Origin of the sequence: Pseudomonas sp. B3G-3, assembly GCF_028640915.1 — a bacterium.
Taxonomy (GTDB): Bacteria; Pseudomonadota; Gammaproteobacteria; order Pseudomonadales; family Pseudomonadaceae; genus Aquipseudomonas; species Aquipseudomonas chlororaphis_I.
On sequence record NZ_JAQZAB010000060.1, the window covers coordinates 1 to 57,671 of the forward strand.

The 57,671-nt window shown below is 64.1% G+C and carries 47 protein-coding genes and 1 pseudogene (1 of these 48 running past the window's edge); 27 read left to right on the forward strand and 21 right to left on the reverse strand.

What is annotated here, in order from left to right:
• Positions 1–278: 278 nt before the first annotated feature.
• Positions 279–1,061 (reverse strand): MipA/OmpV family protein, encoded by a 783-nt coding sequence (locus PVZ80_RS02430; protein WP_038634816.1) that lies wholly within the window; start codon positions 1,059–1,061, stop codon positions 279–281.
• Between the two features lie 230 nt (positions 1,062–1,291).
• Between PVZ80_RS02430 and PVZ80_RS02435 the strand changes: the two genes are divergently transcribed.
• From PVZ80_RS02435 to PVZ80_RS02460, 6 genes are read left to right on the forward strand one after another with little or no spacing between them, the layout of a single operon-like run.
• Positions 1,292–2,011, forward strand: a complete 720-nt coding sequence (locus tag PVZ80_RS02435; protein ID WP_009050576.1) for an MtnX-like HAD-IB family phosphatase — start codon at positions 1,292–1,294, stop codon at positions 2,009–2,011.
• Positions 2,004–3,398 (forward strand): aspartate aminotransferase family protein, encoded by a 1,395-nt coding sequence (locus PVZ80_RS02440; RefSeq protein WP_038576222.1) that lies wholly within the window; start codon positions 2,004–2,006, stop codon positions 3,396–3,398. The genes PVZ80_RS02435 and PVZ80_RS02440 overlap by 8 nt, the downstream gene beginning before the upstream one ends.
• The gene (locus PVZ80_RS02445) at positions 3,395–4,276 is read left to right on the forward strand and encodes an alpha/beta hydrolase (protein WP_009050578.1); all 882 of its coding nucleotides are present in this window, start codon (positions 3,395–3,397) and stop codon (positions 4,274–4,276) included. The genes PVZ80_RS02440 and PVZ80_RS02445 overlap by 4 nt, the downstream gene beginning before the upstream one ends.
• 14 nt (positions 4,277–4,290) lie before the next feature.
• A complete protein-coding gene (locus tag PVZ80_RS02450; RefSeq protein WP_273863391.1) occupies positions 4,291–5,418 on the forward strand; it encodes a GNAT family N-acetyltransferase in 1,128 nt (375 codons plus the stop codon).
• Complete coding sequence (locus tag PVZ80_RS02455) at positions 5,415–7,202, forward strand: sensor histidine kinase (RefSeq protein ID WP_273863392.1); 1,788 nt, start codon at positions 5,415–5,417, stop codon at positions 7,200–7,202. The genes PVZ80_RS02450 and PVZ80_RS02455 overlap by 4 nt, the downstream gene beginning before the upstream one ends.
• Positions 7,199–8,596, forward strand: coding sequence for a sigma-54-dependent transcriptional regulator (locus PVZ80_RS02460; RefSeq protein WP_009050581.1), 1,398 nt, complete (start codon positions 7,199–7,201; stop codon positions 8,594–8,596). Before PVZ80_RS02455 ends, PVZ80_RS02460 begins: the two co-directional genes overlap by 4 nt.
• 335 nt (positions 8,597–8,931) lie before the next feature.
• Here the strand turns inward: PVZ80_RS02460 and PVZ80_RS02465 are convergent, their stop codons facing one another.
• The gene (locus PVZ80_RS02465) at positions 8,932–9,966 is read right to left on the reverse strand and encodes an alpha/beta fold hydrolase (RefSeq protein WP_009050582.1); all 1,035 of its coding nucleotides are present in this window, start codon (positions 9,964–9,966) and stop codon (positions 8,932–8,934) included.
• Between the two features lie 367 nt (positions 9,967–10,333).
• Positions 10,334–12,646, reverse strand: coding sequence for a 5-methyltetrahydropteroyltriglutamate--homocysteine S-methyltransferase (metE, locus tag PVZ80_RS02470; RefSeq protein ID WP_009050583.1), 2,313 nt, complete (start codon positions 12,644–12,646; stop codon positions 10,334–10,336).
• 108 nt (positions 12,647–12,754) lie between these two features.
• Here metE and metR point away from each other — a divergent pair, with 108 nt between their 5' ends.
• Positions 12,755–13,672 (forward strand): transcriptional regulator MetR, encoded by a 918-nt coding sequence (metR, locus tag PVZ80_RS02475; protein ID WP_009050584.1) that lies wholly within the window; start codon positions 12,755–12,757, stop codon positions 13,670–13,672.
• Between the two features lie 33 nt (positions 13,673–13,705).
• Here metR and PVZ80_RS02480 read toward each other — a convergent pair whose 3' ends face one another.
• From PVZ80_RS02480 to PVZ80_RS02495, 4 genes are all read right to left on the reverse strand, one after another.
• Positions 13,706–14,215, reverse strand: a complete 510-nt coding sequence (locus tag PVZ80_RS02480) for a GNAT family N-acetyltransferase (RefSeq protein ID WP_028683288.1) — start codon at positions 14,213–14,215, stop codon at positions 13,706–13,708.
• A gap of 39 nt (positions 14,216–14,254) precedes the next feature.
• A complete protein-coding gene (locus tag PVZ80_RS02485) occupies positions 14,255–14,893 on the reverse strand; it encodes a LysE family translocator (protein ID WP_009050586.1) in 639 nt (212 codons plus the stop codon).
• A 27-nt stretch (positions 14,894–14,920) separates the two neighbouring features.
• Entirely contained in the window at positions 14,921–15,355 is a 435-nt protein-coding gene (locus PVZ80_RS02490; protein ID WP_273863393.1) for an NUDIX hydrolase, read from the reverse strand.
• 237 nt (positions 15,356–15,592) lie between these two features.
• Positions 15,593–15,865 (reverse strand): type B 50S ribosomal protein L31, encoded by a 273-nt coding sequence (locus tag PVZ80_RS02495; RefSeq protein WP_016703453.1) that lies wholly within the window; start codon positions 15,863–15,865, stop codon positions 15,593–15,595.
• A gap of 241 nt (positions 15,866–16,106) precedes the next feature.
• Between PVZ80_RS02495 and PVZ80_RS02500 the strand changes: the two are divergent.
• The 4 genes and pseudogenes from PVZ80_RS02500 to PVZ80_RS02515 all read left to right on the forward strand — a co-directional run.
• Positions 16,107–16,297 (forward strand): annotated as a pseudogene (locus PVZ80_RS02500) (response regulator transcription factor); the annotation flags it as partial.
• Positions 16,298–16,426: 129 nt separating this feature from the next.
• Positions 16,427–18,046 carry an FMN-binding glutamate synthase family protein gene (locus tag PVZ80_RS02505; RefSeq protein WP_028683290.1) on the forward strand — a complete coding sequence of 540 codons (1,620 nt, stop codon included), beginning with the start codon at positions 16,427–16,429 and terminating at the stop codon, positions 18,044–18,046.
• A gap of 68 nt (positions 18,047–18,114) precedes the next feature.
• A complete protein-coding gene (locus PVZ80_RS02510; RefSeq protein ID WP_016703457.1) occupies positions 18,115–18,399 on the forward strand; it encodes a putative quinol monooxygenase in 285 nt (94 codons plus the stop codon).
• Between the two features lie 73 nt (positions 18,400–18,472).
• Positions 18,473–18,769, forward strand: coding sequence for a cupin domain-containing protein (locus PVZ80_RS02515; protein WP_009050592.1), 297 nt, complete (start codon positions 18,473–18,475; stop codon positions 18,767–18,769).
• Positions 18,770–18,781: 12 nt separating this feature from the next.
• Here the strand turns inward: PVZ80_RS02515 and PVZ80_RS02520 are convergent, their stop codons facing one another.
• From PVZ80_RS02520 to PVZ80_RS02530, 3 genes are read right to left on the reverse strand one after another with little or no spacing between them, the layout of a single operon-like run.
• Positions 18,782–20,290, reverse strand: a complete 1,509-nt coding sequence (locus PVZ80_RS02520; RefSeq protein ID WP_009050593.1) for a glucosyltransferase domain-containing protein — start codon at positions 20,288–20,290, stop codon at positions 18,782–18,784.
• 1 nt (position 20,291) lies between these two features.
• Complete coding sequence (locus tag PVZ80_RS02525; protein ID WP_009050594.1) at positions 20,292–21,233, reverse strand: glycosyltransferase family 2 protein; 942 nt, start codon at positions 21,231–21,233, stop codon at positions 20,292–20,294.
• On the reverse strand, positions 21,230–21,604 hold the full coding sequence (locus tag PVZ80_RS02530) for a GtrA family protein (RefSeq protein ID WP_009050595.1): 375 nt from the start codon (positions 21,602–21,604) through the stop codon (positions 21,230–21,232). Before PVZ80_RS02530 ends, PVZ80_RS02525 begins: the two co-directional genes overlap by 4 nt.
• A 370-nt stretch (positions 21,605–21,974) precedes the next feature.
• Here PVZ80_RS02530 and PVZ80_RS02535 point away from each other — a divergent pair, with 370 nt between their 5' ends.
• A complete protein-coding gene (locus PVZ80_RS02535; protein ID WP_009050596.1) occupies positions 21,975–22,571 on the forward strand; it encodes a papain-like cysteine protease family protein in 597 nt (198 codons plus the stop codon).
• A gap of 10 nt (positions 22,572–22,581) precedes the next feature.
• Positions 22,582–23,181 (forward strand): hypothetical protein, encoded by a 600-nt coding sequence (locus tag PVZ80_RS02540; protein ID WP_009050597.1) that lies wholly within the window; start codon positions 22,582–22,584, stop codon positions 23,179–23,181.
• Between the two features lie 129 nt (positions 23,182–23,310).
• Here PVZ80_RS02540 and PVZ80_RS02545 read toward each other — a convergent pair whose 3' ends face one another.
• Positions 23,311–24,732, reverse strand: coding sequence for an amino acid permease (locus PVZ80_RS02545; RefSeq protein ID WP_038634833.1), 1,422 nt, complete (start codon positions 24,730–24,732; stop codon positions 23,311–23,313).
• Positions 24,733–25,309: 577 nt separating this feature from the next.
• Between PVZ80_RS02545 and PVZ80_RS02550 the strand changes: the two genes are divergently transcribed.
• From PVZ80_RS02550 to PVZ80_RS02560, 3 genes are all read left to right on the forward strand, one after another.
• Positions 25,310–28,417: a transglycosylase domain-containing protein gene (locus tag PVZ80_RS02550; protein WP_009050599.1), complete on the forward strand. Its 3,108-nt coding sequence runs from the start codon at positions 25,310–25,312 to the stop codon at positions 28,415–28,417.
• 229 nt (positions 28,418–28,646) lie between these two features.
• The gene (locus tag PVZ80_RS02555; RefSeq protein WP_009050600.1) at positions 28,647–29,222 is read left to right on the forward strand and encodes a PadR family transcriptional regulator; all 576 of its coding nucleotides are present in this window, start codon (positions 28,647–28,649) and stop codon (positions 29,220–29,222) included.
• A complete protein-coding gene (locus tag PVZ80_RS02560) occupies positions 29,219–30,004 on the forward strand; it encodes a siderophore-interacting protein (RefSeq protein ID WP_273863394.1) in 786 nt (261 codons plus the stop codon). The genes PVZ80_RS02555 and PVZ80_RS02560 overlap by 4 nt, the downstream gene beginning before the upstream one ends.
• An 84-nt stretch (positions 30,005–30,088) precedes the next feature.
• On the opposite strand, the gene PVZ80_RS02565 is transcribed toward PVZ80_RS02560, so the two are convergent.
• Complete coding sequence (locus PVZ80_RS02565; protein WP_053269820.1) at positions 30,089–30,748, reverse strand: Pr6Pr family membrane protein; 660 nt, start codon at positions 30,746–30,748, stop codon at positions 30,089–30,091.
• A 9-nt stretch (positions 30,749–30,757) separates the two neighbouring features.
• The gene (locus tag PVZ80_RS02570) at positions 30,758–30,988 is read right to left on the reverse strand and encodes a VF530 family DNA-binding protein (RefSeq protein WP_007923118.1); all 231 of its coding nucleotides are present in this window, start codon (positions 30,986–30,988) and stop codon (positions 30,758–30,760) included.
• Positions 30,989–31,338: 350 nt separating this feature from the next.
• Between PVZ80_RS02570 and PVZ80_RS02575 the strand changes: the two genes are divergently transcribed.
• From PVZ80_RS02575 to PVZ80_RS02600, 6 genes are all read left to right on the forward strand, one after another.
• A complete protein-coding gene (locus PVZ80_RS02575) occupies positions 31,339–33,378 on the forward strand; it encodes a TonB-dependent receptor (RefSeq protein ID WP_273863396.1) in 2,040 nt (679 codons plus the stop codon).
• A 235-nt stretch (positions 33,379–33,613) separates the two neighbouring features.
• A complete protein-coding gene (locus PVZ80_RS02580; protein WP_016703465.1) occupies positions 33,614–34,636 on the forward strand; it encodes a hypothetical protein in 1,023 nt (340 codons plus the stop codon).
• A gap of 324 nt (positions 34,637–34,960) precedes the next feature.
• A complete protein-coding gene (locus PVZ80_RS02585; RefSeq protein WP_009050605.1) occupies positions 34,961–36,334 on the forward strand; it encodes a carbohydrate porin in 1,374 nt (457 codons plus the stop codon).
• A gap of 129 nt (positions 36,335–36,463) precedes the next feature.
• The gene (locus PVZ80_RS02590; RefSeq protein ID WP_273863397.1) at positions 36,464–38,884 is read left to right on the forward strand and encodes a glucose/quinate/shikimate family membrane-bound PQQ-dependent dehydrogenase; all 2,421 of its coding nucleotides are present in this window, start codon (positions 36,464–36,466) and stop codon (positions 38,882–38,884) included.
• A gap of 906 nt (positions 38,885–39,790) precedes the next feature.
• Positions 39,791–40,111, forward strand: coding sequence for a hypothetical protein (locus PVZ80_RS02595; protein ID WP_041984323.1), 321 nt, complete (start codon positions 39,791–39,793; stop codon positions 40,109–40,111).
• Between the two features lie 218 nt (positions 40,112–40,329).
• Entirely contained in the window at positions 40,330–40,623 is a 294-nt protein-coding gene (locus PVZ80_RS02600) for a hypothetical protein (protein ID WP_009050608.1), read from the forward strand.
• 101 nt (positions 40,624–40,724) lie between these two features.
• Here PVZ80_RS02600 and PVZ80_RS02605 read toward each other — a convergent pair whose 3' ends face one another.
• Positions 40,725–43,067 (reverse strand): putative bifunctional diguanylate cyclase/phosphodiesterase, encoded by a 2,343-nt coding sequence (locus tag PVZ80_RS02605; protein ID WP_016703469.1) that lies wholly within the window; start codon positions 43,065–43,067, stop codon positions 40,725–40,727.
• A 404-nt stretch (positions 43,068–43,471) separates the two neighbouring features.
• Between PVZ80_RS02605 and lon the strand changes: the two genes are divergently transcribed.
• From lon to cmoB, 5 genes are all read left to right on the forward strand, one after another.
• Positions 43,472–45,892, forward strand: a complete 2,421-nt coding sequence (gene lon / locus PVZ80_RS02610) for an endopeptidase La (protein ID WP_009050610.1) — start codon at positions 43,472–43,474, stop codon at positions 45,890–45,892.
• Between the two features lie 186 nt (positions 45,893–46,078).
• Positions 46,079–46,471 carry a protease inhibitor I42 family protein gene (locus PVZ80_RS02615; RefSeq protein ID WP_009050611.1) on the forward strand — a complete coding sequence of 131 codons (393 nt, stop codon included), beginning with the start codon at positions 46,079–46,081 and terminating at the stop codon, positions 46,469–46,471.
• A 1-nt stretch (position 46,472) separates the two neighbouring features.
• Positions 46,473–47,108, forward strand: coding sequence for a lysoplasmalogenase (locus PVZ80_RS02620; RefSeq protein ID WP_016703470.1), 636 nt, complete (start codon positions 46,473–46,475; stop codon positions 47,106–47,108).
• 329 nt (positions 47,109–47,437) lie between these two features.
• The gene (cmoA, locus tag PVZ80_RS02625; RefSeq protein WP_009050613.1) at positions 47,438–48,181 is read left to right on the forward strand and encodes a carboxy-S-adenosyl-L-methionine synthase CmoA; all 744 of its coding nucleotides are present in this window, start codon (positions 47,438–47,440) and stop codon (positions 48,179–48,181) included.
• Complete coding sequence (gene cmoB, locus PVZ80_RS02630; RefSeq protein WP_009050614.1) at positions 48,178–49,134, forward strand: tRNA 5-methoxyuridine(34)/uridine 5-oxyacetic acid(34) synthase CmoB; 957 nt, start codon at positions 48,178–48,180, stop codon at positions 49,132–49,134. Before cmoA ends, cmoB begins: the two co-directional genes overlap by 4 nt.
• A gap of 131 nt (positions 49,135–49,265) precedes the next feature.
• Here cmoB and tadA read toward each other — a convergent pair whose 3' ends face one another.
• From tadA to treP, 7 genes are all read right to left on the reverse strand, one after another.
• Positions 49,266–49,760 carry a tRNA adenosine(34) deaminase TadA gene (gene tadA, locus PVZ80_RS02635; protein ID WP_009050615.1) on the reverse strand — a complete coding sequence of 165 codons (495 nt, stop codon included), beginning with the start codon at positions 49,758–49,760 and terminating at the stop codon, positions 49,266–49,268.
• A complete protein-coding gene (locus PVZ80_RS02640; protein WP_257372789.1) occupies positions 49,760–51,136 on the reverse strand; it encodes a multicopper oxidase family protein in 1,377 nt (458 codons plus the stop codon). Before PVZ80_RS02640 ends, tadA begins: the two co-directional genes overlap by 1 nt.
• Before the next feature lie 263 nt (positions 51,137–51,399).
• Positions 51,400–51,696, reverse strand: coding sequence for a PTS transporter subunit EIIB (locus PVZ80_RS02645; RefSeq protein ID WP_016703473.1), 297 nt, complete (start codon positions 51,694–51,696; stop codon positions 51,400–51,402).
• A 2-nt stretch (positions 51,697–51,698) separates the two neighbouring features.
• The gene (gene ptsP, locus PVZ80_RS02650; protein WP_273863398.1) at positions 51,699–54,236 is read right to left on the reverse strand and encodes a phosphoenolpyruvate--protein phosphotransferase; all 2,538 of its coding nucleotides are present in this window, start codon (positions 54,234–54,236) and stop codon (positions 51,699–51,701) included.
• A 60-nt stretch (positions 54,237–54,296) separates the two neighbouring features.
• Complete coding sequence (locus PVZ80_RS02655; RefSeq protein ID WP_028683311.1) at positions 54,297–55,520, reverse strand: maltoporin; 1,224 nt, start codon at positions 55,518–55,520, stop codon at positions 54,297–54,299.
• 107 nt (positions 55,521–55,627) lie between these two features.
• The gene (gene treC / locus PVZ80_RS02660) at positions 55,628–57,277 is read right to left on the reverse strand and encodes an alpha,alpha-phosphotrehalase (RefSeq protein WP_273863399.1); all 1,650 of its coding nucleotides are present in this window, start codon (positions 57,275–57,277) and stop codon (positions 55,628–55,630) included.
• A 54-nt stretch (positions 57,278–57,331) separates the two neighbouring features.
• Positions 57,332–57,671, reverse strand: partial view of a PTS system trehalose-specific EIIBC component gene (treP, locus tag PVZ80_RS02665; protein WP_016703477.1) — the end only. 1,103 nt of this gene lie beyond the right edge of the window; the window shows 340 of its 1,443 coding nt (coding positions 1,104–1,443); its start codon lies beyond the right edge, outside the window; its stop codon occupies positions 57,332–57,334.

Here is a 57,671-nt window from a genome sequence, read left to right on the forward strand (position 1 = left end):
CGGCGCCTGGATCGCGGGCAAGCCTCGCTCCTACAGAAACAGCGCATGCCGGCAGAGGTACTCAGCCGCGCTTTTGTAGGAGCGAAGCTTGCTCGCGATGAATGCTGACGCGGTATTTCAGACACCCCGCGGCGCCTGGATCGCGGGCAAGCCTCGCTCCTACAGAAACAGCGCATGCCGGCAGAGGTATTCCGCCGCGCTTTTGTAGGAGCGAAGCTTGCTCGCGATGACGACCTGGAGCACGCCCCGCAAGCCCGGCGATAAGGCCTTGGCGGGCCTCAGAACTGGTAGCTGAGGGCGGTCTGGACCTGGCCCTGATTCACTTCGCCGCGCTCGCGCACCAGGGTGCTGTCGGCCGCCGAACCCGTCAGGTGAATCCAGCTGGCGCTGGTCATCCACGACCAGTTGCCGCCCAGGGGCACCTGCAGGTTCTGGGTCAGGGTCAGGTTCTGCAAACCGCCGCCGGCGCTGTAGCGGCCGATGCCCGTGGCCTGGGCCTCGGCGTCGCTGATGCCAAAGAAGGTCTGGGTCTGCCGGGCGTCGGCGAAATGCGCGGTGAGGTTGTTGCTGCCAATGATCCCCAAGCCCAGGGGATAACCGATTTCACCGCCGACCTTGCCCAGCAGGCCACCCTGGCCCTCGCCCGCAGCCACCGCGCTGCCGAGGGAGGCGAACAGGCGCCAGAAGTCGTCCGGCGCGTACTGGATGTAGCCGCCGACATCGGCCATGTTCGGCACGTCCCGCAGGCCGCGCAGCGAGCCGTTGGCGTTACGTCCCGGCAAATAGTTGATATAGGGCCCGGCGCTGAAACCATTGCCCTTGAAGGCATCCCAGGTCAGGCCGTCGTCGGTGTCGAGGCTGACATCGCCCCACTCCAGATCGACATAGGGCAAGGGCACGGTGTCATGCCGGCTGCCGCTGGGGTCATGGGGTTGGTAGCCGATGCCCAGGCCCAGCGAACCGCCCAATCCATCCTGGCCCCCCTCCTCGGCGAAAGCCCCGCAGGCAGCCCCTAGCGACAGCAGGACGGCAAGCAGGGCGGAGCGTGTGAAGCTGAACATGGCGCGGGTTTCCTGGAGTGAAGATGCGCGCATCAATCACCACCCCGCCCCCTCCCTGCAAGCACTGATGTTGTTTGTAGCGAGCTACAAAATTTGTAGCTCCAGCCACCCCACCAAACGCCTTTTCCCCGTGCAGAGCCCGGCCCGCCTGGGCCGAAGGCAGTTGGCACAGTCCCTGCTCCAGTGCCTGGCATGCGCAAAGTGCGCTCCTCTCCAACAGGTAACTGCAGATGATGCACTGGCATATCGTGTGTGACTTCGACGGGACCATCACCCGCACCGACGTGATCGACAACGTCCTCCAACGCTTCGCCGACCCGAGCTGGGAAGACATCGAGCAACAATGGCTGGACGGCCATATCGGCTCCCGGGAATGCCTCAGCCGCCAACTGGCGCTGGTCAAGGCCTCGCCCGCCGAACTGCTGGCCTGTTTCGACAGCGTCGAGATCGATCCAGATTTCCCCGACTTCGTCGATCACGTGATCGGCCTGGGCGCTTCCCTGGAAGTGGTCAGCGACGGCATCGAGCAAGGCATCGCGCGGATCCTCGCGCGCCACTACGTGAGCCTGCTGCCGATCCTCGCCAACCGCCTGCGCCAGGTCGACCAGAACAGCTGGCGCATCGACTTCCCGCACGCCAGCGACGCCTGCCGCGCCGCATCCGGCAACTGCAAATGCAAATCCACGCCCAAGGGCAAGCGGGTGCTGGTGATCGGCGACGGCCAGTCCGACATGTGCGTGGCCGCCAGCGCCGACTTCGTGTTCGCCAAGGGCCGCCTGGCCGAGTACTGCCAACGCAACGCCATCCCCCACGCGACCTTCGATTCCTTCGCCGAACTGCCGGCACTGCTGGCCCTGTTGCCCAACGAAGCGGCCAATGCCGGCGCCTTCGCCCTCGACAACACCACCGAACATTGCGTCCCCACTCAGGAACTCTTCCACCATGTCTGACATTCGTATCGCAACCGCAGAAGACCAGGTGCTTCTGGAAAAAGAAGCCAAGTACTGCTCCTACGGCGACACCGTCCACTACATCGAGCCGCCACGGATTTTCAGCCGCTGCGAAGGCTCCTACGTCTGGGACACCAGCGACCAGGCCTACCTCGACCTGCAGATGTGGTACTCGGCGGTGAACTTCGGTTATGCCAACCCGCGCCTGAACAATGCCCTCAAGCAACAGATCGACACCCTGCCGCAGATCGCCAGCCAGTACCTGCACAAGGGCAAGATCGAGCTCTCGGAAATGATCGCGGTGGACGCCAAGAAGAAATTCGGCCTCGACGGCCGCGTGCACTTCAACGTCGGCGGCTCGCAGTCCATCGAGGACTCGCTGAAAGTCGTGCGCAACGCCACCAATGGCAAGAGCCTGATGTTCGCCTTCGAAGGCGGCTACCACGGCCGTACCCTCGGCGCTTCGTCGATCACCTCCAGCTACCGCTACCGTCGCCGCTACGGCCACTTCGGCGAGCGCGCCAACTTCATTCCCTTCCCCTACCACTTCCGCGGCCCCAAGGGCATGACCAAGGAAGAGTACGGCAGCCACTGTGTGCAGCAGTTCGCCCGGTTGTTCGAGACTGAATACAACGGCGTGTGGGACCCGAAAGTCGGCCAGAGCGAATACGCCGCCTTCTACGTCGAGCCGATCCAGGGCACCGGTGGCTACGTGATTCCGCCGATGAACTTCTACAGCGAGCTCAAGCACGTGCTCGACCAGCACGGCATCCTGATGGTGGTCGACGAGATCCAGATGGGCTTCTACCGCACCGGCAAGCTGTGGTCGATCGAGCACTTCGACGTCAAGCCGGACGTGATCGTCTTCGGCAAGGCCCTGACCAACGGCCTCAACCCCCTGGGCGGCATCTGGGCCCGCGAAGAGCTGATCAACCCCAAGGTGTTCCCGCCGGGTTCGACCCACTCCACCTTCGCCTCCAACCCGCTGGGCACCGCGGTGGGCCTGGAAATGTTCAAGATGACCAGCGAGATCGACTACGGCGCGATGGTCATGGAGAAGGGCAAGTACTTCCTGGCCGGCCTGCAGGACCTGCAAAAGCGCTACCCGATCATCGGCGACGTCGACGGCCTGGGCCTGGCGCTGCGCTGCGAGATCTGCACCACCGACGGTTTCACCCCGGACAAGGCGACCCTGGACTACATGGTCGAGGAAGGCATGAAGGGCGACATCGAGATCAATGGCCAGCGCCTGGGGCTGATTCTCGATGTCGGCGGCTACTACAAGAACGTCATCACCCTGGCCCCCTCGCTGGAAATCAGCTACGCGGAGATCGACCTCGGCATCGCCCTGCTCGACCGTCTGCTGGACCGGGCCATGAAACGATGACAGCACAGATCGATCCGGGCGCCGGCATCGACCTGGGCCAGGGCGACGCCGGCTTCATCCTCGGCAATGGCGAGGTCGCGGTGTTGTTGATCCACGGCCTCACCGGCACCCCGACGGAACTGCGTCGGGTGGCCGTCGGCCTGGCCCAGGCCGGGTGCACGGTGTACGTGCCGACCCTGGCCGGGCATTGCGGCAACAACGCCGACCTGCAAGCCACCGGCTGGCAGGACTGGTACGAGGGCGTGCGCCGGACCTTCGTCGGCATCCGCCAGCGCCACCGGCAGGTGTTCGTCGGCGGCCTGTCGATGGGCGCCGTCATGTCCATGTACCTGGCCTCGGAACACCCGGGGCAGGTCAGCGGCCTGCTGATGTATTCGACCACCCTCAAGTACGACGGCTGGAGCATCAACAAGCTGGCGTTCCTCACCCCGCTGCTGATGAAGATTCCGTTCGGCGTGCACATCTGCAGCTTCGAGGAGAAGCCGCCGTACGGCATCAAGAACAAGCGCCTGCGGGCGGTGGTCGAGCGGCAGATGAAGGCCGGCGAAAGCAGCAGCGCCGGCCTGCTGACCATGGAAGGGGTGACTGTGCGCGAGCTGCACCGGATGAACGCGGTGGTGAAAAAACGCATGCCGTCGATCACCACCCCGGCGCTGGTGCTGCACTCCATCGAGGACGACATCACCAGCCGCTGGAACGCCGACTATGTCGAGCGCAAGCTCGGCGGCCCGGTGGTCAAGGTGCTGCTCGACAACTGCTACCACATGATCACCGTCGACCTGCAGTACCGCCGGGTGGTGGAGTTGAGCGCGGACTTCATCGAACGCCAGGCGGGCCCGCGGCCCGCGGTGTACGACGACCAGCGCCAGTTCGCCTGATTCAAGGACCGCACGTGATCACCAGCCAAGTCTTTTCGAGCATCCAGGCCATCGACCGCAGCGCCTGGAACGATTGTTTTCCCGGTGCCCTGGAGAATTGGGACTATTACCTGGCAGTACAGGACGCCGGCATCGAGGACTTCACCTGGCGCTACCTGGCGGTGTTCGAAGACGAGAAGCTGGTGGCCGCCGCCCCGGCCTTCATCACCCGTTATCGCCTGGACACCACCGTCTCGGGCCCGGCCAAGCGCCTGAGCGAACGCCTGCAACGCTGGTGGCCGGGGCTGCTGCAACTGCCGCTGTACGCCATCGGTTCGCCGGTGGCCGAACAGTGCCACGCCGGCACCGCCAGCCATATCCCCGCGGTGCGCCGCCAGGCCCTGCTCGGGCAACTGCTGCACCTGGCCCGGCGCGACGCCGACGCCCAGGGCATCGGCCTGCTGGCGGTCAAGGATGCCGCCAGCCAGGACCGGCAATGGGCCGCCAGCTGCCAGGCATTCGGCCTGCAAGCCATGCCCAGCCTGCCCAGCGCCCTGCTGCCGGTGCCCTTCGGCTCGCAGGATGCCTACCTCGGCACCCTGGGCAAATCCACGCGCAAGGACCTGCGCCGCAAGTTGCGTGCGCCCGGGCCGCGGATCGAATGGCGACGCAACATCGACGACGTCCTGCCCCAGGTCATACGCCTGTATGAAGCCACCCTGCGGCGCAGCGACCTGCAATTCGAACGCTTACCCGCGCCCTACTTCACCGGTATCCTCCAGCACTTGGGAGAGCGTGCCGCCTGCGTGCTGTACTGGGTCGACCAACAACTGGTGGCCTTCAACCTGGTGCTGCTGGACGAGCACCGGTTGATCGACAAATTCTTCGCCCACGACCTGGAGATCAGCCGTGAGCACAACCTGTATTTGCGCAGTTGGATGGCCAATGTCGACTACTGTATCCAGCACCGGATCGCGCTCTACGAATGCGGCCAGGCCGGTTATGCCAGCAAGCTGCGCCTGGGTTGCAGCTTCAGCGGCAACAGCCTGTTCTTCCAGCATCGCAACCCGCTGCTCGACACCCTGCTCAAAGGGCTGAAATATGTTCTCCGGCCGGATCGCACCGACCCCGCCATGGCCGCTGCATTAAGCGAAAGTTCATGACCAGAAAAGACCGCCGCACCCCTCGCCCTTTCGCCATCTCCCGCTGGAGCCTGCAGCGCAAGCTGGTGCTGGCGTTCTGGATGGTCAGCGTGATCCCCACCATGATCGCCGCCGAGCTGGCGGCCACCACCCTGTCGCAGATCTTCGACAGCAACGTGCGCATCTGGCTGCAGGAGTCGACCAAGATCGTCGAGGACGAAATCACCGAGACCCTGCACGACAACGCGCGCATCGCCCAGCTGTTCCTGCGTTATGCCAAGCCGCCCACCGACCGCAACGCGGCCAAGCACGACAAGCTCACCGCCGACATCGCCGACTCCATGGGCATCGATGTGGTGGCGCTGATCCGCAAGCGCGACCACCAGGTGGTGTTCAGCACCGCGGCCGACGATATCGTCGGGCAGATCAGCCTGGCCCATAACGCCGTGCTGCAGACCCTGCAGGTCGGCGGCGTGGCCACCGGCGCGGTGGTCTCGACCTTCCAGACCACCCTCGACGGCATCGACTACCAGCTGCTGATCGCCACCTACCTGGACGCCAGCTTCCTCACCAGCGTGGCCGACGTGCATTCCCTCGACCTGCGCCTGTACCTGGCCAAGGCCAACGACTTCGCCGAGATCTTCGCCACCCAGCGTTTCGAGGACCACCCGACCCAGGTGCCGGAAAAGATCGAGAACATCCTGCGCGACACTCGCCAGCCCACGGAGCAGTTCACCAGCCGCTACAGCGGGCTGTACCGGCCGATCTTCAACGACAGCGGCGAGCTGGTGGGGGTGATTTTCAGCGGCCTGCTGCGCCACAGCAGCCTGGTGGGGCTGGTCAACCAGAGCAACCTGTTCATCCTGATCTTCCTGCTCAGTTCGGCGGCGTCGCTGGCCGTCGGCTGGCTGGTGTCGAAACGCCTGACCATGCCCCTGCGTGGCTTGTCCAAGGGGGTCCAGGCGGTGATCGCCGGTGACTACCGGCAACGGGTGCCGGTGATTGGCGGCGACGAGCTGGCGGAGCTGAGCAGCACCTTCAACCACATGAGCGAACGCCTGGGCGAACTGCAGCACCTGGAAGCCCAGTTGCGCCGTCGCGACCGCCTGCACGCCCTGGGCGAAGTGGCCATGGGCCTGGCCCACGAGATCCGCAACCCCCTGGGCATCATCAAGACCGCCACCCAACTGCTGCACCGCCGTGCGGATCTGCCCGAAGGCGACAAGCGTCACCTGGAATACGTGATCAGCGAAGTCAGCCGGATCAACGACCTGATCACCGACTTCCTCGACTTCGCCAAGCCCAGCGCGCCGATCCGCTCGACCCTGCTGGCGCGGCCGCTGGTGGAGGAGCTGATCGGCTTCTGCGAGCCGGAACTGGCCAGCCACAAGATCGACGCGCAGATCGACGACCAGGCGCCGGGCGCGACCCTCTACGCCGACGCGCGCCAGCTCAAACAGGCCTGCCTGAACCTGATCCTCAACGCCATCGACGCCATGCCCGCGGGCGGGCGCCTGACCCTGGGCATCGCCCAGGACGCCGAACACACCATCCTGCGGGTCACCGACACCGGCCAGGGCATCGAGCCGGACATGCTCGAACGCATCTTCACCCCCTTCGTCACCACCAAGGCCTCGGGCACCGGGCTGGGCCTGGCCAAGGTGTTCTCGATCATGGAAAACCATGACGGGCACATCGAATGCAGCAGCGAAATAGATGCCGGCGCCACCTTCAGCCTGTACATTCCGGCCAAGGGTGAGGATGACGAAGAGGATGATGAAAATGAGCAAAAGGCCCAGCCATGACGCATAACCTGCTGGTGGTCGACGACGAGCCCAAACTCTGCGACCTGCTGTCCTCGGCGCTGAGCCAGGACGGTATCCAGGTGTTCACCGCCGGCAATGGCCTGCACGCGCTCAAGGTGCTGGAACAGGAAGAGATCGACCTGGTGATCAGCGACTGGCGCATGCCCGGCATGGACGGCCCGCAGCTGCTGGCCGAGGTCAAGCAGCGCTACCCGCAGATCCCGGTGATCGTCATGACCGCCTACAGCACGGTGAAAAACGCCGTGCAGTCGATGCGCAACGGCGCCTACGACTACATTGCCAAGCCCTTCGACATCGACGAACTGGACATCACCGTCAGCAAGGCCCTGCAGTTTCGCGACATCCTCAAGGACAACCAGCGCATGCGCGCCGAGCTCGACGAGCACCGGCAGATCGACAGCCTGGTGGGCGACAGCCCGACCTTCCGCCGGGTCCTGCAAGCGGTGGACTCGGTGCGCGAAAGCAACGCCACCATCCTGCTGACCGGCGAAAGCGGCACCGGCAAGGAGATGGTCGCCCGGGCCATCCACCAGCACGGCAACCGAGCCAACAAACCCTTTGTCGCGGTCAACTGCGCGGCGATCCCCGAAGGCCTGCTGGAAAGCGAAATGTTCGGCCATCGCAAGGGCGCCTTCACCGGCGCCGTGGCGGACCGGGTCGGGCGCTTTCAGCAGGCGGACAAGGGCACGCTGTTTCTCGATGAGGTCGGCGACATGCCGCTGGCCCTGCAGGCGAAGATCCTGCGCGCCTTGCAGGAACGGGTGATCGAACCGGTGGGCGACCCGCGCGAGCGCAAGGTCGATGTGCGGGTGATTGCCGCCACCAACAAGAACCTGCTGGAGGCGGTGGCCAACAAGGAGTTTCGCGAAGACCTGTATTACCGCCTCAATGTCTTCCCGATCCCGCTGCCCGCCCTGCGCGAGCGGGTCGAGGACATCGCACCCCTGGCCCGGCACTTCGCCCACACCCTGGGCGCCACCGCCGGCAAACGCATCACCGGTTTCAGCCCGCAGGCCTTGCAGGCCATGGCCAACTACGCCTGGCCGGGGAATATCCGCGAACTGCAGAACTGCGTCGAACGCGCGACCATCGTCGCCGCGGGCGCGGTGATCGAGGAAAGCGACCTGCCGGGTTATCTGTTCAGCTCACCGCCGCTGAACGCCGGAGCCAGCGCCCTGCCCGGCGACAGCCTCAGCGTGCCCAGCGACCTGGACGCGGCCCTGGCCGAAGTGGAGAAGGCCTACATCCTCGCCGCCCTGCAACAGAGCAACGGCGTGCAGGCCGCCGCCGCGCAGTTGATCGGCATTTCCGAACGCAGCTTCTGGTACCGCCTGAAAAAACTCGGGATCCAGGTCGACAAGATCGTCCGCTGATACCCCCCCGTCACCTAGAACCAAGGCCACCACGGACCTGTAGGAGCGAGGCTTGCCCGCGATAGCGGTACCTCAGACACACCACATTGCCCCAATCGCCGGCAAGCCTGGCTCCTACAGAAGCCAAGGCCACCACGGACTTGTAGGAGCGAGGCTTGCCCGCGATAGCGGTGCATCAGACACACCGCATTGCCCCAATCGCCGGCAAGCCTGGCTCCTACAGAAGCCAAGGCCACCACGGACTTGTAGGAGCGAGGCTTGCCCGCGATAGCGGTGCATCAGACACACCGCATTGCCCCAATCGCCGGCAAGCCTGGCTCCTACGCAAGCCTAGGTCAGAGCAGGTTCGGCGCGGGCAGCGGATCGATCTGCGCCCAGTGCGAGGTGTCTTCGCGATGGCTTTGCAGGTAGGGCAGCACCGCCGCCAGCAACGGCGCCTTGAAGGCTTCCTGGAAACGATGGGCCAGGCCCGGGATCAGCTTCAGCTGGCTGCCCTGGATATGCGCGGCCAGGTGTACGCCGTGCATCACCGGCAGCAGTGGATCGGCGGTGCCATGCACCACCAGGGTCGGCACCCGCAGCTGGTTGAGCAGGGCCACCCGGCTCGGTTCGGCGAGGATCGCCATGATCTGGCGCTTCACCCCTTCCGGGTTGAAGGCACGGTCATAGGCTTCCGCCGCCTGGTGCAGCAGCGCCTGCCGATCGTCGGTGACCTGCGGGCTGCCAAGGGCGGCCAACAGGTCGGCCTGCTGCTCCAGCGCCACCTCACGGTTCGGCGCGCCGCGCCGCGACAACAGTTGCACCAGCGCCGCGTTGGGCGCCGGCAGGCCTTCGGCGCCGGAGCTGGTCATGATCAGGGTCAGGCTCTCGACCCGTTGCGGCGCCATGGCCGCCAGGTGCTGGGCGATCATCCCGCCCATGCTCGCGCCCAGGACATGGAACTGCTCGACCTGCAGGGCATTCATCAGGCCCAGGGCGTCGTCGGCCATGTCGGTCAGGCTATAGGGCGCGGCCACCGGCAGGCCGAGCTTGTAGCGCAGCACCTCGAACGTCAGGTTGGCGTTGGCCGGCGCCTGGCGCCAGGTGGACAGGCCGACGTCGCGGTTGTCGTAACGGATCACCCGGAACCCCTGCTGGCACAGGGCAACGACCACTTCGTCCGGCCAGTGGATCAACTGCCCGCCCAGGCCCATCACCAGCAGCAGCGCCGGATCGGAGGCACGGCCGATGCTCTGGTAGGCCAGGCTCACCTGCTCCAGTTCGACCCTTTGGGTCGGTACGTTGACATCACAGCGAGACGCCGCCTGAGACGGCAGGCCGAGCAGCAGCGCGGCCAGGAAAACAGTCGTTGAAAAAAATCTTGCCCACATGAAGAAACACCGAAACGCAGAAGCCCAGTAGAGCGCGAGTCTGATGAACTTTGATCGAGCGCGCTGCCACAGTTACGTGACAGTTTGATGAAGATTGCCCAGCGGTCATAAAACCCTGTAGCCGCTGCCGCAGGCTGCGATCGGCCCGAAGGGACGCAGCGATCTTGAACCCGCTGAAGGCCTTCGGCCTTATCGCAGCCTGCGGCAGCGGCTACAAAAGCCCGCAGCATCGTGCCCCGGCCCACTGTAGGAGCGAAGCTTGCTCGCGATGGTCGTGAACGATGACGCGGTGTTCCTGAAGCAGCGCGGCGCCTGTCGGCTCATCGCGCGCAAGCTGCGCTCCTACAGGGATTGGCGTTGGCCGGGATCAGGCCTGCTGGTTACGCAACTGACGGGCGGCGGCGACCATGTTGACCAGGGCGGCTTCGGTTTCCGGCCAGGCGCGGGTCTTCAGGCCGCAGTCGGGGTTGACCCACAAACGTTCGGCGGGGATGCGCCGGGCCGCCTTGCTCATCAGTTTGACCATCTCGGCGGTGTCCGGCACCCGCGGCGAGTGGATGTCATACACCCCCGGGCCGATGTCGTTCGGGTAGTCGAAGGCCTCGAACGCCTCCAGCAGCTCCATGTCCGAACGCGACGTCTCGATGGTGATCACGTCGGCATCCATCGCCGCGATGGCCTGGATCACATCGTTGAACTCGCTGTAGCACATGTGGGTGTGGATCTGGGTGTCGTCGCGCACCCCAGAGGCGGTCAGGCGGAAGGCTTCCACCGCCCAGTCCAGGTACGGCTGCCAGTCCGCCCGGCGCAGCGGCAGGCCCTCGCGGAATGCCGCTTCGTCGATCTGCACGATCTTGATCCCGGCCTTCTCCAGGTCCACCACCTCATCGCGCAGGGCCAGCGCCAGTTGCCGGGCCTGCACCTCGCGGGACACGTCCTCGCGGGGGAAGGACCACATCAGCATGGTCACCGGTCCGGTGAGCATGCCCTTCATCACCTTGTCGGTCAGGCTCTGGGCGTAGCTGATCCAGTCCACCGTCATGGCCTGCGGGCGGCTCAGGTCGCCGTAGATCACCGCCGGTTTCACGCAGCGCGAACCGTAGCTCTGGACCCAGCCGAAACGGGTGAACAGGTAGCCGTCCAGTTGCTCGGCGAAGTACTCGACCATGTCGTTGCGCTCGGCCTCGCCATGCACCAGCACGTCCAGCCCCAGGCGCTCCTGGACCTGCACCGCATGGCGGATTTCGCAGCGCATGGCGTCGGTGTAATCGTTGTTCGACAGCTTGCCCTGCTTGAATGCCTGGCGCGCCAGGCGGATCGACGCGGTCTGCGGGAACGAACCGATGGTGGTGGTCGGGAACACCGGCAGCTTCAAACGGGCGTGCTGCTGGGCAATGCGTTGGGCAAAGGGCGAGTGACGCTGGCTGTCGGCGGCGCTGACCGCCTTGAGCCGCGCCTGGACCTCGGCCTTGTGAATGCGCGGCGATTGCGCGCGGCTGGCCTGCACCTGGCGGCTTGCGGCCAGGGCCGCCTGCACCGCCGGGGCCTGGGGATCGTTCAGGGCGTCACGCAGCACCGAGATTTCGCCGCATTTCTGCACGGCGAAGGCCAGCCAGCTTTTCAGCTCGGCATCCAGCTGGTCTTCCCGGGCCAGGTCCACCGGGCTGTGCAGCAGCGAGCAGGAACTGCTGACCCACAGGTTGTCGCCAAAACGCTCCTGCGCCGCTTGCAGCTGCTGCAGCGCCTGCTCCAGCTCGCAACGCCAGACGTTGCGGCCGTTGACCAGGCCCACGGAAAGAATCTTGTAGGTCGGCAGGCGATCGAGCACCTGGGTCAGTTGTTCCGGTGCCCGCACGGCGTCGATGTGCAGGCCGTCCACCGGCAGGCCGACGGCCAGCCCGAGGTTGTCCTGCAGGCCGCTGAAATAGGTGGCCACCAGCTTTTTCAGCGGCGAGTACTGGAGGATGTGGTAGGCCCGCTCGAAGGCGCCCTTCCATGCCTGCGGCAGGTCGAGGGTCAGGATCGGTTCGTCGATCTGCACCCACTCCACGCCCTGGGCCTTGAGGCGGTTGAGGATTTCACCGTAGACCGGCAGCAGGCGCTCCAGCAGCTCGAGCTTGTCGAAGTCGTTGCCCTTGGCCTTGCCCAGCCACAGGTAGGTCAGCGGACCGATGATCACCGGCTTGACCCGATGACCCAGGGCGTGGGCTTCGTCGACCTCGTCGAACAGCTGCTCCCAGCTCAGCTTGAACGACTGGTCGGCGCTGAATTCCGGGACCAGGTAGTGATAGTTGGTGTCGAACCACTTGGTCAGTTCCTGGGCGTACTGGGTCTTGGCCTGATCGCCGCCACAGCAGCCAGCCGAGGCACCGCGGGCCATGGCGAACAGGGTGTCGAGGGTCGGCCGGCCCTGGGCGTCCTTGCTGCTGTCGAAGCGCTCGGGAACCACGCCGAAGGCCAGCGAGTGAGTCAGCACCTGGTCGTACCAGGCGAAGTCGCCCACCGGCAGCAGGTCGATGCCGGCGTCCTTTTGCAGCTGCCAGTGCCTGGCCCGCAGTTGGCGTCCGACGTCTTGCAGCGCCTGCCGGTCGAGGTCGCCCTTCCAGTAGGCTTCGAGGGCTTTTTTCAGTTCGCGGTCGGCGCCGATGCGCGGAAAACCAAGGGTGTGGGCCAAGGCCATGGGTGGGTTCCTCCCGGTAAAAGATGGCGCTATTGTCGACAGCCAAGCCAACATGAGACAAACTCAACCTTTTCGTGTTGATCACAAAATTTACTCATGGAGACCCTGGTGCTCGAAATCCGTCACCTGAAGACCCTGCACGCCCTGCGCGAAGCCGACAGCCTGGTCGAAGCCGCCGAACGCCTGCACCTGACCCAGTCCGCCCTGTCCCACCAGTTCAAGGAACTGGAAGAGCGCATGGGCATGCCGCTGTTCGTGCGCAAGACCAAGCCGGTGCGCTTCACCAGCGCCGGCCTGCGCCTGCTGCAACTGGCGGACGCCACCCTGCCGTTGCTGCGCGCCGCCGAGCGGGACATTTCCCGCCTGGCCGGCGGCACCGCGGGCCGCCTGCACATGGCTATCGAATGCCACAGCTGCTTCCAGTGGCTGATGCCGACCATCGACCAGTTCCGCGATGCCTGGCCGGAAGTCGAGCTGGACCTGGCCTCGGGTTTCTCCTTCGCCCCGCTGCCGGCCCTGGCCCGCGGCGACCTGGACCTGGTGGTGACCTCCGACCCGGTGGAACTGGCGGGCATCACCTACGTGCCGCTGTTCACCTACGAAGCCATGCTGGCAGTGGCCAACCAGCACCGCCTGGCCAGCAAGCCCTACATCGTTCCGGAAGACCTGCTCAGCGAAACCCTGATCACCTACCCGGTGGAGCGCGACCGCCTGGATATCTTCACCCGCTTCCTGGAACCGGCCGACATCGAGCCGGCCCAGGTCCGTACCTCGGAACTGACGGTGATGATGATGCAGCTGGTGGCCAGCGGCCGTGGTGTGTGCGGCATGCCTCACTGGGCGCTGCATGAATACAGCTCACGGGGTTATGTGAAGGCCAAGCGCCTGGGGGAAAAAGGCCTGTTCGCCACGCTGTACGCGGCGATCCGTGCCGACATGCTGGATGCGCCCTATATGCGCGACTTCCTGCTGACCGCCAAGGACACTTCGTTCTCGACCCTGGACGGGGTCAGCGCGGTACGTTGAAAAGCCGCATCAGCCTGGAGGAGTGGGGGAAATTCAGAGAGGGGAGACGACTTCACGCCACAGGTGGAGTTTGTCGAAGTACTCGACGCCCACCCGAACCGCCAGCGGCTCCAGGCCGAACTGGACGAAACCGCAGCGCTGGTACAGCGCCAGGGCTGCGTCGTTGCCAGCGGTGACGGTCAGTTGCACCAGCCGCACCCCGGGGCGTTGGCGTGCCTCCTGCAGCAGCGCCTGGACCAGCCGGTAGCCCAGGCCGCCGTGGCGATAAGGCTGCGCCACATACAGGCCGAACAGCGTGGCCTTGTGTCGGGCTTTCTCCCGGACCTCGAACGCCAGCCCGACGATGCCCACCAGCTCGCCACCCTCGAAGGCCCCCAGCAACAGGTCCAGCGGGCTGCTCAGCCGCGACTCCCACCAACTCAGGGGCATCGCCGCGCGTTCGGCGACGCTGGAGGTAAAAGCCTGCGGATGCCGTTCATAGGCTTCGAGCATCAGCGCGCGGTAGGCGGCGGCGTGACTGGCATCGAGGTGCTGGATGGACATGGTTGGTCGAGGCCCCGGGCTCGCGGGTGAATGAAAGGATCAGGCCGTCTGGCGTTGTTCCAGCAGCAGACGCACCGCCAGCCCGGCCAGCACGAAGCCCATGAAATAACGCTGGGTCGCCAGCCACAGCGGGTTGTGCACGAACCAGGCGGCGATTCCCGAAGCGAACAGCGCGATCAGCAGGTTGACGCTGAAGCTCACACTGATCTGGGTCAGGCCGAGGATGATGCTCTGGGTGAACACCGAACCGTGTTCCGGGCTGATGAACTGGGGAAAGACCGAGAGGTAGAACACCGCGATCTTCGGGTTCAGGGCGCTGGTGAGAAACCCCATCAGGATCAGCTTGCGCGACGAGTCCGGCGGCAGCTGCTGCGCCTCGAACGGCGAACGCGCGCCCGGCTTCAGGGCCTGCCAGGCCAGCCACATCAGGTACAGGGCGCCGACCCACTTGAGCACCTCATAGGCCACCGGCACCGCCATGAAGACCGCGGTCAGGCCGATCGCCGCGGCGAACAGGTGGACGAAGAAACCGGCCACCACGCCGACCAGCGAGGTCACGCCTGCCCGGCGGCCCTGGCAGATCGAACGGGAAATCAGGTAGATCATGTTGGGGCCGGGGGTCAGCACCATCAGCAAGGCTGCGGCGATGAAGATCAACATGTCGTGAAGGGGAATCATGATGGGCAATCCTTTGTCCTTGAAAAATCAGGCCGAGGCCAGTTGCGAGGCGCGATAGAACGGCAAGATCAGGTCGCGTGTCAATGGGGCCAGGGTGAGCTCGTCGCCAGCCTCCGGATCGATCCAGCGGACCTCCTCGATTTCCGCCGCGGGCCGGACCTCGTCGGTGTCCAGTTCGAGACGAAACAATTCGGCCTCGACCACAAAACCCGGCTCGTTGGCCGCCGGTGCGCAAAAACGTCCCAGGTAACGGGCGTCGGCCGGGGCGATACGCAGCCCGAGTTCCTCTTCCAGTTCACGGGCCAGGGCCTGGGCCGGCAACTCGCTCGGCTCGATCTTGCCGCCTGGCTGCATGAAGGCCTGGGTGCCGCGCTTGCGCACCAGCAGGGTACGGCCGTCGGGGCCGATCAGCAGGGCCGCGGCGATACGGATAAGGGGGGGTGTGGTGCTTGAAAGAGTCATGAAAAACCTGGATCGGTTACGCGAGGCGGCAAGGATCCCATGACTGGCGAGTCGTCGTCACGACACAGTCGGCCGCTGTTTTTTCCATACACCCGGCGCCTCGGGCGGCGGGACGAAGCGCTTGCCTCCCAGGCCTTCCATGGACAGCCCGGAATAGAGAGGGGAATAGAAAAGAGGATGCCGCCCGCTCCTACAGCGATGCAGGAACGAGCGGGTACGCGGCAAGGGCCGGGGCCCTCAAGCGTTACCGGTCTTGCCGGACGAACCGAACGATGCGAAACGCTTGTTGAAGCCGGCGATCCGCCCTTCGGACTGGGTCTTGCGCTGCTGGCCGGTGTAGACCGGATGCGAGGCGCTGGAGACGTCGAGGGCGACATAGGGGTAAGTGTTGCCATCGCTGTGGCGCTGGGTGCGGTCGGTGTCCACGGTGGAACCGATCAGGAAGTACACGTCGGCGGCGGTGTCATGGAACAGCACGGTGCGGTAGGCAGGATGGATATTGGCTTTCATGGGAGTCTCCAGGGGATAGCTAAGGCTGAATTGAGTTATACAGTAACATTATTCAATCATGGAAACGAGAACCAGTTGCAATAAGGAAAGCTGTCAATCGTCTATCTCCCTCGGCAACGCCCGGCTCCAGGCGTTCACGCTTGCCCAAAGCGCTCAACGAACAGCCACGCGGGTGTTCGCCGAATGCCGGGGCAACTGGCGCAATCACCTGGAAGATTCGCTGCAACGCCTCAAGAGCATGCAATTGACCGCCCGCGAACTGGAGAGGTCGGGCACTTGATGCTCAGCGGTTGCTCCGGCAAGGAGATCGCTCGTAAGCTGCAAACCTCTGCCGAAACCGTGAAAGTCCATAAGAAACACATCTACGACAAGCTGGGCATCAAGTCCCGGTCCGAGCTGTTTTGGATTTTTCTCCAGGCGCAGAATGCCTGACGCCTGAGGCTGCCATGTGCGCACAGCTGCTGCGCCACGGCCGTTCTCTACAACAACAAGATCGTTGGCCACACAAGAAGAATGAGTACCCAAAAACGAAATCTATAGAGTCCGAACCAAGGAAACCGTATGAGCCTGTCCCTCCTGAGCCGCTACGCCTTCTTTGCTGCCTGCGTGATTTTCACCCTCGCCAGCTTGCCCTTTCTCGAACATGACTGGCTCTGGCCATTCACCCTGGTCACCTTCCTGCTCAGCCTGCTGGGCATTTTCGACCTGCTGCAAAGCCCTCACGCGGTGCGCCGCAACTACCCGATCCTGGGCAATATCCGCTACCTGGTGGAAGGCATCCGCCCGGAAATCCGCCAGTACCTGCTGGAGTCCGACAGCGACGCCCTGCCCTTCTCCCGGGCCCAGCGCTCGCTGGTCTATTCGCGGGCCAAGAACGAAAGCGCCGACAAGCCGTTCGGTACCCTGATCGACGTCTACCAGTCGGGTTTCGAATTCATCGGCCACTCCATGCGCCCGGCGCCCCTGAGCGACCCGAGCACCTTCCGCGTCACGGTCGGCGGCCCGCAGTGCAAGCAACCCTACTCGGCCTCGGTGTTCAACATCTCGGCCATGAGCTTCGGCTCCCTCAGCGCCAACGCCATTCGCGCCCTCAACCAGGGCGCCAAGCTCGGCAACTTCGCCCATGACACCGGCGAAGGCAGCATCAGCCCCTATCACCGGGAAAACGGTGGCGACCTGACCTGGGAGCTGGGCAGCGGCTATTTCGGTTGCCGTACCAGCGACGGCCGTTTCGACCCGGAGCGTTTTGCCCAGCAGGCGCAGAACCCGCAGGTGCGGATGATCGAAATCAAGATGAGCCAGGGCGCCAAGCCCGGCCACGGCGGCATCCTGCCCAAGCACAAGGTGACCCAGGAAATCGCCGACACTCGTGGCATCCGCATGGGCGAGGACTGCATCTCGCCATCGAGCCACAGCGCCTTTTCCACGCCGATCGAGATGATGCATTTCATCCAGCAGCTACGTGAGCTGTCCGGCGGCAAGCCCGTTGGCTTCAAGTTCTGCCTCGGCCACCCGTGGGAGTTCATGGGCATCGCCAAGGCCATGCTGGAAACCGGCATCCTCCCCGACTTCATCGTGGTCGACGGCAAGGAAGGCGGCACCGGCGCGGCACCGGTGGAATTCACCGACCACATCGGCGCGCCGATGCGCGAAGGCCTGCTGTTCGTGCACAACACCCTGGTGGGCTTGAACCTGCGCGACAAGATCAAGCTCGGCGCCAGCGGCAAGATTGTCAGCGCCTTCGACATCGCCAGCGTGCTGGCCATCGGCGCCGACTGGGCCAACTCGGCGCGCGGCTTCATGTTCGCCATCGGCTGCATCCAGTCGCAAAGCTGCCACACCAACAAATGCCCGACCGGCGTCGCCACCCAGGACAACCTGCGCCAGCGCGCGCTGGTGGTGCCGGACAAGGCGCAACGAGTGTTCAGTTTCCACCGCAACACCCTCAAGGCCCTGGCCGAAATGCTTGCCGCCGCGGGCTTGAATCACCCGTCGCAACTGGAAGCCAGGCACCTGGTGCGACGCATGTCGGCCACCGAGATCAAGCTGTTCTCGCAGCTGCATGTGTTCCTCAAGCCCGGCGAACTGCTCACCGGCGCGGTCACCGGCGAGTTCTATTCACGCATGTGGCAGCTGGCGCGCGCCGACAGCTTCGAGCCCAACAGCGAAGCCGCGGCCTGAGCAGCCACCCTCGACGCCCCGCCCGCGTGGCGGGGTGTTATTCATCGATAGGCAAAGGACGCAAACCCGTGCTCAAAGTCATCGCCGAAGACTTCATCAAACCCGAACACCTCGACACCGTGCGCCCCTGGTACGCCGAACTGCTGGAGAAAACCCGCCAGGAACCGGACTGCATCGCCTACGACCTGTTCGTCGACCAGCAAGACCCGGGGCACTTCATCTTTATCGAGCAATGGCCAGACCGCGCGGCGCTCAAGGCCCATTGCCAGACCGAGCACTTCACTCGCCTGGTGCCGCAGATCAATGCGTTCCAGGCCAGGGAATGCCGTGTGCTGCTGATGGACGAATTCTGAAAAAACGCCCCCATGATGCTTGACCGGACCACCGAAAGCAGACCGCAGCACCCCTGACTTTTGGGAGTTCCACATGCCATTGCTGTCATTCGATTCGCTGTCCAGCCAGTTGCCCGCCAGCTGGAAGTCCTCCGTGGTGGGCCAGGTCGGGCCGGCGCGCATCAAGGTGCTGCGCATGGACCAACAGGCCCACGCCGAAGAAAGCCACGACTACAACGAAGCCCTGCTGGTGACCCATGGCTGCCTGCGCCTGGGCATTGCCGGCAGTGAGGTGAGGGTGAACGCAGGCCAGATGTACCTGGTCGAAGCCGGGCTGCCTCATGCGGTGCTGCCCGGCAGCCACGGCACCCTGGTGATTATCGATATCTAGCCTGACTGGCGCTCACCAATGCAGCGTCTTGATCGGCGCCGGTTCCTTCATGACGATAAAACCGTAGTCCCCCAGCAGGTAGATCCGGTAATAGCGGCTGTCCACCAGCGGTGGATAGCCCTGGTAACCGGCCAGGGTCGCATTGCGCCGCTCCCTTTCCGCGACCACGTTGGCAATGCCCACCTTGGGCAGGTTCTCCGCCAGCATGAAGAAGTCGATATTCAGCAGGTAGTGCAGCACCGGCATCTGCTTGAACGAGCCCGCGGCCGCCAGCAGCCAGTGATCGGAATAGGTCACCGACATATAGATGCGCTTGGCCTCGCGCAACTGTGGGTGGCTGGTGATGTCGCGCTCAAGGCTCGACAGCGCGCTGGCCGCCAGGGTTTTCTGCACTGTCAGCACCCGGCCATAGGCGAACGACAGCGACAACATCGCCAGCAGCGGCACCATCAGCAGCAGCGGCAAGCGCTCATGGAGCGCCGCCAACGCCAGGTGGCCCAGATAGAACAGCAACACCAACAGCAGCGCGAAGCCCATCAAGGTCCGGGCGCCTTCATTGAAGTCGCGGAAAAACAGCGCGATCCCCGACACCAGCACAATCACCAGCGGCAATGCCAGCAGGCAGACCAGCGCCATCACGACCTTTTTCAGGCCGCTGTCCGGCCGCTTGAACAGGTTCATCCCCAGCCGCACGCAACCGGCAAGGGCACACAGCGCCAGCGCGGCGAACACCCAGGCGAACCCGCCGTGAAACAGCAGCACGACTTTTTCCAGCACCCTGCCAATGTTGACCTGCAATTGCAGCAAGGGCTGCGCCGACCAGTTCAACAGCAAGGTGCGGGTCTGATCCATGAAGGGGTAGGCGGTGACGCAATAGATCATCCAGCCCAGGGCCGCCTGGGCGATCTTCCAGCCGATCATTTCCCACCAGCGCGGCCAGGCAGTCTTGTCATTGGCGCCGCGGATCACCTCCAGGCAGCACAGGCCCAGGAACACGTTGATGCTGATCTGATACAGCCCGATGGCCAGCGCGACCAGCAAGGCCGGCACCAGCCATTGCAGCACGCGGTACGGGTTGCGATAGGTGATGGAGAAGATCACCGCCACCAGGCTCAAGGCCATGGCCGGGCCGTCGTACTGATACGACAGGTTCTGCAGAAAGAACGGGTTGTACCAGAGCGGCAACAGCACCATGCAGCAGGCCGCCGTCGGTTGCGGGTAGTAATGGAAAGTCAGGCGGGTCAGTGCCGAGGCCATGGCGAGCGTGGCGATCAGCAGCGGCAAGGGAAAGATGTTCGGCGCAGCGCCGCTGAAGGTCAGGGCGTTGTAGAACAGTTCGGTAAACAGCCGCCCCTGCTCCGTCCAGGCGGTGCCGGCCGACAGCGAACGCCAGTTGTCATCGATATAGGGAAAGTCGGCGAGGATCAGCGGCAGCACATACAACATGGTGGCGAACAGAAAAAACAGCCAGACCTGGCGGCGTCCGAGTTCCCCGCTGAGCAAGCTGCCCATTCTGTCCATGCTAGAGCCCCAGGCGGTCTTTGCCGCCGATGACGTCCTTGATCACGTAGCGCGGCCGATGCTTGGCCTCGATATAGATACGCCCGACGTACTCGCCAAGGATACCGATGCCGATCAACTGCACACCGCCGAGAAACAGAATGGCGGTCATCAACGAAGGGTAGCCGGGCACGCTGTTGCCGAAGAAGATCTTGTCCAGGACCATGTACACCGCGTAGAGCACGGCGAAAATCGAGATGCCGCCACCGACGTAGGTCCACAATCGCAACGGCACGGTGCTGAACGAGGTGATGCCTTCCAGCGCCAGGTTCCACAGCTTCCAGCCATTGAACTTGCTGTTGCCCGCCACCCGCCCGGCGCGCTCGTACTCCACCACCACCGTGGTGAAGCCGGCCCACGACAGCACGCCCTTCATGAACAGCTGGTGCTCGGGCAGGGTGCGGATCACATCGACCACCTTGCGATCCATCAGCCGGAAGTCGCCGACGTTTTCCTCGATCCGGGTGTAGGCGATCCGGTTCAGCAGGTGGTAGAACAGCGCCGCGCTGCAGCGCCTCAGGTAACTGTCGGCGGCGCGCCCGCGGCGTTTGGCGAGCACCACATCGGCGCCCTTCTGCCACTCCTCGATCAGCCGCGGGATAACGCTGATCGGGTCCTGCAGGTCGACGTCCATGGGAATCACTGCATCGCCAGTGGCGTGTTCCAGCCCGGCGAACAACGCCGGCTCCTTGCCGAAATTGCGCGAGAAGTTGATCAGCAGCACCTGCTCGTCCACCTGCGCCAGGGCCTTGACCTCCTCGGCTGTGCGGTCGGAACTGCCGTCGTTGATAAACACGATCTCGACTTCGCCCTGCTCGAAGCGCAACTCGCGACGCACCGCCTGGTAAAACAGGCCGATGGCCTGCTCTTCATTGAAGACCGGAACGATCAGCGAGATCTTCATGGCTCACACTCGCGGAACACCAGGTACTTGGCGAACAGAAACCCCGCCACCAGGCTCAGGGCGGAAAACACCAGCACCGTCAGCAAGCCGGGCAGCCGCCACACATCCCCGGCATGCCCGACACCCAGGCTCAGCGCGCCCATGCCGCCCAGGAACAGCAGATAGCCGCCGATTGACCTCCTGGCGGCGAAGGTGAAACGCGCATTCATATAGAAAGAAAACGACGCCGCGACGCAAAAGGCCGCCAGGTTGCTGAGCGCCTGGCTGAGGCCCGCCACCAGGCTCAGCAAAAAGAACACCAGCCAGTGGATAAAGGTGTTGGCGATGCCGATCACCGTGTATCTGGAGATTCCCTTCCATAAGAGTCTCATGGGTGACTCTCCCGCGTTGAATATCGCTCAACTTGTATGGCAGGTTTTTCTGCCCATCGATTGGCGAAATCGCTGATCCAGCGCTCTTTCAGACGTGCGGCATCCAAGCCGGCCGGCATGGGCCGTTGTCGTGCAAGCCGCCTCCCTGGCCTCTCCTCGCCTGGCTGCTTGCCCGCAACAAATTGCATCAATGCATAATTTAATTTGCATAAATGCATATTACAACTAAGGTTACCCCTGAGCCCGACCGGAGCAGGCCATCGAGGATGGCGAACCCCGCAGGCCGGTCACGGGCCTCAGAAAACCGCTTCATCGCAATACGCAACAACGACACAAGCTGGACGCTTGTTTTCACTCATGGAGGATGAAAATGTTAACCCTTGAAGACACACCCTTTACCCGCACAGGTCCTGCACAAGCACTGCCACAGTGCCTGGTCGGCACCCTGCTCGATGCCGGACTGAGCGAAGTCGACGACAGCGCGGAACACGCCGCCCTGGCCGCCAGCCTCAACTTCAGCATTCAGCAGCAAACCCAGACCAACTGGTGCTGGGCCGCGCTGTCGGCCTCGGTCGGCAACTATTACCGCACCGGTTCCTGGACTCAATGCGGGGTCGCCAACGCGCAACTGGGGCGCAATACCTGCTGCAACCAGCCGGGGCCGTGCAACGTGTACGGCTACCTGGACTCGGCCCTGCAAACCACCCGCAGCTTTGGTGGCATGAGCCAGGGTTCGATCCAACTGTCGGCCATCGACAACCAGATCAACATGGGACGCCCCGTCGGCCTGCGCTGTGCCTGGTTTGGTGGCGGCGCGCACTTTCTGGCGATCTATGGCACCAACGGCAGCTACCTGCTGATTGCGGACTCCATCTACGGTTATTCGACCCGCGCCCTGAACACCTTCCCCCGTTCGTACAACGGCGGCGGCAACTGGACCACCACCTACTTCACTCGGAAAAACTAAGGAGGGCAGCATGCAACTGACTTATCCCAAGGCACCTGCCAACGGCGCTCAGGTACTGCGCCCGGCTCTCCAGGCCGCCCTGCAGAGCAAAGGTTTCGGCGTCAACCGCCAGTTCGCCCAGGCCACCGCCAGTAAAGTGAGCCTGTCCGAGCCCTACCGCGGCTACTCGCTGAGCCTGGAAGACCTGGCCCAAGGCAAAGGCCTGCAACAGGCGACGCTGGGGGACTGGCATTACCTGGTGTTCAGCGACGGGGTGTCGATTGCCGACGCCCAACTGGCCGAGATCGCTGGCCAGGTCGAGTTCTCGTCCCTGAACCACGGCGCCCTGGCGTCGGCCACGGTCAACGCGCTGAACCTGGCGGAACAGGCGCCGCACCTCAAAGGCCGGACCTTCGAGCTGCGGGTGTTGTTTGTCTCGGCGCTGCAGGTGGTGGCGATCTGGCTGCACGCCAGCGACGAAGACGTGCTGATCCCGATCGAGCCGACGCCCAAGCACCTGGCGAGCACCAAGCTGTACAGCGAGGCCGCGCTGCTGGCCTTGCTGGCGCCCGCCGCCCAGCGAGCGAAAGCGGCGTTCGATGCGGACACCACCGGGCTGTTGGGGAGCTGACCGCGCACCGGCGATCGGGCTGCGGTGAACGGATGGTCACAACACTAAAACCTGGAACCGCAGCAATATCGCCCGCATAAAAAAGCCCCGGTCAATGACCGGGGCTTTTTGTGTTATCGCCTGATGGGGTTACGACGCCGAACGCACCGCACCCTGCTGGGCATTGTTCGGTTGCAGCTTGAACAGGTAGAACAGCACCGTCAGCAGCACCAGGAACGCCGGGCCCACATACAGCGCCACGCGGGTGTCCGGGAAGTAGGCCATCAGCCCCACCACCAGCACCAGGAACGCCAGGGCCAGGTAGGAACTGATCGGGTACAGCCACATGCGGTATTTCAGCCCGGCACGTTCCGAGGCGCTCAGGCCTTTGCGGAACTTGAGCTGGGCCAGGAGGATCATCACCCAGGTCCAGATCGCGCCGAAGGTGGCGATGGAGGTCACCCAGACGAACACCTTCTCCGGCACCAGGTAGTTGAGCAGCACACCCAGCAGCAAGGCGAAGATCGACAGCAGCAACGCGCGACGCGGTACGCCGTTGTTCGAGGTCTTGGCGAAACCGGCCGGGGCCTGGCCATTCTGCGCCAGGCTGTAGAGCATGCGCCCGGTGCTGAAGATGCCGCCGTTGCAGGACGACAGCGCGGCGGTGATCACCACGAAGTTGATGATGCCGGCGGCGGTCTTGATGCCCAGGCGCTCGAAGGTCATCACGAACGGGCTGCCCTGGGTGCCGATTTCGTTCCAGGGGTAGATCGACAGGATCACGAACAGCGCGCCCACATAGAACAGCAGGATGCGCCAGAACACCGAGCCGATGGCGTTGGGAATGGTCTTCTGCGGGTTCTTCGCTTCACCGGCGGTGAGGCCGATCATCTCTACGCCCAGGTAGGCGAACATCACCATCTGCAGCGACATCAGCACACCGGTCACGCCGTTGGGCATGAAACCGCCGTGGGTCCACAGGTTGGAAATGCCCAGCGCCACGCCGTCATTGCCGAAACCGAAGGCGATGATGCCGATGCCACCGATGACCATGGCGATGATGGTGACGATCTTGATCAGGGCGAACCAGAACTCGAACTCACCGAAGGCCTTGACCGCGATCAGGTTGATCGAGCCCATGCTCACCAGGGCCGCCAGGGCCCAGATCCAGCGCGGCACATCGGGGAACCAGATGCCCATGTACACCGCCACCGCGGTGATTTCCGCGACGCAGGTCACCAGCCACAGGAACCAGTAGTTCCAGCCGGTGAGGAAGCCCGCCAGCGGGCCCAGGTAGTCTTGCGCGTAACGGCTGAAGGAACCCGCGACCGGGTTATGCACGGCCATCTCGCCGAGGGCGCGCATGATCACCAGAATCGCCAGGCCGCCGAGGATGTAGGACAGCATGATGGCCGGACCGGCCATTTCAATGGCCTTGGCCGAACCGAGGAACAGGCCGACACCGATACAGGCGCCGAGCGCCATCAAGCGAATATGCCGTTCGCCGAGTTCGCGTTTCAGCGGGCCGCCTTGAGCGGTCTCGCCTTGGGGCAGGTGGTTGCCAACTGGCATAGGGTACAACCTCATCTTGTTATTGGATGTGAGCCACCGAGTCTGTAAGGAGCGGACGGATAACCCGTACCCGCCAGATCGGATCGACCTTGTGGGCCGACACGTCTTGTAGGACAAATCCTGCAAGATCAGTGGGGCGTGCAGTATAAAAAGCTGACGGCAGGCTTTTTCACTCTATAAACAGCTAAATTCAGAGAGAAATCTCGGTATCTTCGGGTTTTGCGGAGTGGCATTACCTGGATTTTTTGCCGTTTGTCATTTTTGAACGGCGCCGAGTATTGCACAGCCATGGTGCAGCGTCATGCCCCTACCTAGGACCTATTTACCGGTCGTGATGGCTCTATCTCAGGCTTCTTTCGCCTCGCCCCCCCTGTAGGAGCGAGCTTGCTCGCGATGGTCGTCAACGATGACGCGGTGTATCCGAAGCATCGCGGCGCCCTCGGGTTTATCGCGAGCAAGCTCGCTCCTACAGGGGGAGGTGAATGCTTTCAGGTCGATCACAAATTTTTCACCATTGCCCACCACCGTCTAAGCTTCAGACAAGTCCGATCAATTTGCGTGAATGGATCAGTCGACTATGGGTGCTTTGCGACAGACCGATTCGAGTAAAAATGTAGTGCCAACTGATCGCGTGGAAGAAGCGCCTATCCCTGAAAAGTCCCATTCCAGCCGGCTTTGGTGGCGGCTGTTCTGGCTATTGCTGCTGATGGCGCTGGTCGCCCTCGGCTTTGCCGCGTCCAAGGAAATGCGCACCTCGAAACTGCAGGCGCGCGAACTCAGCAAGTTCGCCGCGGACCTGAACTACGCCATGGCGCCCGGGCCCAGCGATGCCATCGTCTACCCCGGCGCCGGCCCCTTCGACAAACGCCTGGGCTACAGCGCCCTGGATGATTTCCTCGCGCGCCTGCTCAAGCGCGGTTACGTGGTGGAGGCCCAGACCCGCTTCTCCCCCGCCTTGATGAACTACAGCGAAAACGGCTTCTTCGTACCCTATACCGAGAAGATTCAGGCCGGGCTGTCGATCACCGATTGCCGCGCCGCGCCGCTCTATCAATTCAAGTACCCGCAACAGCTCTACTCGAACTTTGCCGCCATCCCGCCGGTGATGGTGCGCAGCCTGCTGTTCATCGAGAACCGCGAATTGCTCGACCCCGACCAGCCCCTGGCCAACCCGGCGGTGGACTGGCCGCGCTTCGGCAAGGCTGCCTGGTCACAGGTGGCCAAGCTCCTGCACCTGCCCGGGCAGACGGCGGGCGGCAGCACCCTGGCGACCCAACTGGAAAAGTACCGGCACTCGCCGGACGGCTTGACCGTGTCCGGCGCGGAAAAGATCCGGCAGATGATTTCCGCCAGCGTGCGCGCCTACCAGGGCGGCCAGCAGACCCTCGAGGCGCGGCGACGCATCATCCGCGACTACCTCAACAGCGTGCCGCTGTCGGCGGTGCCCGGCCACGGTGAAGTGCACGGCATGGCCGAAGGGCTGCGGGTCTGGTACGGCGCCGACTTCGCCCAGGTCAACGAGCAGCTGGCGAGCACCGCCAGCGATCCGCAGAGCCTGGCGCAACGTGGCCTGGCCCTGCGCCAGGTGCTGTCGTTGATGATCGCCCAGCGCCGGCCTTCGCATTACCTGTCCAAGGGCCGCCGGGAGCTGGCCGAACTCACCGACAGTCATATCCGCCTGCTGACCCAGAACGGTGTGATCGATACGCCGCTGTCGGCCGCCGCCCTGGCCAGCAAGGCCACCTTCCGCGACTGGGTGCAGGAACCGACGATCCAGCCGATCGAGACCAACAAGGGCATCAGCGTCGCCCGCAGCCGCCTGGCCGGCCTGCTCAACCGGCCGCTGTACGACCTCGACCGCCTCGATCTGTCGGCCACCAGTACCCTGCAAAGCGACCTGCAACGCCAGGCCACCGAGTACCTCAAGCACCTGGCCGACCCGGTGTTCGCCGGCGAGATCGGCCTGCTCGGCGAACGCCTGCTGACGCCGACCAGCACCACCCAGGTGCGCTACAGCTTCACCCTGCTCGAACTGACGCCGGACGGTTCGCGGGTGCGGGTCCAGACCGATAGCACCGACCAGCCCTTCGACATCAACGAAGGCAGCAAGCTGGAGCTGGGCTCCACGGCCAAGCTGCGGGTCCTGACCACCTACCTGCAAATCATTGCCGAACTGTACGAGCAGTACGGCGCCGAAACCCCGGCGGTGCTGAAGAAAGTCGAGATCGCCGAACAGGATCGCCTGAGCCGCTGGGCCGTGGACTACCTGATCCAGAACAACGATCGCAGCCTGCCGAAAATGCTCGAGGCGGCCCTGGACCGCAAATATTCGGCCAGCCCCGGCGAGAGCTTTTTCACCGGCGGCGGGCTGCACACCTTTCATAACTTCCGCAAGGAAGACAACGGCCGCATGCCGACCCTGCGCGACGCCCTGCGCGAGTCCATCAACCTGCCCTTCATCCGCCTGATGCGCGACCTGGTGCGCTACAGCACCTACGCCGGCCCGAGCAACAGCGCCAACCTGCTCAAGGATGACGGCGACCCGCGGCGCCAGGAATACCTGGCCAAGTTCGCCGACCGCGAGGGCACTTCCTTCCTCCTGCGGTTCTGGAAGAAGTACCGCAACAAGGACACCCAGGCGCGGCTGGACACCTTCCTCGACAGCATGCACCCGACGCCGATCCGCCTGGCCGCCGTGCACCGCTACCTGCTGCCGGAAGCCAGCCAGGAGAGTTTCAACAGTTTCATTCGCTCGCACCTCAAGGGCGCCAAGCTCACGGAAAAACTCACCGACGAACGCCTGGACAAGCTCTATTACAGCTACGGCCCCGGCTCCTATGACCTGCCCGACCAGGGCTATATCGCCAAGGTGCACCCGCTGGACCTGTGGCTGCTCGGCTACCTGCTGAACAACCCCGACGCCAAGTTCAGCGAGATCGTCAAAGCCAGCGAATTCGAGCGCCAGGAGGTCTACAGCTGGCTGTTCAAGAGCCGGCACAAGAGCGCGCGCGACAGCCGCATCCGCACCATGCTGGAGATCGAGGCGTTCCTCGACATTCACCAGCGCTGGCAGAAAGTCGGCTATCCCTTCGACCATCTGGTGCCCTCGCTGGCGACCGCCATCGGCAGCTCCGGCGACCGCCCCGCGGCGCTGGCCGAACTGGTCGGCACCATCCTCAACGACGGCGTGCGCATGCCGACCCTGCGCATCGACAGCCTGCATTTCGCCGCCGATACGCCTTATGAAACCAAGCTGGTCAACGACCCGGCCGAGGGCAAGCGGGTGATGCCTTCGCAAGTGGCCACCGCGCTGCGCGGCGCCTTGTCGCAAGTGGTGGATGCCGGTACCGCCAAGCGCCTCTCCGGCAGCTTCAAGCTGGCCGACGGCACCCCGCTGGCCATGGGCGGCAAGACCGGCACCGGCGACAACCGCATCGAGGCCGTCGGTTCCGGCGGACGGATTCTCAGTTCGAAATCCATCAACCGCACCGCCACCTTCGTGTTCTATATCGGCGAACACCACTTCGGCACCCTGACCGCCTATGTACCGGGCGCCTCGGCCCAAGGCTTCAAATTCACCTCGGCCTTGCCGGTCCAGGTGCTCAAGGGCATGGCGCCGATCCTCACGCCGTACCTGCAACCGGGCAGCAACACCCAATGCCTGGGCAGCCTGGCGCAACGCTGAATCCTCCCGCCGTCCAATAACCGCTGCCTGTAGCCGCTCTCCGCAGGAGGCGTGCTCTTGAGGCCCTCAAAAGGTCCTCCGGACCTTATCGCAGCCTTCGGCAGCGGCTACAAGAATGCTTCTCAACTCCATTCTCCGACAAACGGCAGGTCTGGCTGCCACGGAAGTACTTGCGCGGCATTTAAGATATATCTTAAGTTATGTCTTAACCAAACAAGAGAAAGAGAAAATGAGAGAACACCACCATCCCCACCGCGAGTACGGCGACGGCCACGACGGTTTCGAGAAACGCCCCGGGCGCGAACGCGGCGGCCGCGGCCCGCGGGTCTTCGCCCCCGGCGACCTGAAGCTACTGTTGCTGGCGTTGATCGCCGAGCAGCCATGCCACGGCTATGACCTGATCCGCCAGATCGAAGGCATGTTCGATGGCGCCTACAGCCCCAGCCCGGGCGTGATCTACCCGACCCTGACCTTCCTCGAAGAAAGCGAACTGATCAGCGGCGATGCCGAAGGCGGGAAAAAACGCTACAGCGTGACCGAGGCCGGTCGTCTGTCATTACAGGACCAGGCGATTGCCCTGGACGGCGTGCGCATGCGCATCGACGTCAGCAAGCGCTCGCTGCGCGGCCACGATCGCCCGGCGGAAATCCACGAGGCGGTGCACAACCTGCGCCATGCCCTGCAGATGCACCACGGCCGCTGGAACCCGCAAGAGATCGTGCGGGTCCGCGACCTGCTGAACAACACCGCCCGCGCCATCGTCGACGGCCCGGCCATCCCTTCTACCCAGGAGTCAGCTGAATGAGCGCAGACAATTTGCCAACGATTCATCGGGTCAGCCACGAAATCAAACGCCGCCGCCTGGAAGTGCTGCGAGTGGTGGACCTGACTCCACGCATGCGCCGCATCACCCTGGGCGGGCCGGAACTCGCTGGCTTCATCAGCCTGGGCAGCGACGATCATGTGAAGCTGCTGTTCCCGCAGAACGCCGAGCAGCAGGCCGCCCTGGAAACCCTGGTGCTGGGCCCGGGCAAGGACAACGGCGTGATGCCGGCCATGCGCGACTACACGCCACGGCGCTACGACCTGGACATCGGTGAGCTGGATATCGATTTTGTCCTGCACGGCGACGGCCCTGCCTCGACCTGGGCCGAGCAGGCCAAGCCCGGCCAGTTCCTGCATATCGGCGGGCCTCGCGGCTCGATGATCGTGCCGGACATCTTCGACAGCTACCTGCTGATCGGCGATGAAACCGCGCTGCCGGCCATTGCCCGGCGCCTGGAAGAACTGCCGGCCGGGCGCCAGGTGCTGGCGGTGATCGAGATCCAGGACGCCGCGGAGCGGCAAGTGCTGCAGAGCGCGGCGCAGGTCGAGGTGATCTGGGTCGAGCGCGACGGCGGCCAGCAGGACCTGATCAGCACCGTGCGCGGGCTGCAGGTGCCGAGCGGCAAGCTGTACGCCTGGGTGGCCACGGAAAGCAAAGTCTCGCGGCAGATTCGCCGGGTGCTGCTGGACGAGCACCGACTCGACGACGCGTTCGTGAAGGCCGCCGGTTACTGGCGCCTGGACAGTAGCGAAGAAGAGTGACGGACTGCCCAGCCTCGCCCCTACAGACCTGCCTCTGTAGGAGCGAGGCTTGCCCGCGATGACCCCCTTCCAGTCACCGCATACTCAAGCCCGGCGACGCCCCAACCAACGATCCAGCCCGACAATCCCCAGCGCCACCAGCACAAACCCCGCCAGAATCCCCAACGCATTCACGAACGCCTGCGCGTAGCCCAGCTTGTCCACGTCGACAAAAGGATAGGGATACAGCCCCAGCACATGCCCGCGCAGCAGGACATAAGCGAAATACAGCAGCGGGTAGAGCATCCACCCGGCGACATGCCGCAACCCCAGGCGGCCCTTGGGCACGCAGCACCACCAGTAGACGAGAAACAGCAGCGGCATCACGTCGTGCAGCAACTCGTCCGCCACCCACTGCCAACCCTGGGGATGCCACAGATGACGCAGCAACAGGCTGTACGCCAGCCCCACCAGCAGAATGCTGACCGCGATACCGCTGCTGACCCAGGGTTGCAGGAAGAACCGCTGCCCCCGTGAGCTACGCAGGTTCAGGGCACAGGTCAGCACCACCGCCACCAGGGTGTTGGTGAGCACGGTGAAGAAACTGAAAAAGTTGATCAGCCCGCCCAGTAGGCTGGCGTCCACCGTCCAGCGCAGATGAAGAATCAGGTACAGCTGGATCGTCAGCCCCGCCCAGCCGAGCAACGCGGCCAGCGCGGTGAACAGCCGTTTGCCGCCTGAAGGAAAAACCGGCTCGACAGCCATCGAAGGTCCTTAGAGCGGGCGTTTGGTGCGCTGCAATTTCACGTACAACTGCTCGACTTTCTCCCGCGCCCAGGGCGTCTTGCGCAAGAAGGTCAGGCTCGACTTGATGCTCGGGTCGCTCTTGAAGCAACGGATATCGATGCGCTCGGCCAACCCCTGCCATTCGTAATGTTCCACCAGCGCCTTGAGGATCTGTTCCAGGGTGACGCCGTGCAGCGGGTCGTTGTTCGTTGCAGTCATGCCGGGCCTTTGAGCAAGAGAAAAAAGGAAGTCGCGCACCTTAGCCGAGGGTTCGATCCGGTGGAAGGGCGAACACTCATCAACTGTAGTCGCTGCCGCAGGCTGCGATAGCGCCGAAGGCGCTCATGCACCTGAGATCGCCGCGAGCGCTCCGCTCGATCGCAGCCTGCGGCAGCGGCTACATCGGAACGAATGCCCCCTCTCCTGGAAAAGTTCCTTCCTTTTCGCGCCAAGAGAGATGTTATATTGTATCAATACAAAACAAACCCCTGATCCAGACACCTCGCCGTGTCACGCCTGTTCTCTTTTGACTCAAAGCGCACAGCCCCGCGCTTGCCAAGGAATGACCGATGTCCCTCTCTGCCCACCGCCCTTCTCGCTCTCTACTCTGGCGCCTGACGCCGCTGTCCGCCGCCTTGCTGCTCGCTTCCCAGGCCCACGCCCTGGAGCTGCAACCGCAGGTCATCACCGCCAACCCGCTGGGTAGCCAGCAAACGGCGGCGCCGAGCACGGTGCTGGAAGGCGACGACCTGACCCTGCAACAGCAAGGCAGCCTCGGCGAAACCCTGAATAAACAGCCGGGCGTGTCCTCGTCCTACTTCGGCCCGGGCGCCAGCCGGCCGATCATTCGCGGCCTGGATGGCGATCGCATTCGCCTGTTGCGCAACGGCGTCGGCGCCCTGGATGCGTCGTCGCTGTCCTACGACCACGCGGTGCCGCTGGACCCGGTCAACGTCGACCGTATCGAGATCGTCCGTGGCCCGGCTGCCCTGCTGTATGGCGGCAGCGCCATCGGCGGCGTGGTCAACACCTTCGACAACCGCATCCCCACCGAAGCCATCGAAGGCATCCACGGTGCCGGTGAATTGCGCTACGGCGGGGCCGACACCACCCGCAGCAGCGCGGGCAAACTGGAAGCCGGCAACGGCACCTTCGCCCTGCACCTGGACGCCAACTCGCGGCAGTTCAACGACCTGAAAATCCCCGGCTACGCCCGCAGCCGCCATGCCCCGCCGAGTGAAGACGGCGACGGCAAGAAAGGTCGCCTGGGCAACAGCGACGGCCGTCAGGACGGCGGCGCCATCGGCGGTTCCTACACCTGGGACGACGGTTACGCCGGGCTGTCCTACAGCAACTACGACTCCAACTACGGCTCGCCCGCCGAAGAGGACGTGCGCATCCGCATGAAGCAGGACCACTACGCCTTCGCCTCGGAACTGCGCAACCTCGACGGCCCTTTCAGCGCGCTGAAATTCGATGCCGGCTACACCGATTACGAGCACCGCGAAATCGAAGGCGGCGAGACTGGCACAATCTTCAAGAACAAGGGTTACGAAGCCCGTGTCGAAGCCCGTCACCAGCCCCTCGGCCCGCTCAATGGGGTGATCGGCACCCAGGTCAGCCGCAGCGAGTTTTCCGCGCTCGGCGAAGAGGCCTTCGTGCCCCAGACCGACACCGACAGCGCCGCGCTGTTCATCCTCGAAGAGCTGCAGGCCACCGAGCGCCTGAAACTCAGCCTCGGCGGACGCCTGGAACACACCCGCGTCGACCCGGACAGCAAAGGCAACGAACGCTTCAGCCAGGCCGACAGCTCCAACAGCTTCACCGCCGGTAGCCTGTCGTCCAGCGCGGTCTATACCCTGACGCCGATCTGGTCCGTGGCCGCCACCCTGGGCTACACCGAACGCGCCCCGACCTTCTACGAGCTGTATGCCAACGGCGCCCACGTGGCCACCGGCACCTATGAAGTCGGCGACGCCAACCTGTCGAAGGAAAAAGCCGTGTCCAGCGACCTGGCCCTGCGTTTCGACAACGGCACCCACAAAGGCAGCGTCGGGGTGTTCTACAGCCACTTCTCCAACTACATCGGGCTGCTCGGCAGCGGCCGCACCCTCAACGATGAAGGCGAGGAAGACGCCGGCGGCATGCCGGAATACACCTACTCCGGGGTCCGCGCGCGGTTTACCGGTATCGAAGCGCAGGATCACTGGAAGCTCGGCGAAAGCGCCTACGGCAAGTTCGCCCTGGAACTGTCCGGCGACTACACCCGCGCCAAGAACCTGGACAACGGCGAAGCCCTGCCGCGCATCGCCCCGCTACGCCTGAACAGCGGCCTGCTGTGGGAACTGGATCGCTGGCAGGCGCGCATCGATGTCGAACACGCCGCCAGCCAGCGTCGCGTGCCGGACAACGAAAGCGGCACCGACGGCTACACCACCCTGGGCGCCAGCGCCGGCTACCACTTCGATATCGGCAGCAGCCAGTGGCTGGCCTTCGTCAAGGGCGAGAACCTGACCAACCAGACCGTGCGTTACGCCAGCTCGATCCTGCGCGACATCGCCCCGGCCCAGGGGCGCAGCATCGAGGTCGGTTTGCGCACCACCTTCTGAGTCCCCCCACAATCGCAGCCTTCGGGCTGCGATTTTCCTCTCCGCCCCCTCCCCCTCAGAACCTGACTCCCACGGCATTGCGCAATCCCCAGCCTGTACCGCCAGGCCGTGACCGGGCAAAATGCGCCGCTTTATCTTTCCAAGGTTGCGTACCTGTCATGACGGCCTGAAGCAGTGCCATCAACCCGTGACCTCCCGCAGAAACCGGATTTCCACCCAACAAAGGACTGACCCCTTGTTCAACCTCACACGCCCGTTCGCCGTGCTTTTGGCCCTCACCCTCTCGCTTGATGCTGTCGCACTGTCCCTTCATTCGGAAAAACGCGCAGATGGCACAACCGTGCTGCAGCTCACCAATGCCCCCGCGCCGGCACGACCACCGCAACTCAATGAAGACCCGGCGGTGCGCGCGGCCCTGATCGACTTCATCGGCTACGCCACCGGCAGCTTCACCAGCGACGGCTCCATGATCGTGACGCAAGTACTGGATTCCCTCGACTCAGAGTTCTCGACGTTCGAGAAAGGTGTACCTGCCGGACGCAAAATGCTCACGGCCATGGATCATGGTCACGGCTTTGAACGCGCCGCGCTGCTGTTGGACGACAAGGGGCAGTTGCTCACCGTTGGGCTGGTGAATGGGCACTGCACCGTCAAATCCAGGGACGAAACCTTGTCCTGCAATCCGGCACCGGAAACCGTGCTGACCATCTTCCAGGCCAAAGACGCCAAGAAGAGTGACGCCGAGCCGATCATTGCCTGGAGCAAAGAGTTGCCGCCAATGGTCGCGTCTTGGGCCGAAAGTGAAGATCCCGAAACCCGTGCCCGGGCGCAAAAGATCGCCACCGTTGAATACATCACCACTGCACCGGAAAAAGACTCCTGGAACGCCTCACAACTGCCTGCCGACTTCCCGAAGGCGATGCTCGGGTTGCTACCTAAAAACTCCCACTTGGTGGGCGCAGGCGTCGATGGTTTCTTCATCACACCAGGCCTGAAAGGCGCGCCGATTTACGGCGACTACGACGAGATAGCGGGCAGGCCCCGGCATGATTTCGAGGTGCTATTGAAAACCTACGCGCCGTTCCCCGAGGTCGTGAAGTTCTACCAGGAACAGGCAAAAGGCGCCGAGTTACGCGCAAACGATGAAAAAGCCCTGATTGACGGTGTGGCGGGCGGCGGTACTTACAAGATCGAGATCAAGGATGAAGAGGAAGAAGGAACATCCATCACGTTCTCCGGCTGGAGAAAAGAAGTCTGAAAGTCCTTAGTTGAACCCGCACAACAACAGGGGCGAGTTATTCAAAGTAGAACGACGTGCCCCCTGTTTGACCGAAAGAAGATTGACGGTAGTTTCGTGCCGAATACAAACGGCAGGAAAAAGCACACTGTTACCAAATCCGAAATGATTCATGTCACTAAAAGCGCTTTCTCTCCAAGAGGAGGCGCTTTATCCTTACGCCCCCAACGCTGAATCGTTTTTTTTCCTTAAAACAGTGGCTACCGCTTGCGACCCCTGAGGTTCGCAACGCGCGATACCCCCTGTTTTTCTGACCTCTTATAAAAAGCCCTTACCTGACAACTTATGCCTAATTTCAAGCCCCTCAAAGACAGCGCTGTCTTGCACCCTACTGCCAGCCAGAAAGCCATGACCCTGCTCAGCGCCTTCGGCCTGGCCACTTGCGCCCAGGCCGCGCCGGCCTTCGACAGCGAGTCCCCCTGGATGCTCGGCGACTGGAACGGCAACCGCACCGAGCTGGCGAAAAAAGGCTACGACTTCAAGATCGACTTCGTCGGCGAAATGGGCGCCAACCTGCATGGCGGTTACGACCATGACCGCACCGCACGCTTCAGCGACCAGTTCGCCTTCGGCAGCCACCTGGACCTGGGCAAGATCCTCGGCTGGAACGATGCCGAGTTCCAACTGACCATCACCAAGCGTGACGGCGACAACATCAGCAACGACCGCATCAACGACCCGCGGGTCGGCGGCTTCACCTCGGCCCAGGAAGTCTGGGGCCGCGGCCAGACCTGGCGCCTGACGCAGATGTGGTACCAGCAGAAATTCTTCGACCAGAAACTCGATATCAAGGTCGGCCGGTTCGGCCAGGGCGAAGACTTCAACAGCTTCCCCTGCGACTTCCAGAACCTGGCGTTCTGTGGCTCCCAGGTCGGCAACTGGGCCGGTAGCGTCTGGTACAACTGGCCGGTCAGCCAGTGGGCGCTGCGGGTCAAGTATCACCTGACGCCTGAGCTCTACGCGCAGATCGGCGCCTATGAGCAGAACCCGTCCAACCTCGAACGCGGCAACGGCTTCAAGCTCAGCGGCAGCGGCACCCAGGGCACCCTGCTGCCGGTGGAGCTGGTGTGGACGCCGAAGCTCAACGGGCTGCCGGGTGAATACCGCGCCGGTTACTACTACAGCAGCGCCAAGGCCACTGACGTGTACAAGGACAGCAACGGCCAGCCGGCGGCCTTGAGCGGCGAGGCCTATCGCAGCAGTTCGAGCAAGCACGGCCTGTGGCTGGGCGCGCAACAGCAGATCACCAGCCTGGCCAGCGACCACTCGCGCGGCTTGAGCCTGTTCGCCAACGCGACGATGCACGACAAGAAGACCAACGCCATCGACAACTATGTCCAGGCCGGCCTGGTCTACAAGGGCCTGTTCGATGCGCGCGCCAAGGACGACATCGGTTTCGCCATGGCCCGGGTCCACGTCAACCCGGCCTACCGCAAGAACGCCGAAGCGACCAACCAGGCCAACCTCATCCAGGACTACGACAACCCGGCCTACCTGCCGCCCCAGGACACCGAATACAGCGCCGAGCTGTACTACGGCGTGCACGTCACCAACTGGCTGACCGTGCGCCCGAACCTGCAATACATCCGCCACCCGGGTGGCGTGGACAAGGTCGACGACGCACTGATCGGCGGGATCAAGATCCAGAGCTCGTTCTGATAAGCCCTGGGGCTCGCCCAATCTGAATAAAACTGTTTTTCCCAAACACTGCTGAACCATGCCCGCGCCTGATCGTCATCTACAGTGAACAAGCGCGGGACTACCTTAAACGTCACGGAGAACCACACTATGAGCACTGATGGTGCTTCAAGTCCGAGCCGCCTGCTGCCGAGCCTGCTCGGTATCTTGCTGCTGCTAATGGGCCTGGCCATGTTGGCCGGGGGGATCAAGCTGAGCATGCTCGGCGGCTCGCTGTACTACCTGTTGGCCGGTATCGGCCTGATCGTCAGCGGCGTGCTGCTGCTGGCGGGGCGTAGTTCCGCGCTGCTCGTCTACGGGGTGGTGCTGTTCTTAAGCTCCGTCTGGGCACTGTGGGAAGTCGGCCTGGACTGGTGGCAACTGGTGCCACGCCTGTCGCTGTTCTTTGCCCTGGGTGTGGTTCTGCTGCTGCCATGGTTCCGTCGTCCGCTGCTGCGCAACGGCCCGGCGCCGCTGGGTACCGCGGTACTGGGCGTGGCCGTGGTCCTGGCCGGCGGTGCCGCGATCAACAGCCAGTTCACCAACCCGGGCGAGATCTCGGGCGAACTGGGCCGTGAAAGCGCCGAAACCACCAGCGCCGCGCCGACCATGCCCGAAGGCGACTGGCGGGCGTATGGCCGCACCGAGTTCGGCGACCGCTACTCGCCGCTGACCCAGATCACCCCGGCCAACATCGGCAAGCTGCAGGAAGCCTGGCGCATCCGCACCGGCGACATGCCGACCGCCAAGGACCCGGTGGAAATCACCAACCAGAACACCCCGCTGAAGGTCAACGGCATGCTCTATGCCTGCACCGCCCACAGCCAGGTGCTGGCGCTGGACCCGGACACCGGCAAGGAGATCTGGCGTTTCGACCCGAAAATCCAGGGCCCGAACGGCGACGACTTCCGTGGCTGGGCGCACATGACCTGCCGCGGCGTGTCGTACTACGACGAAGCCAACTTCAACAAGTCCGACGCCATCAGCACCCCGGCCAGCCTCTCGGCCGCCGGCCAGGCCATCGCCGCCAGCTGCCCGCGTCGCCTGTTCCTGCCGACCGCCGACGCACGCCTGATCGCGATCAACGCCGACACCGGCAAGGTCTGCGAAGACTTCGGCAACAAAGGCGCGGTGGACCTCAAGGCCGGTATCGGCCCGTTCACCCCGGGCGGCTACTACTCGACGTCGCCGGCCGCCATCACCCGTAACCTGGTGATCATCGGCGGCCACGTGACCGACAACGAGTCGACCAACGAACCGTCCGGCGTGATCCGCGCCTTCGACGTGCACGACGGTCACCTGGTGTGGAACTGGGACGCCGGCAACCCCGACGTAACCACTCCGCTGCCGGAAGGCCAGACCTACACCCGCAACTCGCCGAACATGTGGTCCCTGGCCAGCGTCGACGAGAAGCTGGGCCTGGTCTATCTGCCGCTGGGCAACCAGATGCCTGACCAGTGGGGCGGCAACCGCACCGCGGGCGCCGAGAAATTCAGCGCCGGCACTGTGGCCCTGGACATCGACACCGGCAAGCTGCGCTGGAACTACCAGTTCACCCACCATGACCTGTGGGACATGGACGTGGGCAGCCAGCCGACCCTGGTGGACATGAAGACCGCGGACGGCATCAAGCCGGCGCTGATCCAGCCGACCAAGCAAGGCAGCCTGTACGTGCTGGACCGTCGCGACGGCACCCCGATCGTGCCGATCCAGGAAGTACCGGCTCCGGCCGGTGCGGTCGAAGGCGACCACACCGCGCCGACCCAGGCCCGTTCGGACCTGAACCTGCTGCCACCGCCGCTGGAAGAAAAAGGCATGTGGGGCGCCACGCCGTTCGACCAGATGCTGTGCCGTATCCAGTTCAAGGAACTGCGCTACGAAGGCCAGTACACCCCGCCGTCGATCCAGGGCAGCCTGATCTACCCGGGTAACGTCGGTGTGTTCAACTGGGGCAGCGTATCGATCGACCCGGTCCGTCACCTGCTGTTCACCAGCCCGAACTACATGGCCTTCGTTTCCAAGCTGGTGCCGCGCGCCGAAGTCGCCGCCGGCAGCAAGCGCGAAAGCGAAACCTCCGGTGTGCAACCCAACACCGGCGCGCCGTACGCGGTGATCATGCATCCGTTCATGTCGCCGTTCGGCGTACCTTGCCAGGCCCCGGCCTGGGGCTACGTGGCCGGTATCGACCTGACCACCAACAAAGTGGTGTGGAAGCACAAGAACGGCACCAGCCGCGACAGCTCGCCAGTACCGATCGGCCTGCCCATCGGCGTGCCAAGCATGGGCGGCTCGATGGTTACTGCCGGCGGCGTGGGCTTCCTCAGCGGTACCCTGGACCAGTACATCCGCGGTTATGACGTGAACAACGGCAAGGAACTGTGGAAATCCCGCCTGCCAGCAGGCGGCCAGGCCACGCCGATGAGCTACACCGGCAAGGATGGCAAACAGTACGTGCTGGTGGTCGTGGGTGGCCACGGCTCGCTGGGCACCAAGATGGGCGACTACATCATCGCCTACAAACTGTCGGAATAAGCGTTACCGGCGGTGAATGAAAAGGCGGCTACCTGCGGGTAGCCGCCTTTTTTTGTGGATGGCGTTTGGGGGAGTTTCTTCAGCCTTTCATTTTTGTGTTGCCTGGCCTGACGTCATCGCGAGCAAGCTTCGCTCCTACAGAAGCAGGATCGCCGCATTCCGCTTTACGCTTCCGTAGGAGCGAGGCTTGCCCGCGATAAGGCCCGCCAGGCAACAGAGATCCATGTAGCCGCTGCCGAGCCCGCGAGGCTGCGATCGTCTGCGCAGCAGACGCAAGGGCGGTATCCCCCATTTGCCTGATACACCGCGTTGCCTGGTTTGGCGTCCGCTTCGCGGCCGATCGCAGCCTCGCGGGCTCGGCAGCGGCTACAGGCCAATGTTGATCCGAGATCGGTGTTGCGCCAAACGATGATCGAACGTGCAGTCACGGTTCTTGTAGCCGCTGCCGCAGGCTGCGATCGACCGGCACGGTCGCGGCGTTCTGGAGGCCTCTGGAAGTTCGGCGGAAGATCGGGAACCAAGGCCCTGCGGGCCTTATCGCAGCCTCGCGGGCTCGGCAGCGGCTACAGGCCAATGTTGATCCGAGATGGGGGTGACAGTGGCAACAGCGAAAATTCCTACAGCACGCGTCGACTCCCATCACCTTGTCCCACCGAGCCCCGGACTCTATGGTTTGGCCTGTCACTGCAAACTCAGTGACAGGGTGTGGAAGCCCTTATATCGTTAGGCGCGCAAAGCAACGTGAGTCAGGCGTTTTTCGCCTGCACTTTATGGCGGCTGTGCGTGGGGCACTCTCGAGTGCGCCGGGTGCCTAACGTCCCGGTCTTCCACACCTGCGTACAGCCGCCACCTGATTACGTGGAAGTGATTTCTGGCGACTCCGACTCATACGTTAGGAACAGACCAATGAAAAAACTCACTCCCGATCCACCCGCGATCCTCGACGACACCAAACCCCGCCGCTACATGGCCCTGACCAGCAACGACTGCACCATCCCCGCCTTGCTGATCGACACCGAGGCGCCGCTGGATGTGTTGCACGAAGCCGCCGCCCACCGCATCCGTGCGGCGATCCAGCTGCTGGAAAACATCGCCAGCGACGCCAACCTGCACAGCAACCCGGCACTGCTCCAGGATTTCGCCCAGCTCTGCGTCATCCCCCTGCGCGATGGCTGCGACCTGCTGGACGTACTCGGCCGGCGCCTGCAGGAACAACTGCTGAGCTGAACCTCGATCCGGGGCCGGCGGCCGCCAGCCGGCCCTGCGCCGACACTATCCTCAACCCGGCCATTGCAAAGGGACATTAGCCCATCTGTGCTAATCGACCCTCCCCTACCCCGGCGATATAGTGCCAACCACTCACTCGCCCTTCTCAACACCGCCGCTCTGCGGTGTCGGGGTCGGCTGCGCCGTAGAAAACACAACAACGCCAAGGAAGAATCACCATGAACCTCCACCCCACTGCTCGCCCCCTCGCCCTGCTCAGCCTCCTGGCACTCGCCCTGGGCGGTTGCGCCATTGCCAAACCCAGCAACGACGACCTCAAGAACCGCGCCCAGACCACCCTCGGCAAACCCGTGACCACGGTCTCCAATGTGCGTAGCGACGCGTCCCAGACCTACTTCACCGCCAGCACCAGCAACGGCGAATACAATTGCGTATTGCCCAGTGGCGGCATGGTCGCCTTCGCCTCCATGGGCGGCGTCGTAGCGCTCCCCGCCGAGTGCACCAAGCAGTAAGCCGCGGCCCATCGTCGATGGTTCATGGCGACCACTTCACACTGTGAAACAGGGCCTGCGGATGTCCGGCCACAGCACCCGGAGCGGCCACGCGGCGCTGCTCAGCTGGAAATCCGCGACTTCAACAGCCAGGCCTCGAAGGCCGCGGCGCTGAGCGGCCGGCTGATCAGGTAGCCCTGGGCCGTGTCGCAGTGCCAGCGCTCCAGCAGGCGCAGGCTGCGTTCCTGCTCCACCCCTTCGGCCACCACCTTGAGCCCCAGGTTGTGGCTCATCTCGATGGTGGAGCGCACGATCACCGCGTCGCCGCTGGTTTCGTCGAGGTTGCGGATAAACGACTGGTCGATCTTCAACTCCTGCACCGGCAGCCGCTGCAATTGCGCCAGCGACGAATAGCCGGTGCCGAAGTCGTCCACCGACAGGCTGATGCCGCAGTCGCGCAGGCTCTGCAACACCTCCAGCGCCTGCTCCGGGTGGCGCATGATGGCGCTCTCGGTGATCTCGAAAATCAGCTGCTCGGCGGACAGTCGATAACGTTGCAGCAACACGCTCACCCGCGCCGCCAGGTCGTGGCCATGCAGATCGTCCGCCGAGATGTTCAGCGACAACTGCAAATGCAGCCCACGCATGTTCCATTCGGCCAGTTGCCGCATGCCTTCCTCGATCACCCACAGGGTCAGGCTGTTCATGCTGCCGGTGCGCTCGGCCAGGGGGATGAACTCCGCCGGCGAGACCATGCCGAACTCCGGGTGCTGCCAGCGCAGCAAGGCTTCGGCCTGGTGCACATGGCCATGGCGCAGGTCGAGCTTGGGCTGGTACAGCAAGAACAGCTCGCCTTCCGCCGCGGCCCGGCGCAGGTCGCGGATCAGCCCGATCTGGCGCTGATGGGCCAGGTCGCGATCCTGCTGGTAGATCTGCAGGTAACCGGGCTGGGCGGCCGCGTCGTGGCGGGCGATGGCGGCGCGGCTGATCAGTTCTTCCGCCGACTGCCCGTCGGTGGGATAGACCGCCACGCCGATGCACACCTGGCGCTGCACTTCATCGCCATGGATGGTCTGCGGCCGGCTCAATAGCGCGTGGAGCCGATCGGCCATGGCCACCGCGCCATCGATCTCGGTGTTTTCCAGCAGCAACAGGAACTCATTGGCGGTGATCCGTGCCGCGGTGTCCCCGGTGGACACCGTCTCCGACAGCCGCCGGCTGACTTCGCGCATCATCTGCTCCACCCCTTCCGGGCCCAGGCCTTCGTTGATCGCCCGATAGTCCTCGATACCCAGGTACAGCAGCACCACCTTGCGCCCGGCGCTGATGGCATTGCTCAGGCGCTCCATGGCCAGCGCCCGGTTGGGCAGGCCGGTCAAGGGATCGTGCAGGGCGTTGTGGGCCAGTTGCAGCTCGCGGCTGGCAATCCCGCTCTGCATGGCGTTGATCGCCTCGGCCAGCAAACCGAACTCGTCGGTGCGCTTGAGCACCACCGGCACCTGGTAGTTGCCGGTGCCGATGCGTTGGGCAGCCTCGGCCAGCACATTCAGCGGCCGCGACACCCGCCGCGCCATGAACAGGGCGCCGGCCAGCGACACCACCAGTGCTGCCAGGGCGATCGCCAGGAATTCCCGGTCCAGCGGCGCGAAAGCCTGCAAGGCGTGATCCAGCGGGCTTTGCAGCAACGCCAGAACCTGGGGGTCGTCGGGATCGTCGGTGTTGGCCAGTTGCAAGGCCTGATTGAGGAAGCGCTTGCCGTGGGCATCGCTCAACTGCGGTAGCGCGCGCCAGGACGAGTTGCGCAGGGTGGTGATGATGGTGGCCCAGAAAATGTCCGGCTGAGTGCTGAACAGTTCCCCGGCGCGCCCGTCCTGCAGAGTGAGGAAAGACACTTCCAGGTTGCTCATGGAGCGCAGTTCGCTGGCGAACAGGTCGTCCATGCGAAACGCCATGACCACCCGGTTCATGTGCATCGGCGTCAGCACCTGCCCCTGGACCAGCAGATAAGGCTGGCCCTTGAGCGCGACGATCAACATGCTTTTGTTCTGCCGCAGGGCCATGCGCAGCGCGCGGTCGTAAGGGAAATGCTCGTGCTCGGTGATCGCCCCCAGGGTGCTGGCGATCACCGTGCCTTCGGCGCCGAGCACGAACAGCTCGCTGCCACGGGTGCCAGTGCCATGCTGGCGCAGCGCCTCGAGAATCTGCTGCGAGTCGCCGCTGATCACCGCCTGGCGAAACTGCGCATCCACCACCAGCCAGTCCACGCCATAACGCAAGCGCCGGCCGCGCAGTTCGAGCAGGCGTTCGAAGACCCGGGTGCCGGTTTGCAGCTGCACTTGCGCCTGGTTTTCCACTGCATGGTTGGTCGCGGCCTTGACGGCGAAGTACACCACCCCGATCACGATCAACAGCAACAACGCCAATACCCCAGTGATCCTTACCTGGAACGTATGGCGCCACTTCATGAGCCGGCTCTCGTCGCCGCGACCTCACTGTTGTCGACTCTGCACACCCACGGCGACACCCGCCGCTCCCCGCTGAAAAGTCCCTTGATCATTACGCGTCCCTCTGGGCAGCTAAAGATGCGTCAAATAAATGCCATTTCCCTGACAGCATTTAATCGGTCCAGATTAGACCGCCAAGACAAGAAGATCACGCAATAAAATCAGGGGGTTTACAATGTCATTTTTCTGTCGCCGCCAATTTACCAGCGTTCCTGCGCAGAAATGACAGCCTCGCCCTCGCCGTTTTGGAGGATGCACCGCGTCGCGGCGACAAGGACTGAAATAATTGATCCGGCCCGCCCGCCATTGAAACCGCTCGTCACCTGCCCCATCTAACCTGGCATACCCCATTGCGCAGGTGCCCCATGAGCGACCAGCAAGAACTTCCTGAAACCATGAGTGAATACGCCGACCCGGAAAACGCCGAACTCCATACATCCTCCGGCAAGGGTCTGGCCCTGCCCGGGCAGAATCTGCCGGACAAGGTCTACATCATCCCGATCCACAATCGGCCGTTCTTCCCCGCGCAAGTCTTGCCGGTGATCGTCAACGAAGAACCCTGGGCCGAAACCCTGGAATTGGTGAGCAAGTCCGAACACCATTCGCTGGCGCTGTTCTTCATGGACACCCCACCGGAAGACCCACGGCATTTCGACACCTCGGCCCTGCCGCTGTACGGCACCCTGGTCAAGGTGCACCACGCCAGCCGCGAAAACGGCAAGTTGCAGTTCGTGGCCCAGGGCCTGACCCGCGTGCGCATCCGCACCTGGCTCAAGCACCATCGCCCGCCGTACCTGGTGGAGGTCGAGTACCCGCATCAGCCGAGCGAGCCGACCGACGAGGTCAAGGCCTACGGCATGGCGCTGATCAATGCGATCAAGGAACTGCTGCCGCTCAACCCGCTGTACAGCGAAGAGCTGAAGAACTACCTCAACCGCTTCAGCCCCAACGACCCGTCGCCGCTGACCGACTTCGCCGCCGCGCTGACCTCGGCCACCGGCAACGAACTGCAGGAAGTGCTGGACTGCGTACCGATGCTCAAGCGCATGGAAAAAGTCCTGCCGATGCTGCGCAAGGAAGTCGAGGTCGCGCGCCTGCAGAAAGAGATTTCCGCCGAGGTCAATCGCAAGATCGGCGAGCATCAGCGCGAGTTCTTCCTCAAGGAACAGCTCAAGGTCATCCAGCAGGAGCTGGGTCTGACCAAGGACGATCGCAGCGCCGACATCGAGCAGTTCGAGCAGCGCCTGGCAGGCAAGGTCCTGCCGCCCCAGGCCCAGAAGCGCATCGTGGAAGAGATGAACAAACTGTCGATCCTCGAGACCGGCTCGCCGGAGTACGCGGTCACCCGCAACTACCTGGAATGGGCCACCGCGGTGCCCTGGGGCGTGTACGGCGAGGACAAGCTCGACCTCAAGCATGCGCGCAAGGTGCTGGACCAGCATCACGCCGGGCTCGACGACATCAAGAGCCGGATCCTCGAATTCCTCGCGGTCGGCGCCTACAAGGGCGAGATCAGCGGTTCCATCGTACTGCTGGTGGGCCCGCCCGGCGTGGGCAAGACCAGCGTCGGCAAGTCCATCGCCGAGTCCCTGGGCCGGCCGTTCTACCGCTTCAGCGTCGGCGGCATGCGTGACGAGGCCGAGATCAAGGGCCACCGTCGCACCTACATCGGCGCCCTGCCGGGCAAGCTGGTGCAGGCGTTGAAAGACGTCGAAGTGATGAACCCGGTGATCATGCTCGACGAGATCGACAAGATGGGCCAGAGCTACCAGGGCGACCCGGCCTCGGCGCTGCTGGAAACCCTCGACCCGGAACAGAACGTGGAATTTCTCGACCACTACCTGGACCTGCGCCTGGACCTGTCGAAAGTGCTGTTCGTGTGCACCGCCAATACCCTGGATTCGATTCCCGGCCCGTTGCTGGACCGGATGGAAGTGATTCGCCTGTCGGGCTACATCACCGAGGAAAAGCTGGCCATCGCCAAGCGCCACCTGTGGCCCAAGCAGCTGGAAAAGGCCGGGGTGTCCAAGGCCCACCTGAGTATCAGCGACGCCGCCCTGCGCGCGGTGATCGATGGTTACGCCCGCGAGGCCGGGGTGCGCCAGCTGGAAAAACAGCTGGGCAAACTGGTGCGCAAGGCCGTGGTGCGGCTGCTGGAAGATCCGGATGCGGTGATCAAGCTCGGCACCAAGGACCTGGAAGCCTCCCTGGGCATGCCGGTGTTCCGCAACGAGCAGGTGCTCAGCGGCACCGGGGTGATCACCGGCCTGGCCTGGACCAGCCTGGGCGGCGCCACGCTGCCGATCGAAGCCACGCGGATTCATACCCTCAACCGTGGTTTCAAGCTCACCGGGCAACTGGGGGATGTGATGAAGGAGTCGGCGGAAATCGCCTACAGCTACGTCACCTCGCACCTCAAGCAGTTCGGTGGCGATGCGAAGTTCTTCGACGAGGCGTTCGTCCACCTGCACGTGCCGGAAGGCGCCACGCCGAAGGATGGCCCGAGCGCCGGGGTGACCATGGCCAGCGCCCTGCTGTCCCTGGCGCGTAACCAGCCGCCGAAAAAGGGCGTGGCCATGACCGGCGAGCTGACCCTGACCGGGCATGTCCTGCCCATCGGCGGGGTGCGCGAGAAAGTCATCGCGGCGCGCCGGCAGAAGCTCTACGAGCTGATCCTGCCGGAAGCCAACCGCGGCCACTTCGAAGAGCTGCCGGACTACCTCAAGGAAGGCATCACCGTGCACTTCGCCAAGCGTTTCGCCGATGTGGCGAAAGTGCTGTTCTAAACGCAGACCTGTAGGAGCGGAGCTTGCTCGCGATAGCCGCACAGCGGCGGTGTATCCGCCGCCCAGCGCTATCCTTGATGGCTTATCGCGAGCAAGCTCGCTCCTACAACGTCTCGCCTACCCCACCACAGATTCCCCCATCTTCGGTTATGCTCGCCCTTTGTCATGACCGGAGCTTTCTGACCCATGTCACCGATTCGTCTGTTGCTACCCCTCAGCCTTGCCCTGCTCGCCGCCTGCGCCAGCCAACCCAAGCAAAACGTCACGGTCGAGAACCAGAGCGAATGCCCAGTGCAACTGAGCAACGGGCAAAACCTGATCCTGACCCTGCCGAGCAACCCGACCACGGGTTATCGCTGGGCGATCCAGGACTCGGCCGGCGGCGTGCTGCGCAAAGTCAGCCCCGAGGTCTACAGCAATCCCGAAGACAGCGGCCTGGTGGGCAGCGCCGGCCAGTCCACCTGGCGCTTCCAGGCTTTTGCCGCCGGCACCGGGCGCCTGCTGCTGACCTATCAGCAACCCTGGGCCCCGGAAGTCGCACCGGTGAAAGCCTTCGACTGCGCCATTTCGGTCAAGTGACATGGGCTGGCTGATCCTGGCGCTGATGGGCGCGGCGACCTTCCTCTACGGCCTGAGCATCCACGCCACCCTGTTGTGCCTGCTGGTCAAGCCGCTGCCGGTGCTGGCCCTGCTCGGCTGGCTGCACGATGCACCTCCCGGCGACTATCGCCGCTGGATCAGCCTCGGCCTGTTGTTCTCCCTGCTCGGCGACGTGCTGCTGGCCTGGCCCGCCGACCTGTTCGTGTTCGGCCTCGGCGCCTTCCTGGTCGCGCACCTGGCCTATCTCAAGGCCTATACCAGCGATTGCCGGCGCCTGGCGCCCGTCCCCCTGCTGCTGGCCCTGGTCGCCGGCGCGGCGTTGCTGGGCCTTCTGATCAGCCATGGCCTGGGCCCGTTGCTGGTGCCGGTGATCGTCTACGGCCTGGTCATCAGTGCCATGCTCTGGCGCGCCCTGGCCCGCCTGGGCAGCGACGTGCCCAAGCGCTCGGCGCAACTGGCCGCCGCCGGCGCCGTGGCCTTCGTGTTCTCCGACAGCGTGATCGGCATCAGCCGTTTTGTGGTGGCCTTCGATGCCGCGCCCTACCTGATCATCCTCAGTTACTGGCTGGGGCAATGGGGGATCGCGGCCTCGGCCTTCAGCCAGAAGCCCCGCTGAGCCTATAGCCCTGTAGCCCTGTAGCCCTGTAGCCCTGTAGCCCTGTAGCCGCTGCCGAGCTTGCGAGGCTGCGATCGGTCTGGGCGGCATTCCGACGAAGCGGCCGTAAAACCGGCCACCGCGGTCCTTCAGATAAACTCCATGCACAGGCCTTGCGAGGACTGCGTCCTCATGCGCAGCCTCGCGGGCTCGGCAGCGGCTACAGGGTCACAGGTGGGGCATCCACCTTGTGTCGCCCTTACGGCCCCAAAGGCCCTTCGGGCCTTATCGCAGCCTGCGGCAGCGGCTACAATGCCGGCCCTCTTTCTATCTCCACCGCTGGAACCGCCGTGAGCAAAGAACCCGACCGCCTTTTCGCCCAGCCCCTGGCCCAGGTGCCCGACTTCGCCTTCAACGAAGACGTGGTGCGGGTGTTCCCGGACATGATCAAGCGCTCGGTGCCGGGTTACCCGACCATTGTCGAGAACCTCGGCGTGCTCGCCGCCCAGTTCGCCCAACCCAACAGCGTGCTCTACGACCTGGGCTCGTCCCTCGGCGCCGTGACCCAGGCCCTGCGCCGCCATGTGCGCACCGACGGCTGCCGGGTGATCGCGGTGGATAACTCGGCGGCCATGGTCGAGCGCTGCCGCGAGTACCTCAACGGCCAGGACTCGATGTTCCAGGAGCTGCTGCCGGTCGAAGTGATCGAAGGCGACATCCTCGCCCTGGAGTTCCAGCCGGCCTCGGTGGTGGCGCTGAACTTCACCCTGCAGTTCATCGCCCCCGAACAGCGCCTGGCCCTGCTCGGGCGTATTCGCCAGGCGCTGCTGCCCGGTGGCGCGCTGATCCTCTCGGAGAAGCTGCGCTTCAATGACCCCGAGGAGCATGCGCTGCTCACCGACCTGCACATCGCTTTCAAGCGCGCCAACGGCTACAGCGAACTGGAAATCGCCCAGAAACGCAGCGCCATCGAAAACGTCATGAAGCCCGACAGCCTCGAAGAACACCGCGAACGCCTGCTGGCCGCCGGGTTCTCGAAAGTCGTGCCGTGGTTCCAGTGTCTTAACTTTGCCTCGTTGATTGCCTTGCCATGATCGATCTGTCCCCCCTCGCCCGCCGCCTGGCCGGTACGCCGCTGGCCGACTGGGCCAACACCCTGCAAGCGCAACTCGACACCAAGATGGAAAAGGGCCACGGCGACCTGGAGCGCTGGCAGAGCGCGCTGGACGCGCTGCCGAAGATCCAGCCGAGCACCATCGACCTGCTCAATGGCCTGACCCTGGACACCGACTGCGACGACGCCACCCGCGCCCAGATGCGCAGCGCGCTGATGGGCCTGTCGCCCTGGCGCAAGGGCCCGTTCGACCTGTTCGGCGTGCATGTGGACACCGAATGGCGCTCGGACTGGAAGTGGTCGCGGGTCGCTCCGCACCTGAACCTGCAAGGCAAACGCATCCTCGATGTCGGCTGCGGCAACGGCTACTACATGTGGCGCATGCTCGGCGCCGGCGCCCACAGCGTGATCGGTGTCGACCCGAACTGGCTGTTCTTCTGCCAGTTCCAGGCGGTGCAGCGTTACCTGTCGGAGCCCGCGGTGTGGCACCTGCCGTTCCCCTTCGAAGACCTGCCGGCCAACCTGGAAGGCTTCGACACGGTGTTTTCCATGGGCGTGTTCTACCACCGCCGCTCGCCGATCGAGCATCTGCTGGCGCTCAAGGACTGCCTGGTCAAGGGCGGCGAACTGGTGCTGGAAACCCTGGTGGTGGAAGGCGACCAGCATCAGGTGCTGGTGCCGGAAGACCGCTATGCGCAGATGCGTAACGTGTGGTTCCTGCCGTCGGTGCCGGCCCTGGAACTCTGGCTGCGCCGCGCCGGCTTCAGCGATGTGCGTTGCGTGGATGTGAGCGTGACCAGTGTCGAGGAACAGCGTGGCACCGAGTGGATGAAGTACCAGTCGCTGAGCGACTTCCTCGACCCGAACGACCACAGCAAGACCATCGAAGGCCTGCCGGCGCCGATGCGCGCCGTTATCGTCGCCAGGAAATAAATGCCCCACACCGTGTAGGAGCGAGGCTTGCCCGCGATAGCGATTTCAAGCGTCACGCCAGGTTCGAGGTATGCATGGCCCGGGCTGGCGTCATCGCGAGCAAGCTTCGCTCCTACAGAAGAGGAAGGTGCTCAGTTGCGGCTGGCGCGGCGTGCCTTGAAGAACTCGCTCAACACCGCGCCGCACTCTTCGGCCAGCACCCCGCCCTCGACCAGCACTCGATGGTTGAGAAACCCCTGGCTGAAGAACTGCCCCTGGCTCTGCACGATGCCCGCCTTGGGCTCCAGCGCGCCGTACACCACCCGGGCGATACGCGAATGCACGATCAGCCCGGCGCACATGCTGCACGGTTCCAGAGTCACGTAGAGGGTGCTGCCGGGCAGGCGATAGTTGTCGACCGCCTGGGCCGCGGCGCGGATCGCAACCATTTCCGCGTGGGCGCTGGGATCGCTGCCGCTGATCGGGCAGTTGTAGCCGCGACCGATGATTTCCCCGTCCTGCACCAGCACCGCGCCCACCGGCACCTCGCCCAGGGCCGCGCCCTGGGCGGCCAGGGCCAGGGCTTCACGCATGAACTCCTGGTCGCGGCTGCGATCGATGATCCGGGCGGGGCGAATCTGCCGCATCAGGCCACCTCGATGGCGGCCATCAGGCCGGTTTCCATGTGGTCGATCACATGGCAATGGAACATCCACACCCCCGGGTTATCCGCCACCAGCGCCACCCGGGCACGCTCGTTCTTACCCAGCAGGTAGGTGTCGGTGAAGTACGGGGTGATCTTCTTGCGGTTCGAGGCGATGACCTTGAAGCTCATGCCGTGCAAGTGGATCGGGTGCTGGTACTGAGTCATGTTCTTCAATTCGAAAATGTAGCTCTGGCCCTTCTTGAGCGTGGCGATCGGGCGGTCGGCGCAGGTCTTGTCGGTGATGTCCCAGGCCTTGCCGTTGATCTGCCAGAGGCTCGGTGGCCTGCCATTGTCCACGTTCACCGAGACCGAGCCAACCCACTCGAAGTTGAAGTTGAGCTTCTCGGCGTTATCCAGGTCCGGCTCGGCGATCGGGTTGGCTGGCAACGCCGGCGGCCACTCGGTCGGCGCGTCGCTGTTGGCCACCGAACGCAAGGTGCCCAGGCGCACCGGGCCGTTGCGCAGCGACAGCTCTTCGCCGGCCGGCGGCGCCTTGATCGCCAGGCAGATGCGCATGCCCGGCCCCAGCCAGTATTCCTTGCCCAACGGCCTCGGCTCGATGGGGTTGCCGTCCAGGGCATAGATCTGCGCTTCGACACCGGGGATGTTGATGCGGTAGGTCAGGGTGTTGTCGAGGTTGAGCAGGCGCACGCGGGTGATCTGCCCGGCCGGGATCTCCACCACCCCCTGGGACACGCCGTTGATGGTCGACAGGCGCCCCGCCGTGCCACCACGCGCCGCCTCGCGGGGGATGCTGAACGGCACGAAGGCGCCGGCTTCATCCACATGCCAGCTTTTCAGGCTCAGGGTGCGTTCGTACTTGAAGCCGGTGGGCTCGCGCTCTTCGATGATCAGCGGGCCGACCAGGCCGCGGCCCAGTTCTTCGCTGCTGTTGACGTGGGGGTGGTACCAGTAGCTGCCGGCATCCGGCACGCGGAACTTGTAGTCGAAGTACTCGCCCGGCATGACCGGCAATTGCGAGACGTAAGGTACGCCGTCCATTTCCAGCGGCAGGCGGATGCCGTGCCAGTGGATGGTGGTGGCCACCGGCAGGTGGTTGATGAAGCGCACCCGCAGCCACTCGCCCTGGCGCACCCGCAGCTCGGTGCCCGGCGCGGAAGGGCCGAAGGCCCAGGCTTCGGTCTTGTGGCCCGGCACCAGCTCGACGTCCAGCGGCGCGGCGATCAGTTGATAATCGTGGCCTGCCTCGGCGTCGGCCATCTTGCCCAGCCAGTAACGCGACGCGCCACCGGCGCCCACGCCAACCACTGCAAGACCGGCCAGACCACCGAGTATCTGTCGACGGGTAAAGGACATGGACTCAACTACCTCACGTATCCGCGGCGGGCCAGGACCCGCAAAAGGCGAATACGATACACCCGCAGTTGAGAAACAGTAAGGGCGGCGCGGCAAGCGGCCGCAGGTGGGTGGGGCCATGACATGTGAAGAAAAAAAGGCGCTGATCATTCGGACGCTATCGCGAGCAAGCTCGCTCCTACAGGGGAATATGCAGTCCTGTAGGAGCGAGCTTGCTCGCGATCGAGTGCGCAGCACTCGCATAAACCCAGGCTCGACAGCGGCTACGCAGATAACCCGACAAGCAGATGCACCACGCCTCCCGCCAGCGCCATCGTCCCGAGCACGCCAGCGCTGCGTAAGGCCACAACATCGAGCAAGGTCGGATCATGCAATTCCACCCGCACCCGGGTCAGGGCCACGCGCTGCTGGGTCTTGAGGTTATTCGCCCCGCCCAGGGCTGCCAATAGCTCTGGGCTCAGGACGGCATCGCCGGTGGGGCGGGCTGTGGTTTTCGGCTGGTCAGGCACCAGGTCCGGGGTCAGGGCTTTCCAGAACGCCCGCTGCAATTTCTCGAACATGTTCAGTTCTCCAGAACCAGTGAAGGGGCCAGCGTCGATTGCTGATGCTGGTGCAAGGCGTCGCGTACCTGCTCGGCGCTTTCCAGGCCGAGAATGCGTCCGGCAAGGGCCTGGCACTGGCTCAGCTCGACCTCGCGCACGCGGGCCTTGATCGCCGGAATCAACGGCACACTGACCGACAGTTCGTCCACCCCCAGCCCCAGCAGCAGCGGCACCGCCAGGGGTTCCGAAGCCAGCGCCCCGCAGACGCCGACCCACTTGCCGTGGGCATGGGCAGCCTTGACCGTGGAGGCGATCAGACGCAGCACCGCCGGATTGAAACTGTCGGCCTGGCTGGCCAGGCGCGGATGATCGCGGTCCATGGCCAGGGTGTACTGGGTCAGGTCGTTGGTGCCGATGGAGAAGAAATCCACCTCCGGCGCGAACAGGTCGGCCAGCAGCGCCGCCGACGGCACTTCGATCATGATCCCCAGCTTCGGCAACTCCTTGAGCCCCAGGGCCAGGGCTTCGTCCTCCAGCATCTGCCGCGCCTGCCGCAATTCCGCCAGCTGGGTGACCATCGGCAGCATGATGTGCAGGCGGGCCAGCCCCGCGCTGGCGAGGATCGCCCGGAACTGTTCGCGCAACAGCTGCGGGCGCTCCAGGCACAGGCGGATCCCGCGCATGCCGAGGAAGGGGTTGGCTTCAGGCTCCATCGGCACATAGGCCAGCGGTTTGTCGCCGCCGACATCCAGGGTCCGTACCACCAGGTTGCGCTCTGGCCCCAGAGCCCGGGCGATGGCGCTGTAGGTCGCGGCCTGTTCTTCATGGCTCGGGGCGACGCTGCGGTCCTGGTAAAGAAACTCCGAGCGCAGCAGGCCGACGCCCTCCCCGCCCAGGTCCATGGCTTGCTCGGCCTCGGCCAGCGAAGCGACGTTGGCCGTCACCTCGACATGATGGCCGTCGCGGGTCACCGCGGCCTCGGCGGCCTGTTCCAGCTCCTGGCGCTGGCGCTGCTGTTGCTGCTGACGCCGGGCCTGCAACTGCTCGATCACCGCCAGCTTCGGGTCCAGGTGCAATTCACCCTGGTCGGCATCCAGCAGCACCGGCGTGCCGCTGGCCAACGCCAGTACCTGTACCGGCAGGCCGCAGACCGCCGGCAAGCCCAGGGCCCGGGCCAGAATCGCCACATGGCTGGTGGCGCCGCCGCCGACCGTGGCAAACCCCAGCACCTTGCGGGTATCGAGGCCGGCGGTCTGGGACGGGGTGAGCTGCTCGGCAATCAGGATCGCCTGCTCCGGCAGGGCCCAGGCGCTGTCCTGCACGCCCAGCAGTAACTTGAGCACCCGCTGCCCGACATCCATCAGGTCCAGGGCGCGCTCGGCCAGCAACGGATTGCCCAGGCCCTTGAACAGCTCGGCGGTGGCCTCGGTGGCGCTGTTCCAGGCGAATGCCGCGCTTTTGCCGTCGGCGATCAGGGCATGGGCCTGCTCCAGCAGGCTCGGGTCTTCCAGCAGTTCCTGGTGAGCCTTGAATATCTCGCCCTGGGCGGTGCTGGCGGCCTTGTCCCGCAGGACTTGCAAGGCCTCGGTGGCCTGCGCCAGCGCCCGCTCCAGCAGCTCGCGTTGCACCGCCTGATCGGCGGCGAGTTCGATAATCTCGAGCTTCTGCTCGGCCACCTGCACCACCTGCCCGAAGGCCGATCCCGTCGAGGCGCAGACGCCCCGCAGCAACTTGCCCGATGGCGCGGCAACCGGCGCCACAGGTTTGGCGGCGATCACCGCGCTCACCGCCTCGCCACAACCACTCGCCAGCAACTCGGCCAGGGCCTTGATCGCCGCCTCGGCATCCGCGCCCGCCGCGCTGACTTGCAAGGCATCGCCCTGCGCGGTCTGCAACGCCATGATCGCCACCAGGGACTTGGCGTTGGCGCTGGCCTGCTGCTTGTGCAGGCAGATGCTCGCCTTGAAGCCCTTGGCCGCCTGGGCGAACACCGCCGCCGGGCGCGCATGCAGGCCATTGGGATTAGGCAGCGTCACGGGTTTGGAGAACAGCGCCTCGCCCTCCTCCTCGGGCTCTGTGCTTGGCGCAGGCTCGCCCAGGCTCAACTGCAACAGCGGCTGGCCACTGTCCACCAGTGCACTGTTCGCAGTCAGCCAGGTGAAGGGCTCGCCACTGACCACCAGCATCAGCGTCAACAGGCTGCGGGCATGCACGGCGATGTAGTCGGCATCGAACTCGATCAGCGGCTGCCCGGCCTCGACCCGTTGGCCCTCCTGCACCAGGCGGCTAAAGCCCTTGCCCGCCAGGTTCACCGTGTCCAGGCCGATGTGCATCAGCACCTGCACCCCGTTGTCGTCAGTGATGCTCACCGCATGGCCACTGTCCTGCACGTTGCTGACCACTCCGGCCAGCGGCGCGCGCAGGGTCTGCGAGGTCGGGTCGATGCACAGGCCGTCACCGATGACCCGGCTGGAGAACACCGGGTCCGGCACTTGCTCCAGGGGTATCAACAGCCCGGACAGCGGCGCGAGCAGTTGCAATTGTTGGGTTGTAGCCATGACTTCACCTGCTGTTTGTTCTTGTAAGTGCCGATGGAGCGCGAGCCCCGACAGCATCGCTTATTTCCACCAGTACTCGACCTGCAATCCGACGTTCGCACCATGCCTGGCCGTGCCGAAGGCGCCGGTATCGGACAACGCCGAGCCCGCCGCCAGCTCATTCGCCGCGCGCTTGGCGGCCTGGTTCCAGCTGGCATAGGTGTAGTACAGGCGCACCTCGGGGCGCGCCCAGAATTCCGGGCCCTTGGGCGACCAGGTCGGGGCGAAGGTGAACTTGCTGAGCTTGCGCGTGCCGCCGGGGGCCTCGACCTGGTCGTGGCCCAGTTCGGTGACCAGCTTGAACTGCTCGCTGATCGCATAGGCCGGGCGGATACCCAGGGAGATCCAGTTCTGGTCGTTACCGTCGGGGCGGATGTCTTTCTGGTAGATCGCTTCGACCTGCCCGCCAAAGCGCGGGGTCAGTTGCCAGTCGAAGAACTCCACCAGCCGGTAGCTCTTGTTGCTGTCGTCCAGTTGCACATTGCCGGTGTAACCCAGCCCGGTACCCGGGCCTTCGCCGTACTGCAACGCCAGCTTGTTCTTGCCGCCCAGGAAGTCCTTCTGCACGTGCTGGGCGGTGATCGCCCAACCCCGATGGGCGTCGCGGCTGTCGGGCTTGTCGATGTAGCTCAGGCCCAGCTCCAGCTCGCCGCCGGGGTTGGTCTTGAAACCGGCAACGTTGAAATCGTGCCGGTTGATGTAGTCCTTCTGGTACAGGTTGTCCTTGCGCGAGAAGGCGTAGCTGTATTTCAGGTCGCCGATCAGCACGTCCTCGATACCGCCGCCGGTGGCGCTCTGGTTCCAGTAGTAGAAGTCGGAGATATGGATGTCGTTACGCTTGTAGTAACGCCGGCCAGCCCACAGCGAGCCGCCATTGAGGCTGGGCATGTTCGACCACTGGGCATACATCTGCGGCATGCGCGCCGAGCCGTTGTCGCCCTGGAAAGTCAGGCTGCGGTCGTACTGGTTATAGAGCGACGCCATGGCGTCGACGCTGAATACCGAGCCGTCGTCCAGGGTGTAGAGGTCCTGGCGCAGTTCCAGCTCGGCGTACTGTTCGCACTCGTTGCCCAGGCGGTATTTGGACTGGGCGCCGGGCAGTTGGAAACACGACTGCGAGCTGCTGTTGACCGAGGTCCCGAGACCGCTGCGCAGGTAACCGGCGAACTCCAGGGCCTGGGCCGGGAACGGCAAGGCCAGGCAGACGCAAGAGGCTGCAAGGCCGCGATTTATTGTTGTTTTCATAAGCCACCCCATTATTTTTATTCTGTGTGTGCCCCGCAGGCGCCCCCCTACCGGCGAGCGAAAGCTCGCGGTGTGCCGGGCACGCCGCGCTCATGCGGGGAAGGTTGTCAGCGGTCGATCAGGTGCAGGACAAAGGACTCGTAAGGCCGCAGGAACAGCTGGCGGCTGCGGGTTTCATGGTCCGCGTAGTTGCTGATGACCAAGCGCTGCTCCATGCGCTCGGTCATCACTCCCTCCGGCAACTGCACTTCGCAGGCGCTGCCGTAGAAATTGTTCACCACCAGCAGGCGCTCGCCCTGACCCTCGCGCAGATAGGCCCAGACCTGCGGGTGCTCGGCCAGCAGCGGGCGATATTCGCCGTCCTGGATCAGCGGCTCGCGACGACGCAGGGCAATCAGCTGGCGGTAGTGGTGCAACACCGAATCCGGGTCTTCGAGCTGCTGCTCGACGTTGATTTGCGCGGCACTGGCCGGCACGCCGATCCAGGGTTCGACGCTGCTGAAACCGGCATGGGTCCCGGCATTCCATTGCATCGGCGTGCGCCCGTTGTCCCGGGACTTCTGCATGATCGCCGCCATGTTGTCCGCCTCGCTGTCACCGGTTTCGCGCTTGAGGCGGTAGATGTTCAGGGTCTCGACATCGCGGTATTGGTCGATGTGGGTAAAACCGGGGTTGGTCATGCCCAGCTCCTCGCCCTGGTAGACGAACGGCGTGCCCTGGAGGAAGTGCAGCGCAGTGGCGAGCATCTTCGCCGAAACCACGCGGTGCTCGCCGTCGTCGCCGAAACGCGACACCACCCGCGGCTGGTCGTGGTTACACCAGAACAGCGCGTTCCAGCCGCCACCGGCCTGCATGCCGCTCTGCCAGTCGGAGAGGATGCGCTTGAGCTGGAGGAAGTCGAAATCGGCGCGAATCCACTTCTGCAGGTTCGGGTAATCGACCTTCAGGTGGTGGAAGTTGAAGGTCATCGACAGCTCTTTCGACTCGGGCTGCGAATAACGAATGCAGTGCTCGAGGCTGGTGGAGGACATCTCGCCGACATTGATCAGGTCAAAGCCCTCGAAGACCTCGCAATGCATCTGCTGCAGGTACGGGTGCACGTTCGGGCCGTCGGTATAGAAGCGCCGGCCATCGCTGGCGTCTTCCGGGAAATCGGCCGGCTTGGAGATCAGGTTGATCACGTCCAGGCGGAAGCCGCCCACGCCCTTGTCGCGCCAGAAACGCATCATCTTGAACACTTCGGCGCGCACCCGGGGGTTGTCCCAGTTGAGGTCGGCCTGGGTGTGGTCGAACAGGTGCAGGTAGTACTGGCCGGTCTGCGCTTCGTACTCCCAGGCGGAGCCGCCGAACTTGGATTCCCAGTTGTTCGGCTGGTCGCGCCAGATGTAGAAGTCGCGGTACGGGTTGTCGAGGCTGCTGCGGGCCTGCTGGAACCACTCATGTTCGATGGAGGTGTGGTTGACCACGATGTCCAGCATCAGCTTGATGCCGCGCTTGCCGGCCTCGGCGATCAGCAACTCGCAATCGGCCATGGTCCCGTAGCTCGGGTCGATGGCGTAGTAGTCGCTGATGTCGTAGCCGTTGTCGCGCTGGGGCGAGCGCAGGAACGGGGTGAGCCACAGGCAATCGACACCCAGCCAATGCAGGTAGTCGAGCTTGTCGACCACCCCCAGCAGGTCGCCGGTGGCCTGGCCGCTGTGGCTGTAGAAACTCTTCGGGTAGATCTGGTAGATCACCGAACGCTGCCAGTCTTGCATGGCGGACTCCTTCAATGGGTTGGGTACTGGCCTTGGGGGCCTTATCGCGATCTGTCAGGCGACGCGATACCCCGGCCGGATGATCTTCATGCTCAAGCCGCAGGTCAGTACGAACGGCACCACCAGGGCGACGACCATGCCGACCACGAACATCGGGATGTACTGGGGAATGATCGAGATGAACCCCGGCAGCCCGCCGACGCCGATGGCCGAGGCCTGGACCTTGTTCAGCGAGAGGAAAATGCTGCCCAGCGCCGAGCCGATCAGCGCGGCGTAGAACGGGAATTTGTAGCGCAGGTTGACCCCGAACATGGCCGGCTCGGTGATGCCGAAATAGGCGGAGATCGCCGAGGTCGAGGCCATGCTGCGATCCCGGGCGTTGCGGCTCATGCTG

Coding starts and splice junctions, on each gene's coding strand:
- PVZ80_RS02515 (WP_009050592.1), top strand. CDS start 18,473: ATGCCATTGCTGTCATTCGATTCGCTGTCCAGCCAGTTGCCCGCCAGC.
- PVZ80_RS02620 (WP_016703470.1), top strand. CDS start 46,473: ATGGGCTGGCTGATCCTGGCGCTGATGGGCGCGGCGACCTTCCTCTAC.
- PVZ80_RS02550 (WP_009050599.1), top strand. CDS start 25,310: ATGGGTGCTTTGCGACAGACCGATTCGAGTAAAAATGTAGTGCCAACT.
- PVZ80_RS02655 (WP_028683311.1), bottom strand. CDS start 55,520: ATGAAAACAACAATAAATCGCGGCCTTGCAGCCTCTTGCGTCTGCCTG.
- PVZ80_RS02435 (WP_009050576.1), top strand. CDS start 1,292: ATGATGCACTGGCATATCGTGTGTGACTTCGACGGGACCATCACCCGC.
- PVZ80_RS02615 (WP_009050611.1), top strand. CDS start 46,079: ATGTCACCGATTCGTCTGTTGCTACCCCTCAGCCTTGCCCTGCTCGCC.
- tadA (WP_009050615.1), bottom strand. CDS start 49,760: ATGCGGCAGATTCGCCCCGCCCGGATCATCGATCGCAGCCGCGACCAG.
- PVZ80_RS02440 (WP_038576222.1), top strand. CDS start 2,004: ATGTCTGACATTCGTATCGCAACCGCAGAAGACCAGGTGCTTCTGGAA.
- PVZ80_RS02460 (WP_009050581.1), top strand. CDS start 7,199: ATGACGCATAACCTGCTGGTGGTCGACGACGAGCCCAAACTCTGCGAC.
- PVZ80_RS02540 (WP_009050597.1), top strand. CDS start 22,582: ATGCAACTGACTTATCCCAAGGCACCTGCCAACGGCGCTCAGGTACTG.
- PVZ80_RS02570 (WP_007923118.1), bottom strand. CDS start 30,988: ATGACTGCAACGAACAACGACCCGCTGCACGGCGTCACCCTGGAACAG.
- PVZ80_RS02480 (WP_028683288.1), bottom strand. CDS start 14,215: ATGTCCATCCAGCACCTCGATGCCAGTCACGCCGCCGCCTACCGCGCG.
- metE (WP_009050583.1), bottom strand. CDS start 12,646: ATGGCCTTGGCCCACACCCTTGGTTTTCCGCGCATCGGCGCCGACCGC.
- PVZ80_RS02545 (WP_038634833.1), bottom strand. CDS start 24,732: ATGCCAGTTGGCAACCACCTGCCCCAAGGCGAGACCGCTCAAGGCGGC.
- PVZ80_RS02560 (WP_273863394.1), top strand. CDS start 29,219: ATGAGCGCAGACAATTTGCCAACGATTCATCGGGTCAGCCACGAAATC.
- lon (WP_009050610.1), top strand. CDS start 43,472: ATGAGCGACCAGCAAGAACTTCCTGAAACCATGAGTGAATACGCCGAC.
- PVZ80_RS02455 (WP_273863392.1), top strand. CDS start 5,415: ATGACCAGAAAAGACCGCCGCACCCCTCGCCCTTTCGCCATCTCCCGC.
- PVZ80_RS02465 (WP_009050582.1), bottom strand. CDS start 9,966: ATGTGGGCAAGATTTTTTTCAACGACTGTTTTCCTGGCCGCGCTGCTG.
- PVZ80_RS02485 (WP_009050586.1), bottom strand. CDS start 14,893: ATGATTCCCCTTCACGACATGTTGATCTTCATCGCCGCAGCCTTGCTG.
- PVZ80_RS02530 (WP_009050595.1), bottom strand. CDS start 21,604: ATGAGACTCTTATGGAAGGGAATCTCCAGATACACGGTGATCGGCATC.
- ptsP (WP_273863398.1), bottom strand. CDS start 54,236: ATGGCTACAACCCAACAATTGCAACTGCTCGCGCCGCTGTCCGGGCTG.
- PVZ80_RS02555 (WP_009050600.1), top strand. CDS start 28,647: ATGAGAGAACACCACCATCCCCACCGCGAGTACGGCGACGGCCACGAC.
- PVZ80_RS02495 (WP_016703453.1), bottom strand. CDS start 15,865: ATGAAAGCCAATATCCATCCTGCCTACCGCACCGTGCTGTTCCATGAC.
- PVZ80_RS02565 (WP_053269820.1), bottom strand. CDS start 30,748: ATGGCTGTCGAGCCGGTTTTTCCTTCAGGCGGCAAACGGCTGTTCACC.
- PVZ80_RS02595 (WP_041984323.1), top strand. CDS start 39,791: ATGAAAAAACTCACTCCCGATCCACCCGCGATCCTCGACGACACCAAA.
- PVZ80_RS02535 (WP_009050596.1), top strand. CDS start 21,975: ATGTTAACCCTTGAAGACACACCCTTTACCCGCACAGGTCCTGCACAA.
- PVZ80_RS02575 (WP_273863396.1), top strand. CDS start 31,339: ATGTCCCTCTCTGCCCACCGCCCTTCTCGCTCTCTACTCTGGCGCCTG.
- PVZ80_RS02525 (WP_009050594.1), bottom strand. CDS start 21,233: ATGAAGATCTCGCTGATCGTTCCGGTCTTCAATGAAGAGCAGGCCATC.
- PVZ80_RS02520 (WP_009050593.1), bottom strand. CDS start 20,290: ATGGACAGAATGGGCAGCTTGCTCAGCGGGGAACTCGGACGCCGCCAG.
- PVZ80_RS02605 (WP_016703469.1), bottom strand. CDS start 43,067: ATGAAGTGGCGCCATACGTTCCAGGTAAGGATCACTGGGGTATTGGCG.
- PVZ80_RS02590 (WP_273863397.1), top strand. CDS start 36,464: ATGAGCACTGATGGTGCTTCAAGTCCGAGCCGCCTGCTGCCGAGCCTG.
- treC (WP_273863399.1), bottom strand. CDS start 57,277: ATGCAAGACTGGCAGCGTTCGGTGATCTACCAGATCTACCCGAAGAGT.
- PVZ80_RS02645 (WP_016703473.1), bottom strand. CDS start 51,696: ATGTTCGAGAAATTGCAGCGGGCGTTCTGGAAAGCCCTGACCCCGGAC.
- PVZ80_RS02445 (WP_009050578.1), top strand. CDS start 3,395: ATGACAGCACAGATCGATCCGGGCGCCGGCATCGACCTGGGCCAGGGC.
- PVZ80_RS02430 (WP_038634816.1), bottom strand. CDS start 1,061: ATGTTCAGCTTCACACGCTCCGCCCTGCTTGCCGTCCTGCTGTCGCTA.
- PVZ80_RS02490 (WP_273863393.1), bottom strand. CDS start 15,355: ATGACTCTTTCAAGCACCACACCCCCCCTTATCCGTATCGCCGCGGCC.
- PVZ80_RS02600 (WP_009050608.1), top strand. CDS start 40,330: ATGAACCTCCACCCCACTGCTCGCCCCCTCGCCCTGCTCAGCCTCCTG.
- cmoB (WP_009050614.1), top strand. CDS start 48,178: ATGATCGATCTGTCCCCCCTCGCCCGCCGCCTGGCCGGTACGCCGCTG.
- PVZ80_RS02585 (WP_009050605.1), top strand. CDS start 34,961: ATGCCTAATTTCAAGCCCCTCAAAGACAGCGCTGTCTTGCACCCTACT.
- PVZ80_RS02505 (WP_028683290.1), top strand. CDS start 16,427: ATGAGCCTGTCCCTCCTGAGCCGCTACGCCTTCTTTGCTGCCTGCGTG.
- PVZ80_RS02640 (WP_257372789.1), bottom strand. CDS start 51,136: ATGTCCTTTACCCGTCGACAGATACTCGGTGGTCTGGCCGGTCTTGCA.